At 70.5% G+C, this 54,398-nt stretch carries 63 protein-coding genes (1 of these 63 running past the window's edge); 47 read left to right on the top strand and 16 right to left on the bottom strand.

Features of this window, described 5'->3' with window-relative positions; genetic code table 11:
- Both ABT160_RS32335 and ABT160_RS32330 read right to left on the bottom strand, forming a co-directional pair.
- Positions 1-163, bottom strand: the 5' end (the start) of a protein-coding gene (locus ABT160_RS32335; protein ID WP_351651487.1) for a hypothetical protein. The gene continues 614 nt to the left of window position 1, outside the view; the window shows 163 of its 777 coding nt (coding positions 1-163); the start codon lies at positions 161-163; the stop codon falls past the left edge of the window.
- A complete protein-coding gene (locus ABT160_RS32330; RefSeq protein WP_351651486.1) occupies positions 156-431 on the bottom strand; it encodes a WhiB family transcriptional regulator in 276 nt (91 codons plus the stop codon). Before ABT160_RS32330 ends, ABT160_RS32335 begins: the two co-directional genes overlap by 8 nt.
- Before the next feature lie 264 nt (positions 432-695).
- Between ABT160_RS32330 and ABT160_RS32325 the strand changes: the two genes are divergently transcribed.
- The 5 genes from ABT160_RS32325 to tuf all read left to right on the top strand — a co-directional run bounded on the left by ABT160_RS32325 (position 696) and on the right by tuf (position 5,823).
- Positions 696-1,145: a helix-turn-helix domain-containing protein gene (locus tag ABT160_RS32325; RefSeq protein ID WP_351651485.1), complete on the top strand. Its 450-nt coding sequence runs from the start codon at positions 696-698 to the stop codon at positions 1,143-1,145.
- Between the two features lie 324 nt (positions 1,146-1,469).
- A complete protein-coding gene (gene rpsL, locus ABT160_RS32320; RefSeq protein WP_003948652.1) occupies positions 1,470-1,841 on the top strand; it encodes a 30S ribosomal protein S12 in 372 nt (123 codons plus the stop codon).
- 2 nt (positions 1,842-1,843) lie between these two features.
- Positions 1,844-2,314, top strand: a complete 471-nt coding sequence (gene rpsG, locus ABT160_RS32315; protein WP_351651484.1) for a 30S ribosomal protein S7 — start codon at positions 1,844-1,846, stop codon at positions 2,312-2,314.
- Between the two features lie 39 nt (positions 2,315-2,353).
- The gene (fusA, locus tag ABT160_RS32310) at positions 2,354-4,480 is read left to right on the top strand and encodes an elongation factor G (RefSeq protein ID WP_351651483.1); all 2,127 of its coding nucleotides are present in this window, start codon (positions 2,354-2,356) and stop codon (positions 4,478-4,480) included.
- A gap of 149 nt (positions 4,481-4,629) precedes the next feature.
- A complete protein-coding gene (gene tuf, locus ABT160_RS32305; protein ID WP_351651482.1) occupies positions 4,630-5,823 on the top strand; it encodes an elongation factor Tu in 1,194 nt (397 codons plus the stop codon).
- Positions 5,824-5,948: 125 nt separating this feature from the next.
- Here the strand turns inward: tuf and ABT160_RS32300 are convergent, their stop codons facing one another.
- The gene (locus tag ABT160_RS32300) at positions 5,949-8,021 is read right to left on the bottom strand and encodes a PIG-L family deacetylase (RefSeq protein WP_502984337.1); all 2,073 of its coding nucleotides are present in this window, start codon (positions 8,019-8,021) and stop codon (positions 5,949-5,951) included.
- 577 nt (positions 8,022-8,598) lie between these two features.
- Here ABT160_RS32300 and rpsJ point away from each other — a divergent pair.
- From rpsJ to truA, 31 genes are all read left to right on the top strand, one after another.
- The gene (gene rpsJ / locus ABT160_RS32295) at positions 8,599-8,907 is read left to right on the top strand and encodes a 30S ribosomal protein S10 (protein WP_003948644.1); all 309 of its coding nucleotides are present in this window, start codon (positions 8,599-8,601) and stop codon (positions 8,905-8,907) included.
- A gap of 13 nt (positions 8,908-8,920) precedes the next feature.
- On the top strand, positions 8,921-9,565 hold the full coding sequence (rplC, locus tag ABT160_RS32290) for a 50S ribosomal protein L3 (RefSeq protein WP_351651481.1): 645 nt from the start codon (positions 8,921-8,923) through the stop codon (positions 9,563-9,565).
- An 8-nt stretch (positions 9,566-9,573) separates the two neighbouring features.
- Positions 9,574-10,221: a 50S ribosomal protein L4 gene (gene rplD / locus ABT160_RS32285; RefSeq protein WP_351651480.1), complete on the top strand. Its 648-nt coding sequence runs from the start codon at positions 9,574-9,576 to the stop codon at positions 10,219-10,221.
- Positions 10,221-10,538, top strand: coding sequence for a 50S ribosomal protein L23 (gene rplW / locus ABT160_RS32280; protein WP_351651479.1), 318 nt, complete (start codon positions 10,221-10,223; stop codon positions 10,536-10,538). The genes rplD and rplW overlap by 1 nt, the downstream gene beginning before the upstream one ends.
- Before the next feature lie 41 nt (positions 10,539-10,579).
- The gene (gene rplB / locus ABT160_RS32275; protein ID WP_351651478.1) at positions 10,580-11,416 is read left to right on the top strand and encodes a 50S ribosomal protein L2; all 837 of its coding nucleotides are present in this window, start codon (positions 10,580-10,582) and stop codon (positions 11,414-11,416) included.
- Positions 11,417-11,428: 12 nt separating this feature from the next.
- Complete coding sequence (gene rpsS / locus ABT160_RS32270; protein ID WP_111663848.1) at positions 11,429-11,710, top strand: 30S ribosomal protein S19; 282 nt, start codon at positions 11,429-11,431, stop codon at positions 11,708-11,710.
- 42 nt (positions 11,711-11,752) lie between these two features.
- Positions 11,753-12,100 (top strand): 50S ribosomal protein L22, encoded by a 348-nt coding sequence (rplV, locus tag ABT160_RS32265; RefSeq protein WP_009327087.1) that lies wholly within the window; start codon positions 11,753-11,755, stop codon positions 12,098-12,100.
- Complete coding sequence (gene rpsC / locus ABT160_RS32260; protein ID WP_351651477.1) at positions 12,100-12,927, top strand: 30S ribosomal protein S3; 828 nt, start codon at positions 12,100-12,102, stop codon at positions 12,925-12,927. Before rplV ends, rpsC begins: the two co-directional genes overlap by 1 nt.
- Before the next feature lie 5 nt (positions 12,928-12,932).
- Positions 12,933-13,352, top strand: coding sequence for a 50S ribosomal protein L16 (rplP, locus tag ABT160_RS32255; protein ID WP_351651476.1), 420 nt, complete (start codon positions 12,933-12,935; stop codon positions 13,350-13,352).
- Positions 13,352-13,576, top strand: coding sequence for a 50S ribosomal protein L29 (gene rpmC, locus ABT160_RS32250; protein WP_017949657.1), 225 nt, complete (start codon positions 13,352-13,354; stop codon positions 13,574-13,576). The genes rplP and rpmC overlap by 1 nt, the downstream gene beginning before the upstream one ends.
- Positions 13,576-13,860 (top strand): 30S ribosomal protein S17, encoded by a 285-nt coding sequence (gene rpsQ, locus ABT160_RS32245; RefSeq protein WP_351651475.1) that lies wholly within the window; start codon positions 13,576-13,578, stop codon positions 13,858-13,860. Before rpmC ends, rpsQ begins: the two co-directional genes overlap by 1 nt.
- A 97-nt stretch (positions 13,861-13,957) precedes the next feature.
- Positions 13,958-14,326 (top strand): 50S ribosomal protein L14, encoded by a 369-nt coding sequence (rplN, locus tag ABT160_RS32240; protein WP_003956455.1) that lies wholly within the window; start codon positions 13,958-13,960, stop codon positions 14,324-14,326.
- Between the two features lie 2 nt (positions 14,327-14,328).
- Positions 14,329-14,652: a 50S ribosomal protein L24 gene (gene rplX, locus ABT160_RS32235; protein WP_351651474.1), complete on the top strand. Its 324-nt coding sequence runs from the start codon at positions 14,329-14,331 to the stop codon at positions 14,650-14,652.
- Complete coding sequence (rplE, locus tag ABT160_RS32230) at positions 14,649-15,206, top strand: 50S ribosomal protein L5 (protein WP_351651492.1); 558 nt, start codon at positions 14,649-14,651, stop codon at positions 15,204-15,206. The genes rplX and rplE overlap by 4 nt, the downstream gene beginning before the upstream one ends.
- Before the next feature lie 5 nt (positions 15,207-15,211).
- Positions 15,212-15,397 carry a type Z 30S ribosomal protein S14 gene (locus ABT160_RS32225; protein WP_003956452.1) on the top strand — a complete coding sequence of 62 codons (186 nt, stop codon included), beginning with the start codon at positions 15,212-15,214 and terminating at the stop codon, positions 15,395-15,397.
- 212 nt (positions 15,398-15,609) lie between these two features.
- A complete protein-coding gene (gene rpsH, locus ABT160_RS32220) occupies positions 15,610-16,008 on the top strand; it encodes a 30S ribosomal protein S8 (protein WP_351651473.1) in 399 nt (132 codons plus the stop codon).
- Positions 16,009-16,031: 23 nt separating this feature from the next.
- Complete coding sequence (gene rplF / locus ABT160_RS32215) at positions 16,032-16,571, top strand: 50S ribosomal protein L6 (RefSeq protein ID WP_351651472.1); 540 nt, start codon at positions 16,032-16,034, stop codon at positions 16,569-16,571.
- 3 nt (positions 16,572-16,574) lie between these two features.
- On the top strand, positions 16,575-16,958 hold the full coding sequence (rplR, locus tag ABT160_RS32210; RefSeq protein WP_351651471.1) for a 50S ribosomal protein L18: 384 nt from the start codon (positions 16,575-16,577) through the stop codon (positions 16,956-16,958).
- A 45-nt stretch (positions 16,959-17,003) separates the two neighbouring features.
- Positions 17,004-17,609: a 30S ribosomal protein S5 gene (gene rpsE / locus ABT160_RS32205; protein WP_005313527.1), complete on the top strand. Its 606-nt coding sequence runs from the start codon at positions 17,004-17,006 to the stop codon at positions 17,607-17,609.
- The gene (rpmD, locus tag ABT160_RS32200; protein ID WP_037747988.1) at positions 17,609-17,791 is read left to right on the top strand and encodes a 50S ribosomal protein L30; all 183 of its coding nucleotides are present in this window, start codon (positions 17,609-17,611) and stop codon (positions 17,789-17,791) included. The genes rpsE and rpmD overlap by 1 nt, the downstream gene beginning before the upstream one ends.
- A 2-nt stretch (positions 17,792-17,793) precedes the next feature.
- Positions 17,794-18,249 (top strand): 50S ribosomal protein L15, encoded by a 456-nt coding sequence (gene rplO / locus ABT160_RS32195; protein ID WP_351651470.1) that lies wholly within the window; start codon positions 17,794-17,796, stop codon positions 18,247-18,249.
- A gap of 220 nt (positions 18,250-18,469) precedes the next feature.
- Complete coding sequence (gene secY / locus ABT160_RS32190; protein WP_351651469.1) at positions 18,470-19,789, top strand: preprotein translocase subunit SecY; 1,320 nt, start codon at positions 18,470-18,472, stop codon at positions 19,787-19,789.
- Positions 19,789-20,451, top strand: a complete 663-nt coding sequence (locus ABT160_RS32185) for an adenylate kinase (protein ID WP_351651468.1) — start codon at positions 19,789-19,791, stop codon at positions 20,449-20,451. The genes secY and ABT160_RS32185 overlap by 1 nt, the downstream gene beginning before the upstream one ends.
- A 103-nt stretch (positions 20,452-20,554) precedes the next feature.
- Entirely contained in the window at positions 20,555-21,406 is an 852-nt protein-coding gene (gene map, locus ABT160_RS32180; RefSeq protein WP_351651467.1) for a type I methionyl aminopeptidase, read from the top strand.
- A gap of 184 nt (positions 21,407-21,590) precedes the next feature.
- Positions 21,591-21,812, top strand: a complete 222-nt coding sequence (gene infA, locus ABT160_RS32175; RefSeq protein WP_003956442.1) for a translation initiation factor IF-1 — start codon at positions 21,591-21,593, stop codon at positions 21,810-21,812.
- Between the two features lie 56 nt (positions 21,813-21,868).
- The gene (gene rpmJ / locus ABT160_RS32170) at positions 21,869-21,982 is read left to right on the top strand and encodes a 50S ribosomal protein L36 (protein ID WP_003956441.1); all 114 of its coding nucleotides are present in this window, start codon (positions 21,869-21,871) and stop codon (positions 21,980-21,982) included.
- A 177-nt stretch (positions 21,983-22,159) separates the two neighbouring features.
- Entirely contained in the window at positions 22,160-22,540 is a 381-nt protein-coding gene (gene rpsM / locus ABT160_RS32165) for a 30S ribosomal protein S13 (protein WP_266659690.1), read from the top strand.
- Positions 22,541-22,608: 68 nt separating this feature from the next.
- Positions 22,609-23,013 carry a 30S ribosomal protein S11 gene (gene rpsK / locus ABT160_RS32160; RefSeq protein WP_003948617.1) on the top strand — a complete coding sequence of 135 codons (405 nt, stop codon included), beginning with the start codon at positions 22,609-22,611 and terminating at the stop codon, positions 23,011-23,013.
- Between the two features lie 180 nt (positions 23,014-23,193).
- Positions 23,194-24,216, top strand: coding sequence for a DNA-directed RNA polymerase subunit alpha (locus tag ABT160_RS32155; RefSeq protein ID WP_003956430.1), 1,023 nt, complete (start codon positions 23,194-23,196; stop codon positions 24,214-24,216).
- Positions 24,217-24,296: 80 nt separating this feature from the next.
- Positions 24,297-24,770 (top strand): 50S ribosomal protein L17, encoded by a 474-nt coding sequence (gene rplQ / locus ABT160_RS32150; protein ID WP_351651466.1) that lies wholly within the window; start codon positions 24,297-24,299, stop codon positions 24,768-24,770.
- Between the two features lie 74 nt (positions 24,771-24,844).
- Entirely contained in the window at positions 24,845-25,717 is an 873-nt protein-coding gene (gene truA, locus ABT160_RS32145) for a tRNA pseudouridine(38-40) synthase TruA (protein ID WP_351651465.1), read from the top strand.
- Here the strand turns inward: truA and ABT160_RS32140 are convergent.
- Positions 25,688-26,578, bottom strand: coding sequence for a hypothetical protein (locus ABT160_RS32140; protein WP_351651464.1), 891 nt, complete (start codon positions 26,576-26,578; stop codon positions 25,688-25,690). The genes truA and ABT160_RS32140 overlap by 30 nt on opposite strands.
- A gap of 76 nt (positions 26,579-26,654) precedes the next feature.
- Between ABT160_RS32140 and ABT160_RS32135 the strand changes: the two genes are divergently transcribed.
- The 4 genes from ABT160_RS32135 (at position 26,655) to glmM (ending at position 31,008) form a co-directional block, all read left to right on the top strand.
- Positions 26,655-28,277 (top strand): ABC-F family ATP-binding cassette domain-containing protein, encoded by a 1,623-nt coding sequence (locus ABT160_RS32135; RefSeq protein ID WP_351651463.1) that lies wholly within the window; start codon positions 26,655-26,657, stop codon positions 28,275-28,277.
- A gap of 232 nt (positions 28,278-28,509) precedes the next feature.
- A complete protein-coding gene (rplM, locus tag ABT160_RS32130) occupies positions 28,510-28,953 on the top strand; it encodes a 50S ribosomal protein L13 (protein ID WP_351651462.1) in 444 nt (147 codons plus the stop codon).
- Between the two features lie 42 nt (positions 28,954-28,995).
- Positions 28,996-29,514, top strand: coding sequence for a 30S ribosomal protein S9 (gene rpsI / locus ABT160_RS32125; protein WP_351651461.1), 519 nt, complete (start codon positions 28,996-28,998; stop codon positions 29,512-29,514).
- Between the two features lie 135 nt (positions 29,515-29,649).
- A complete protein-coding gene (glmM, locus tag ABT160_RS32120) occupies positions 29,650-31,008 on the top strand; it encodes a phosphoglucosamine mutase (RefSeq protein WP_351651460.1) in 1,359 nt (452 codons plus the stop codon).
- Between the two features lie 69 nt (positions 31,009-31,077).
- Here glmM and coaA read toward each other — a convergent pair whose 3' ends face one another.
- Entirely contained in the window at positions 31,078-32,061 is a 984-nt protein-coding gene (coaA, locus tag ABT160_RS32115) for a type I pantothenate kinase (RefSeq protein ID WP_351651459.1), read from the bottom strand.
- Between the two features lie 133 nt (positions 32,062-32,194).
- Between coaA and glmS the strand changes: the two genes are divergently transcribed.
- The gene (gene glmS / locus ABT160_RS32110; RefSeq protein ID WP_351651458.1) at positions 32,195-34,042 is read left to right on the top strand and encodes a glutamine--fructose-6-phosphate transaminase (isomerizing); all 1,848 of its coding nucleotides are present in this window, start codon (positions 32,195-32,197) and stop codon (positions 34,040-34,042) included.
- A 16-nt stretch (positions 34,043-34,058) separates the two neighbouring features.
- Positions 34,059-34,376, top strand: a complete 318-nt coding sequence (locus tag ABT160_RS32105) for a holo-ACP synthase (RefSeq protein WP_351651457.1) — start codon at positions 34,059-34,061, stop codon at positions 34,374-34,376.
- Here the strand turns inward: ABT160_RS32105 and ABT160_RS32100 are convergent.
- Both ABT160_RS32100 and ABT160_RS32095 read right to left on the bottom strand, forming a co-directional pair.
- Complete coding sequence (locus ABT160_RS32100) at positions 34,347-36,926, bottom strand: bifunctional FO biosynthesis protein CofGH (RefSeq protein ID WP_351651456.1); 2,580 nt, start codon at positions 36,924-36,926, stop codon at positions 34,347-34,349. The genes ABT160_RS32105 and ABT160_RS32100 overlap by 30 nt on opposite strands.
- A gap of 77 nt (positions 36,927-37,003) precedes the next feature.
- Positions 37,004-37,825 (bottom strand): LLM class F420-dependent oxidoreductase, encoded by an 822-nt coding sequence (locus tag ABT160_RS32095; RefSeq protein ID WP_351651455.1) that lies wholly within the window; start codon positions 37,823-37,825, stop codon positions 37,004-37,006.
- Positions 37,826-37,931: 106 nt separating this feature from the next.
- On the opposite strand from ABT160_RS32095, the gene ABT160_RS32090 reads away from it, so the two are divergent.
- The 4 genes from ABT160_RS32090 to ABT160_RS32075 all read left to right on the top strand — a co-directional run bounded on the left by ABT160_RS32090 (position 37,932) and on the right by ABT160_RS32075 (position 42,852).
- Positions 37,932-38,303, top strand: coding sequence for a hypothetical protein (locus ABT160_RS32090; RefSeq protein ID WP_351651454.1), 372 nt, complete (start codon positions 37,932-37,934; stop codon positions 38,301-38,303).
- A gap of 52 nt (positions 38,304-38,355) precedes the next feature.
- A complete protein-coding gene (locus ABT160_RS32085; protein ID WP_351651453.1) occupies positions 38,356-39,828 on the top strand; it encodes a CehA/McbA family metallohydrolase in 1,473 nt (490 codons plus the stop codon).
- A 130-nt stretch (positions 39,829-39,958) separates the two neighbouring features.
- Entirely contained in the window at positions 39,959-42,115 is a 2,157-nt protein-coding gene (locus ABT160_RS32080; RefSeq protein ID WP_351651452.1) for an FG-GAP repeat domain-containing protein, read from the top strand.
- 143 nt (positions 42,116-42,258) lie between these two features.
- A complete protein-coding gene (locus tag ABT160_RS32075) occupies positions 42,259-42,852 on the top strand; it encodes a Uma2 family endonuclease (protein ID WP_351651451.1) in 594 nt (197 codons plus the stop codon).
- Between the two features lie 25 nt (positions 42,853-42,877).
- Here ABT160_RS32075 and ABT160_RS32070 read toward each other — a convergent pair whose 3' ends face one another.
- From ABT160_RS32070 to ABT160_RS32030, 9 genes are all read right to left on the bottom strand, one after another.
- Positions 42,878-43,207, bottom strand: a complete 330-nt coding sequence (locus ABT160_RS32070; RefSeq protein WP_351651450.1) for a putative quinol monooxygenase — start codon at positions 43,205-43,207, stop codon at positions 42,878-42,880.
- 43 nt (positions 43,208-43,250) lie between these two features.
- Positions 43,251-43,997: an IclR family transcriptional regulator gene (locus tag ABT160_RS32065; protein ID WP_351651449.1), complete on the bottom strand. Its 747-nt coding sequence runs from the start codon at positions 43,995-43,997 to the stop codon at positions 43,251-43,253.
- Positions 43,998-44,034: 37 nt separating this feature from the next.
- Positions 44,035-45,597, bottom strand: a complete 1,563-nt coding sequence (locus ABT160_RS32060) for an APC family permease (RefSeq protein WP_351651448.1) — start codon at positions 45,595-45,597, stop codon at positions 44,035-44,037.
- Between the two features lie 221 nt (positions 45,598-45,818).
- On the bottom strand, positions 45,819-47,285 hold the full coding sequence (locus tag ABT160_RS32055) for an aldehyde dehydrogenase family protein (protein WP_351651447.1): 1,467 nt from the start codon (positions 47,283-47,285) through the stop codon (positions 45,819-45,821).
- Positions 47,282-49,021 carry an N-acyl-D-amino-acid deacylase family protein gene (locus ABT160_RS32050; RefSeq protein WP_351651446.1) on the bottom strand — a complete coding sequence of 580 codons (1,740 nt, stop codon included), beginning with the start codon at positions 49,019-49,021 and terminating at the stop codon, positions 47,282-47,284. The genes ABT160_RS32055 and ABT160_RS32050 overlap by 4 nt, the downstream gene beginning before the upstream one ends.
- 147 nt (positions 49,022-49,168) lie before the next feature.
- Positions 49,169-50,287 carry an LLM class flavin-dependent oxidoreductase gene (locus ABT160_RS32045; protein WP_351651445.1) on the bottom strand — a complete coding sequence of 373 codons (1,119 nt, stop codon included), beginning with the start codon at positions 50,285-50,287 and terminating at the stop codon, positions 49,169-49,171.
- Between the two features lie 131 nt (positions 50,288-50,418).
- Positions 50,419-51,177, bottom strand: coding sequence for an SDR family NAD(P)-dependent oxidoreductase (locus ABT160_RS32040; RefSeq protein WP_351651444.1), 759 nt, complete (start codon positions 51,175-51,177; stop codon positions 50,419-50,421).
- A gap of 67 nt (positions 51,178-51,244) precedes the next feature.
- Positions 51,245-52,177: an LLM class F420-dependent oxidoreductase gene (locus ABT160_RS32035; protein ID WP_351651443.1), complete on the bottom strand. Its 933-nt coding sequence runs from the start codon at positions 52,175-52,177 to the stop codon at positions 51,245-51,247.
- A 133-nt stretch (positions 52,178-52,310) separates the two neighbouring features.
- Positions 52,311-53,528: an amidohydrolase family protein gene (locus tag ABT160_RS32030; protein WP_351651442.1), complete on the bottom strand. Its 1,218-nt coding sequence runs from the start codon at positions 53,526-53,528 to the stop codon at positions 52,311-52,313.
- Positions 53,529-53,705: 177 nt separating this feature from the next.
- On the opposite strand from ABT160_RS32030, the gene ABT160_RS32025 reads away from it, so the two are divergent.
- Positions 53,706-54,398 (top strand): AfsR/SARP family transcriptional regulator (locus ABT160_RS32025; RefSeq protein ID WP_351651441.1); only part of this gene is annotated, 693 nt, incomplete at its 3' end.

Genomic DNA, 54,398 nt, shown 5'->3' with positions numbered 1-54,398 from the left:
CCGGGTGCGGCGCGCGGTGCGCGGTGCCGGCCGGGCCCCGGCGGCCGGGCGCCAGCTCCTCGGCCAGCTCGGGGAACTGGCGCACCAGCGTGGCGGCCCAGAGCACGACGTCCCGCACCACCCGCTCGTCGGCCGGGTGCCCGCCACCCGCGTGCTCAGCCACGGTCGCCCCCCGTCGGGGCGCCGGTGCGGGAGGCGGCGCGGCGCGGGCGGACCGGGCGGCCGTTGCGCCACAGGCGGCCGGCGCAGACGCCGTCGAACCAGCTCTCGGCGGGGGCCACGGCCGCCTCGCACTCCCGGCTGACGGGGCAGCCGGCGCAGGCGCGCAGGGCGGGGGCCGCCTCCTTGCCGCGGCGGGAGAAGACGACGGTCGGGGACAGTCCGGCGCAGGCGGCGGCGGACTGCCAGGGGTCGGTGTGGGGCTGGTGCACGGTGGGTCTCCACGGTCCGTGGCCCCGTGGCTCCCGGGGCGTTCGGTGCCCAGGGGACTCAGGAGGCCGGCGAGTGCGGCGCCGAGAACAGTGACATGTTGCGTGCGGGCGCGCAACTATCAATCAGGGGCGGCCGTGGGGCTTCCATGGGCTCCTCTTCACCAATTCGACACTGTTGCGTGCACGAAAGCACGTAATTCCGCGCGCGCAAGCACGCTAAGGTGAAACCACGAAAGGTGGGGGAGCAAAGGGAGAGATACGCACATGAGCACACAAGGGCTCGACGAGTTCGCCGGATGGGTCGAGGGCCTGATGAGGGCCCGCGGCTACGACATCGACAACCCCCGTGGCGGCGGGAAGTCCCGGATCGCGGACGAGGCCGGCGTCCACCGGGCCGCCGTGACCCGGCTGCTGCAGCGCCAGAGCATGCCCGACCTGGAGACCATGCGCCGGATCGCCCCGCTCCTCGGGGTGTCCGTCCGCGACATGCTCATCAGGTCCGGCCGGGTCACCCCGGAGGAGCTTCCGCTGGCGGCGGACCTGCTGCCGCCGGGCGACTGGCAGCCGACCATGGAGGACTTCGCACACTGGCTGGGCGTCCCGGAGGAGCGGATGGGCGTCTTCGTGAAGGTCGTCACACAGTTCCTGGAGCCCGGGACGGAGGGCGGCGACGCCCGCGGCGCGGCCGAAACCCGCCGCGCGGCCCAGGACTGAACAGGGCCCCGGAGCAGGTCCGGGGCCGCACCGCCCGCCCGTGCCCCGCCGGTGCGGCGTTCTCCCACGTCGCCGGGGCCGCCCGCCGCGTGGGCATTTGTTTTGACCGGAGTCCATGCGGTAGGTACGCTCATGCCTTGTGCCTGGGGTGTGCCCGGGGCCGCGCGCGTGTCCTCAACCGCACGTGGCGTCCGAGACCGGCCACCGCAATCCGTGCCCCTATCCGCTTCCGGCGGGGGTCTGCGCGATTCGACACACCCGACCGCGTGGGTCGGAGTGGTTCCAGGTTAGTTTCACCGACGGCACACAGAAACCGGAGAAGTAGTGCCTACGATCCAGCAGCTGGTCCGGAAGGGCCGGCAGGACAAGGTCGAGAAGAACAAGACGCCCGCACTCGAGGGTTCGCCCCAGCGCCGCGGCGTCTGCACGCGTGTGTTCACGACCACCCCGAAGAAGCCGAACTCGGCCCTCCGCAAGGTCGCGCGTGTGCGTCTGACCTCGGGCATCGAGGTCACGGCGTACATCCCGGGTGAGGGCCACAACCTGCAGGAGCACTCCATCGTGCTCGTGCGCGGTGGCCGTGTGAAGGACCTGCCGGGTGTTCGTTACAAGATCATCCGCGGTTCCCTCGACACGCAGGGCGTCAAGAACCGTAAGCAGGCTCGCAGCCGCTACGGCGCCAAGAAGGAGAAGTAAGAATGCCTCGTAAGGGCCCCGCCCCGAAGCGCCCGGTCATCATCGACCCGGTCTACAGCTCTCCTCTTGTCACGTCGCTGATCAACAAGATCCTGCTGGACGGCAAGCGCTCCACCGCCGAGCGCATCGTCTACGGCGCCATGGAAGGCCTCCGCGAGAAGACCGGTGCCGACCCGGTCATCACGCTGAAGCGCGCGCTGGAGAACGTCAAGCCGTCCCTCGAGGTCAAGTCCCGCCGCGTCGGTGGTGCCACCTACCAGGTGCCGATCGAGGTCAAGCCGGGCCGCGCCTCCACCCTCGCCCTGCGCTGGCTCGTGGGCTACTCCCGCGCCCGCCGCGAGAAGACCATGACCGAGCGCCTCATGAACGAGCTCCTGGACGCCTCCAACGGCCTGGGCGCTGCGGTCAAGAAGCGCGAGGACACGCACAAGATGGCCGAGTCCAACAAGGCCTTCGCGCACTACCGCTGGTAGTCGCAACCCACATCGAGACCGAGAGAAGACTGAAGCCTTATGGCTACCACTTCGCTTGACCTGGCCAAGGTGCGCAACATCGGCATCATGGCCCACATCGACGCGGGCAAGACGACCACCACCGAGCGCATCCTGTTCTACACCGGTGTTTCGTACAAGATCGGCGAAGTCCACGACGGCGCCGCCACGATGGACTGGATGGAGCAGGAGCAGGAGCGCGGCATCACGATCACGTCCGCCGCGACGACCTGCCACTGGCCGCTCGAGAACGTCGACCACACGATCAACATCATCGACACCCCGGGTCACGTCGACTTCACCGTCGAGGTGGAGCGCTCCCTGCGCGTGCTCGACGGTGCCGTGACCGTGTTCGACGGTGTGGCCGGCGTCGAGCCCCAGTCCGAGACGGTGTGGCGTCAGGCCGACCGTTACGGCGTGCCGCGCATCTGCTTCGTGAACAAGCTCGACCGCACCGGCGCCGAGTTCCACCGCTGCGTCGACATGATCGTGGACCGCCTCGGCGCGACCCCGATCGTGATGCAGCTGCCGATCGGTGCCGAGGCCGACTTCCAGGGCGTCGTCGACCTCGTCACGATGAAGGCGTTCGTCTGGTCCGCCGAGGCGGCCAAGGGCGAGGCGTACGACATCGTCGACATCCCGGCCACGCACGCCGAGGCTGCCGAGGAGTACCGCGGCAAGCTCGTCGAGACCGTCGCCGAGAACGACGAAGAGATCATGGAGCTGTTCCTGGAGGGCCAGGAGCCCACCGAGGAGCAGCTGTACGCCGCGATCCGTCGCATCACCATCGCGTCCGGCAAGCCCGACACCGCCACCGTCACCCCGGTGTTCTGTGGCACCGCGTTCAAGAACAAGGGCGTCCAGCCCCTGCTCGACGCGGTCGTGCGCTACCTCCCCTCCCCCCTGGACATCGAGGCCATCGAGGGCCACGACGTCAAGGACCCGGAGGAGGTCGTCAAGCGCAAGCCGTCCGACTCCGAGCCGCTGGCCGCCCTCGCGTTCAAGATCGCGAGCGACCCGCACCTCGGCAAGCTCACCTTCATCCGGGTCTACTCGGGTCGCCTGGACTCCGGCACCTCGGTGCTGAACTCCGTCAAGGGCAAGAAGGAGCGCATCGGCAAGATCTACCGCATGCACGCGAACAAGCGTGAGGAGATCGACTCGGTGGGCGCCGGCGACATCGTCGCCGTCATGGGCCTGAAGCAGACCACCACCGGTGAGACGCTGTGCGACGAGAAGCAGCCGGTCATCCTGGAGTCCATGGACTTCCCGGCGCCGGTCATCCAGGTCGCGATCGAGCCCAAGTCCAAGGGTGACCAGGAGAAGCTGGGTGTCGCCATCCAGCGTCTCGCGGAGGAGGACCCCTCCTTCCAGGTGCACTCGGACGAGGAGACCGGCCAGACCATCATCGGTGGCATGGGCGAGCTCCACCTCGACGTCCTCGTCGACCGCATGCGTCGCGAGTTCAAGGTCGAGGCCAACGTCGGCAAGCCGCAGGTCGCGTACCGCGAGACGATCCGCAAGGCCGTCGAGCGCGTGGACTTCACGCACAAGAAGCAGACCGGTGGTACCGGTCAGTTCGCGAAGGTCCAGATCGCGATCGAGCCCATCGAGGGCGGCGACTCGTCGTACGAGTTCGTGAACAAGGTCACCGGTGGCCGCATCCCGAAGGAGTACATCCCTTCGGTGGACGCCGGTGCTCAGGAGGCCATGCAGTTCGGCATCCTGGCCGGGTACGAGATGACCGGCGTCCGCGTCATCCTGCTCGACGGTGCCTACCACGAGGTCGACTCCTCGGAGCTCGCCTTCAAGATCGCCGGTTCGCAGGCCTTCAAGGAGGCCGCGCGCAAGGCTTCCCCCGTCATCCTCGAACCGATGATGGCCGTCGAGGTCGTCACCCCCGAGGACTACATGGGTGAGGTCATCGGCGACATCAACTCCCGCCGTGGCCAGATCCAGGCCATGGAGGAGCGCAGCGGCGCCCGCGTCGTCAAGGGCCTCGTGCCGCTGTCGGAGATGTTCGGCTACGTCGGCGACCTCCGCAGCAAGACCTCGGGTCGCGCAAGCTACTCGATGCAGTTCGACTCCTACGCCGAGGTTCCGCGGAACGTCGCCGAGGAGATCATCGCGAAGGCCAAGGGCGAGTAACTCACCCGAGTTGACGCTTTAGGCTTGACACCATCCGCCGGGGTTCCGACCCCGACCAGGGAGAAGCACCCCGGCGGCTGGCTTCCCAGCAAAGATCACCTGGCGCCGATGAAGCAAGGCGTTCAGAACCACTCCACAGGAGGACCCCAGTGGCGAAGGCGAAGTTCGAGCGGACTAAGCCGCACGTCAACATCGGCACCATCGGTCACATCGACCACGGTAAGACGACCCTCACGGCCGCCATTACCAAGGTGCTGCACGACGCGTACCCGGACCTGAACGAGGCCTCGGCCTTCGACCAGATCGACAAGGCTCCTGAGGAGCGCCAGCGCGGTATCACCATCTCCATCGCGCACGTCGAGTACCAGACCGAGTCGCGTCACTACGCCCACGTCGACTGCCCCGGTCACGCGGACTACATCAAGAACATGATCACGGGTGCCGCGCAGATGGACGGCGCCATCCTCGTGGTCGCCGCCACCGACGGCCCGATGCCGCAGACCAAGGAGCACGTGCTCCTGGCCCGCCAGGTCGGCGTTCCGTACATCGTCGTCGCCCTGAACAAGGCCGACATGGTGGACGACGAGGAGATCCTGGAGCTCGTCGAGCTCGAGGTCCGTGAGCTGCTCTCCGAGTACGAGTTCCCGGGCGACGACCTGCCGGTCGTCAAGGTCTCCGCGCTGAAGGCGCTGGAGGGCGACAAGGAGTGGGGCCAGTCGGTCCTGAACCTGATGGCCGCCGTCGACGAGGCGATCCCGCAGCCCGAGCGCGACGTCGACAAGCCGTTCCTGATGCCGATCGAGGACGTCTTCACGATCACCGGTCGTGGCACTGTCGTCACCGGCCGCATCGAGCGTGGTGTCCTCAAGGTCAACGAGACCGTCGACATCATCGGCATCAAGACCGAGAAGACCACCACCACGGTCACCGGCATCGAGATGTTCCGCAAGCTGCTCGACGAGGGCCAGGCCGGTGAGAACGTCGGTCTGCTCCTCCGTGGCATCAAGCGCGAGGACGTCGAGCGCGGCCAGGTCATCATCAAGCCCGGTTCGGTCACGCCGCACACCGAGTTCGAGGCCCAGGCCTACATCCTGTCGAAGGACGAGGGTGGCCGTCACACCCCGTTCTTCAACAACTACCGCCCGCAGTTCTACTTCCGTACCACGGACGTGACCGGCGTCGTGACCCTCCCCGAGGGCACCGAGATGGTCATGCCGGGCGACAACACCTCCATGACCGTTTCGCTGATCCAGCCGGTCGCCATGGAGGAGGGCCTGAAGTTCGCCATCCGTGAGGGTGGCCGGACCGTGGGCGCCGGCCAGGTCGTCAAGATCACGAAGTAAGTACTTCGTGGTTGACCTGGTAGCTCGCTGAGCTCCACGAAGGGCCCCGCACCGTTCTCGGTGCGGGGCCCTTCGCCATGCCCGGGGGCGGTACGGGGACGGGGGTACGGGGACGCGGCCCCGGGTCAGCCCCGCGCGCCCGCCCCGGGCGCCCACAGCCACGGCCGCGCGTCCGCCCCGATCCCCACCGCCACGGTCCGGCGCCGCCCCACGTGCAGCGCGGCCGGCTCCAGCGCCGGGGTGCCGCGCTCGCGCACCGCCACCCGGGCCCCCTCGCGCAGCGCGAGCCGCCCCCGCAGGTCCCGTCCCAGCAGCGCGGTCCCGGTCGGCCCGCGCCCCGCGCGCACCGGCCCGTACCCGTCCAGCGGCGCCCGCGGCGGCACCCCGCCCGCGGTGCGCAGCGCGTTCAGCGCCGCCCCGGCCGGACGCCGGAAGTACAGCTCCACCCCGCCGTCGGCCAGCGCCACCGGCGCCACCGGATCGCCCGCGAGCGGCAGCCGCCCCGGGCTGTACTCCACCGGCCGCCCCGGGGCCTCCTGGGTCCAGTGGTGCACCGTCTCGCGCCCCGCCGCGTACACGTGGACCCGCCCGGCCGCGTCCACCACCGCGGAGAGGCCGTCCTGCACGGGCGAGCCGCCCAGGCTCCGCCACCCCGACCAGGCCCCGCGCGGGTCGCGCACCCGGGTGCTCAGGCCCTGCCCGGCGTCGCGCACGAAGAGGTGGACCGTGCCGTCGGGCGAGGCCACGGCGACGGGCACGCCCAGCCGGCGGCCCCGGTCGTCGCCGCGCTCGGGGTTGCCCAGGCCCCGCCAGGCGCGGAACGGGCCGCCGGGGAAGGACTGCTCCAGGAGCACCACCTCGCGCCGGTTGGCCCCGCCGTGCCCGGCCAGCGCCGCGAAGCGCAGCCCGAACAGCAGCACCCGCCCGTCCGGCGTGACGGCCCCGCCGAGTGCCGGGGCCAGCGGTCCGCCGCCCAGGTCGTCGGGCGGCCCCCAGCGGCCGCTGCCCGGCGTGCTCTCGCGCCAGCGCACGGCCCGCAGCCCGAGCACCCCGTGCGCGGCGAGCCGCCCGTCGGGCTCCTCGGTGACCACCGGGCCGGTGCCCGGGTAGCGGTAGTGGGTGGAGCGCACCCAGCCCTTGCGGTTGGTCAGCGGGCGCTTGCCGCCCACGTTGTAGTCGCCGCAGCCCCCCGGGTTGCCGCACTGCCAGGCCGGGTCGCCGCCGTAGGGGACCAGGCGGGCGGCCTTGCGGGCGAGCACGGCGGGCGGCAGGTTCTTGGGCCAGTGCCGGTTGTAGTAGCCGCGGAAGGCGGTGGCGGCGAAGGCGGGCACCCCGTCGCCGGCCCGGGTGCGCTCGGCGACCCAGCGCACCAGCGCCGCCCAGCTGAAGGAGGCCACCGCGGTGTGGTCGGCGTGGTCGGAGTAGCCGGGCTGCTCGCTGTCCGCGCGCCGGGTGGCGTCGTCGCTGTGCTGGATGTCGGGGTCCGGGTCGAGGGTGTGCACCACGGTGGGCCGGTACCGCTCGAACAGCCCGACGAGCACGTCGATCAGCTGGTCGTGGCCGTAGGCCGAGGACCGGGTGAGCGGGGACCCTTCGGAGACCACGGTGCGCAGGGTGCCCGCGCGGTCCTTCCACAGGCTGGGGAGGGCCATCGGGCGGCGCGGCGCGTGCATGGGCAGGTTGAGGAAGACCAGCTCCACCCGGCGGCCCCGGTGGACCAGGGTGTCGACCTCGGCGCGGTGCCCCCCGCGCAGCGTGGCGACGCCCTTCTTCCAGGGCGCGAAGGCGTCCAGGCCGAGCATGCGCGCGTACGCCTGGCGCAGCCCCTGGTGGCGTGCGGAGGCGTACGCGGCCTTGTCCACCCGCACGTCCTTGCGCCCGGGCACCTTGTTGCGGCCGTCGTGCTCGCCCGCCGTCACGTAGACGCAGACCAGCGGCACGCCCGCGGCCACCAGGAGCTCCGCGTCGGGGTTCATGAAGTACAGGTCGTCGTCCGGGTGGGCCAGGAGCTGCATCAGCCGGGCGTGCCCGGAGCTGGTGATCGGCACGCCGGGGGCGGGGTCGGCGGTGGGGCCGGTGCGGCGCGGGGCGGGCACCGAGCAGCCGGCGACCGCGGCCAGCGCGACGGCGGCGGCGGAGCCCAGGAACGCGCGGCGGCGCGGGGAAGCGGGGGAGGAGGGTCTGGCCGACTCGTTCACCGGGCGTGCTCCGTCCGCTACCCCCGCAGCGGGCCGTCTCCCGTGCGCGCCTTGCAAGACGGGGGATGGCTACCCGGGGTTGCCCGGGTGTCCGTACGGCGGGAGCCCTCAACCGCCCGTATGGAGGGCCCCGAACGGCCGAAGTGAGCGGGATCACGTGCCCTGCGCGCACCGGGGTGAGCGGCGGTTTGACAGGTCAGGGGCTGGGGGTACGCTCTTCGGCTCGATTGGCCAGGCGATGCCCCCGTATGGCAGACTATCGGGGTTGCTCGGTTGAGTGCCGATGCTGCGCGCCTCCCGCCGGGAGGACTGGAAGCGAGTCCCACAGTACTCGTCGGCCCCACGCGGGTCGGACGTACGGGAATCTTCCGGGAAGTGTCAGCGGGGCTCCGGCCAGGCGCCCGGTGGGTGTTCTGCCCCCGGCTCGCGGTCTCAGGGCCCGCACCCCCTTGGTTGGGAAATCCTTCGGGACTTCTTCGTAGAGGGAATGCGACACGCCCGACCGCGTGGGTCGGAGGCAGAACGCGAACGCACCGAGCTCCAGAGCGTTAACGAGAGACAGGACTACGAAGTAGCCATGGCGGGACAGAAGATCCGCATCCGGCTCAAGGCCTACGACCACGAGGTCATCGACTCCTCGGCGAAGAAGATCGTCGAGACGGTGACGCGCACTGGTGCGTCGGTCGCGGGCCCGGTGCCGCTGCCCACTGAGAAGAACGTGTACTGCGTCATCAAGTCGCCGCACAAGTACAAGGACTCGCGCGAGCACTTCGAGATGCGCACGCACAAGCGCCTCATCGACATCCTCGACCCCACGCCGAAGACGGTTGACTCGCTCATGCGCCTCGACCTGCCGGCGGGCGTCGACATCGAGATCAAGCTCTGAGGTGACGCGCGAGATGGCTAAGAACATCAAGGGCATCCTGGGCGAGAAGCTCGGCATGACGCAGGTCTGGGACGAGAACAACCGGGTCGTCCCGGTGACCGTCGTCAAGGCCGGCCCGAACGTCGTGACCCAGGTGCGTACGAACGACATCGACGGCTACGAGTCGGTCCAGATCGCCTTCGGCGAGATCGACCCGCGCAAGGTGAACAAGCCCCTCAAGGGCCACTTCGCCAAGGCCGACGTCACCCCGCGCCGTCACCTCGTCGAGATCCGTACCGCTGACGCCAGCGAGTACGCCCTCGGCCAGGAGATCACCGCCGAGGTCTTCGAGGCGGGCATCAAGGTCGACGTCACCGGCAAGAGCAAGGGCAAGGGCTTCGCCGGTGTCATGAAGCGCCACAACTTCCGTGGCCTGGGCGCCGGACACGGCACCCAGCGCAAGCACCGCTCGCCCGGCTCCATCGGTGGCTGCGCCACCCCGGGTCGTGTGTTCAAGGGCCTCCGCATGGCGGGCCGCATGGGCAACGAGCGGGTCACCACCCAGAACCTGACCGTCCACGCCGTTGACGCGGAGAAGGGTCTGCTGCTCATCAAGGGCGCGGTTCCCGGTCCGAACGGCGGCCTCGTCCTGGTCCGTACCGCGGCCAAGGGGGCCTGAGGTAACCGATGAGCACCATTGACATCCTTTCGCCCGCTGGCGACAAGGCCGGTAGCGTCGAGCTCCCCGCGGAGATCTTCGACGCCAAGGTCAGCGTTCCGCTGATCCACCAGGTCGTCGTCGCGCAGCTGGCCGCTGCCCGCCAGGGCACGCACAAGACCAAGACCCGCGGCGAGGTCCGTGGCGGTGGCAAGAAGCCTTACCGCCAGAAGGGCACCGGCCGCGCCCGCCAGGGTTCGACCCGCGCTCCGCAGTTCGCCGGCGGTGGCGTCGTCCACGGCCCCGTGCCGCGTGACTACTCGCAGCGGACCCCGAAGAAGATGAAGGCCGCCGCCCTGCGCGGTGCCCTCAGCGACCGGGCCCGTCACTCCCGCATCCACGTCGTCTCCGGCGTGATCGAGGGCGAGGTCTCCACGAAGGCCGCGAAGACGCTGTTCGGCAAGATCTCGGAGCGCAAGAACCTGCTCCTGGTCGTCGAGCGCTCCGACGAGGCCGCGTGGCTGTCCGCCCGCAACCTGCCCCAGGTGCACATCCTGGAGCCGGGCCAGCTGAACACGTACGACGTGCTCGTTTCGGACGACGTGGTCTTCACCAAGGCCGCTTTCGAGTCCTTCGTCTCTGGCCCCAAGGCCGACAACGAAGGGAACGAGGGCTGATGTCCGAGATCACCAGCAAGACCTTCACGGACCCGCGCGACGTCCTCGTCAAGCCGGTTGTCTCCGAGAAGAGCTACGCGCTGCTCGACGAGAACAAGTACACGTTCATCGTCGCGCCCGGCTCCAACAAGACCCAGATCAAGCAGGCCGTCGAGGCGGTCTTCTCGGTCAAGGTCACCGGGGTCAACACGATCAACCGTCAGGGCAAGCGCAAGCGCACCCGCACCGGTTTCGGCAAGCGCGCCAACACCAAGCGCGCCATCGTGACCCTTGCTGAGGGCGACCGTATCGACATCTTCGGCGGTCCGACCGCCTAAGGGCGGTCTGGATCGTCCGAATATCGGACGAGGACTGAGAAATGGGTATCCGCAAGTACAAGCCGACGACTCCGGGCCGTCGTGGCTCCAGCGTCGCCGACTTCGTCGAGATCACGCGGTCCACGCCGGAGAAGTCGCTGGTCCGTCCCCTGCACAGCAAGGGCGGCCGTAACAACACCGGTCGTGTGACCGTCCGTCACCAGGGCGGTGGCCACAAGCGCGCCTACCGCGTGATCGACTTCCGTCGTCACGACAAGGACGGCGTGCCGGCCAAGGTCGCTCACATCGAGTACGACCCGAACCGCACCGCGCGCATCGCTCTCCTGCACTACGCGGACGGCGAGAAGCGCTACATCATCGCGCCGCGTGGCCTGAGCCAGGGCGACCGCATCGAGAACGGCCCCGGGGCCGACATCAAGCCGGGCAACAACCTGGCGCTGCGCAACATCCCGGTCGGTACGACCATCCACGCCATCGAGCTGCGTCCCGGCGGCGGTGCGAAGTTCGCCCGCTCCGCGGGTGCCTCCGTGCAGCTGCTGGCGAAGGAGGGCACCATGGCCCACCTTCGTATGCCGTCGGGCGAGATCCGTCTGGTCGACGCCCGCTGCCGCGCCACCATCGGCGAGGTCGGCAACGCCGAGCAGTCGAACATCAACTGGGGCAAGGCCGGCCGCATGCGCTGGAAGGGCGTCCGCCCGACCGTCCGCGGTGTCGCCATGAACCCGGTCGACCACCCGCACGGTGGTGGTGAAGGCAAGACTTCCGGTGGTCGCCACCCGGTCTCGCCGTGGGGTCAGAAGGAGGGTCGTACTCGTTCTCCCAAGAAGGCGAGCAACAAGTACATCGTCCGCCGCCGCAAGACGAACAAGAAGCGCTAGGAGCGGGTTTAGATGCCGCGCAGTCTCAAGAAGGGACCCTTCGTCGACGGCCACCTCGTGAAGAAGGTGGACGTACAGAACGAAGCCGGTACCAAGAACGTCATCAAGACCTGGTCCCGCCGCTCGATGATCATCCCCAGCATGCTGGGCCACACCATCGCGGTGCACAACGGCAAGACCCACATCCCGGTGTTCGTCACCGAGTCGATGGTCGGCCACAAGCTCGGCGAGTTCTCGCCGACGCGCACCTTCCGGGGTCACGTCAAGGACGACCGGAAGTCGAAGCGCCGCTAACGCGGGGTGGAATCGACTATGACTAACACCGAAGGGACAACCATGGAAGCCAGGGCCCAGGCGCGGTACATCCGCGTCACGCCCATGAAGGCCCGCCGCGTGGTGGACCTCATCCGTGGCATGGATGCCACGGAGGCTCAGGCGGTCCTGCGTTTCGCCCCGCAGGCCGCGTCTGTGCCGGTCGGCAAGGTGCTCGACAGCGCCATTGCCAATGCCGCGCACAACTACGACCACACGGACGCCTCCTCGCTGTTCATCAGCGAGGCGTACGTCGACGAGGGCCCGACCCTGAAGCGGTTCCGTCCGCGCGCCCAGGGCCGTGCCTACCGGATCCGCAAGCGGACCAGCCACATCACCGTGGTCGTCAGCAGCAAGGAAGGAACCCGGTAATGGGCCAGAAGGTAAACCCGCACGGGTTCCGGCTCGGCATCACCACCGACTTCAAGTCGCGCTGGTACGCCGACAAGCTGTACAAGGACTACGTCAAGGAAGACGTCGCCATCCGTCGGATGATGACGTCCGGCATGGAGCGCGCCGGCATCTCGAAGGTTGAGATCGAGCGCACCCGTGACCGCGTGCGGGTGGACATCCACACCGCGCGTCCCGGCATCGTCATCGGCCGCCGTGGCGCCGAGGCCGACCGCATCCGCGGCGACCTCGAGAAGCTCACGGGCAAGCAGGTCCAGCTGAACATCCTCGAGGTCAAGAACCCCGAGGTCGACGCTCAGCTCGTGGCCCAGGCCGTTGCCGAGCAGCTGTCCTCCCGCGTCTCCTTCCGTCGGGCCATGCGCAAGAGCATGCAGTCCGCCATGAAGGCCGGCGCCAAGGGCATCAAGATCCAGTGTGGCGGCCGCCTCGGCGGTGCCGAGATGTCGCGCTCGGAGTTCTACCGCGAGGGTCGTGTGCCGCTGCACACGCTGCGCGCGAACGTCGAGTACGGCTTCTTCGAGGCCAAGACGACCTTCGGCCGCATCGGCGTGAAGGTCTGGATCTACAAGGGCGACGTCAAGAACATCGCCGAGGTCCGCGCCGAGAACGCCGCTGCCCGCGCCGGCAACCGTCCGGCCCGTGGCGGCAACGACCGCCCGGCCCGCGGTGGCCGTGGTGGCGAGCGTGGCGGTCGCGGTCGCAAGCCGCAGCAGGCTCCCGCTGCCGAGGCCCCCAAGGCCGAGGCCGCCGCCGCTCCGGCTGCTGAGAGCACCGGAACGGAGGCCTGACCGAAATGCTGATCCCCCGTAGGGTCAAGCACCGCAAGCAGCACCACCCCAAGCGCCGCGGCATGGCCAAGGGTGGTACGCAGGTCGCGTTCGGTGAGTACGGCATCCAGGCCGTCACGCCGGCGTACGTGACCAACCGCCAGATCGAGGCGGCGCGTATCGCGATGACCCGCCACATCAAGCGTGGCGGCAAGGTCTGGATCAACATCTACCCGGACCGTCCTCTGACGAAGAAGCCCGCCGAGACCCGCATGGGTTCCGGTAAGGGTTCCCCCGAGTGGTGGGTCGCGAACGTGCACCCGGGCCGGGTCATGTTCGAGCTGTCCTACCCGAACGAGAAGATTGCGCGTGAAGCTCTGACTCGTGCGGCCCACAAGCTGCCGATGAAGTGCCGGATCGTCAAGCGCGAGGCAGGTGAAGCGTGATGTCGGCCGGTACCAAGGCGTCCGAGCTGCGCGAGCTGGGCAACGAGGAGCTTGTCGCCAAGCTCCGCGAGGCCAAGGAAGAGCTGTTCAACCTCCGCTTCCAGGCGGCGACCGGTCAGCTCGAGAACCACGGTCGGCTCAAGGCCGTCCGCAAGGACATCGCGCGGATCTACACCCTGATGCGTGAGCGCGAGCTGGGCATCGAGACGGTGGAGAGCGCCTGATGAGCGAGAGCAACGTGACTGAGAACACCGAGGCGCGCGGTTTCCGCAAGACCCGCGAGGGTCTCGTCGTCAGCGACAAGATGGACAAGACCGTCGTCGTCGCCGTCGAGGACCGCGTGAAGCACGCGCTGTACGGCAAGGTCATCCGCCGTACGAACAAGCTCAAGGCGCACGACGAGCAGAACGCTGCCGGCGTCGGCGACCGCGTCCTCATCATGGAGACGCGTCCGCTGTCGGCGAGCAAGCGCTGGCGCATCGTCGAGATCCTCGAGAAGGCCAAGTAATCACCTGAAGGGTTTCCTTCAGGTTCGTTCCGCCAGGCTCGGCAGGGGCTGAGAAACCGGCCCCTGCCGGGAACCGGCAGACAAACAGGAGATAGACGTGATCCAGCAGGAGTCGCGACTTCGCGTCGCCGACAACACTGGTGCCAAGGAGATCCTTTGCATCCGTGTTCTCGGTGGCTCGGGTCGCCGCTACGCGGGCATCGGTGACGTCATCGTCGCCACCGTCAAGGACGCGATCCCCGGTGGCAACGTGAAGAAGGGTGACGTCGTCAAGGCGGTCATCGTTCGCACCGTCAAGGAGCGCCGCCGCCAGGACGGCTCGTACATCCGCTTCGACGAGAACGCCGCCGTCATTCTGAAGAACGACGGCGACCCTCGCGGCACCCGTATCTTCGGCCCGGTCGGCCGTGAGCTGCGCGAGAAGAAGTTCATGAAGATCATCTCGCTCGCGCCGGAGGTGCTGTAAGCATGAAGATCAAGAAGGGCGACCTGGTACAGGTCATCACCGGCAAGGACAAGGGCAAGCAGGGCAAGGTCATCGCGGCCTTCCCCCGCGAGGACCGCGTCCTGGTCGAGGGTGTCAACCGGGTCAAGAAGCACACCAAGGCCGGCCAGACCGCCCGTGGTTCGCAGACCGGTGGCATCGTCACGACCGAGGCCCCCATCCACATCTCCAACGTCCAGCTGGTCGTTGAGAAGGATGGCAACAAGGTCGTCACGCGCGTCGGTTACCGCTTCGACGACGAGGGCAACAAGATCCGCGTTGCCAAGCGGACGGGTGAGGACATCTGATGGCTACCACCAATCCGCGTCTGAAGCTGAAGTACCGCGAGGAGATCGCGGGCAAGCTGCGTGAGGAGTTCTCGTACGAGAACGTCATGCAGGTTCCCGGCCTCGTGAAGATCGTGGTCAACATGGGTGTCGGCGACGCCGCCCGTGACTCGAAGCTGATCGAGGGCGCGATCCGCGACCTGACCACGATCACCGGCCAGAAGCCTGCCGTCACCAAGGCCCGCAAGTCCATCGCGCAGTTCAAGCTGCGCGAGGGCCAGCCGATCGGTGCCCACGTCACCCTCCGCGGTGACCGCATGTGGGAGTTCCTGGACCGTACGCTGTCGCTCGCGCTGCCGCGCATCCGCGACTTCCGCGGCCTGTCGCCGAAGCAGTTCGACGGCCGTGGCAACTACACCTTCGGTCTCACGGAGCAGGTCATGTTCCACGAGATCGACCAGGACAAGATCGACCGTACCCGGGGTATGGACATCACCGTGGTCACCACGGCGACCAACGACGCTGAGGGCCGCGCGCTCCTTCGTCACCTCGGCTTCCCGTTCAAGGAGGCGTAAGCGAGATGGCGAAGAAGGCTCTCATCGCGAAGGCTGCCCGCAAGCCCAAGTTCGGTGTGCGTGCGTACACCCGCTGCCAGCGCTGCGGTCGCCCCCACTCCGTGTACCGCAAGTTCGGCCTCTGCCGCGTGTGCCTTCGTGAGATGGCTCACCGTGGCGAGCTGCCGGGCGTGACCAAGAGCTCCTGGTAATCCCCGGTTTTCCGGGTTTTATCGGAGACTCTCGGTAAGACACGGGACGGCGGGGCCCACCTCCGCATGCCTTAGGCTTGTGGGGTTGGGCGCCCGCCGCCCTGATCGACTTACTACGCCGTAGGTCCCCGCACCGCACCCGTCCCGCCCATGAGTGGGGAGAGGGATGGCGCATACAGGAAACCCCGGCGAGAGAGGCCGAAGGCCAATTCATGACCATGACTGATCCGATCGCGGACATGCTGACGCGTCTGCGTAACGCGAACTCGGCGTACCACGACTCCGTGACGATGCCGCACAGCAAGATCAAGTCCCACATCGCGGAGATCCTCCAGCAGGAGGGCTTCATCACGGGCTGGAAGGTCGAGGACGCCGAGGTCGGCAAGAGCCTCGTCCTGGAGCTGAAGTTCGGCCCCAACCGTGAGCGCTCGATCGCTGGTATCAAGCGCATCTCCAAGCCCGGTCTCCGGGTCTACGCGAAGTCCACCAACCTGCCCAAGGTTCTGGGCGGCCTCGGCGTGGCGATCATCTCCACGTCGCACGGTCTGCTGACCGACAAGCAGGCGCAGAAGAAGGGCGTGGGTGGGGAAGTCCTCGCCTACGTCTGGTAGTCCGGGAACGGAGGAGAAGAACCATGTCGCGTATCGGCAAGCTCCCCATCTCGGTTCCCGCCGGCGTGGATGTCACCATCGATGGCCGTACGGTCCAGGTCAAGGGTCCCAAGGGCGCCCTGACCCACACCGTTGCCGCGCCGATCGAGATCGCCAAGGGTGAGGACGGCGTCCTGAACGTCACCCGCCCGAACGACGAGCGTCAGAACAAGGCCCTTCACGGCCTGTCCCGCACGCTGGTGGCCAACATGATCACCGGTGTGACCCAGGGGTACGTCAAGGCGCTCGAGATCAGCGGTGTCGGTTACCGCGTGGCCGCGAAGGGCTCCAACCTGGAGTTCCAGCTCGGCTACAGCCACCCGATCCTGGTGGAGGCCCCCGAGGGGATCTCCTTCAAGGTCGAGTCGCCGACCAAGTTCTCGGTCGAGGGCATCGACAAGCAGAAGGTCGGCGAGGTTGCGGCCAACATCCGCAAGCTGCGCAAGCCCGACCCGTACAAGGCCAAGGGCGTCAAGTACGCGGGCGAGGTCATCCGCCGCAAGGTCGGAAAGGCTGGTAAGTAAGCCATGGCATACGGTGTGAAGATCGCCAAGGGCGACGCTTACAAGCGCGCCGCGAAGGCGCGTCGCCACATGCGGATCCGCAAGAGCGTGTCGGGTACGGCGGAGCGTCCGCGCCTCGTCGTGACGCGTTCGAACCGCGGTATCACCGCTCAGGTCATCGACGACCTCAAGGGCCACACGCTGGCGTCGGCCTCCCACCTGGACTCTTCGGTCCGCGGTGGCGAGGGTGACAAGTCCGCGCAGGCCAAGCAGGTCGGCGCCCTGGTCGCCGAGCGCGCCAAGGCCGCCGGTGTCGAGGCCGTCGTGTTCGACCGTGGTGGCAACAGGTACGCCGGGCGCATTGCCGCTCTGGCTGACGCCGCCCGCGAAGCCGGGCTGAAGTTCTAAGCCCCGGTTCCGGGACTAACGGACGTAACAGAGAGAGGTAATCCAATGGCTGGACCCCAGCGCCGCGGAAGCGGTGCCGGTGGCGGCGAGCGGCGGGACCGGAAGGGCCGTGACGGCGGCGCAGCTGCCGCCGAGAAGACCGCTTACGTTGAGCGCGTTGTCGCGATCAACCGTGTCGCCAAGGTTGTCAAGGGTGGTCGTCGCTTCAGCTTCACCGCGCTGGTCGTGGTGGGCGACGGTGACGGCACCGTGGGTGTCGGTTACGGCAAGGCCAAGGAGGTGCCGGCCGCCATCGCCAAGGGTGTTGAGGAGGCCAAGAAGCACTTCTTCAAGGTCCCCCGCATCCAGGGCACCATCCCGCACCCCATCCAGGGTGAGAAGGCTGCCGGCGTCGTGCTGCTCAAGCCCGCGTCCCCGGGTACCGGCGTCATCGCCGGTGGTCCGGTGCGCGCCGTGCTCGAGTGCGCCGGCGTCCACGACATCCTGTCGAAGTCCCTGGGCTCCGACAACGCGATCAACATCGTGCACGCCACCGTGGCGGCCCTGAAGGGTCTGCAGCGTCCCGAGGAGATCGCGGCCCGCCGCGGTCTGCCGCTCGAGGACGTCGCCCCCGCGGCCCTGCTGCGTGCGCGTGCCGGGGCTGGTGCGTAATGGCGCAGCTCAAGATCACGCAGGTGAAGTCGTACATCGGCAGCAAGCAGAACCACCGCGACACGCTGCGTTCGCTCGGGCTCAAGCGCCTGAACGACGTGGTCGTCAAGGAGGACCGCCCCGAGTTCCGCGGAATGGTGCACACCGTCCGCCACCTCGTGACGGTTGAGGAGGTCGACTGATCATGGCGGAGAACAACCCGCTCAAGATCCACAACCTCCGTCCCGCCCCGGGCGCCAAGACCGCCAAGACCCGTGTGGGTCGTGGTGAGGCGTCGAAGGGTAAGACGGCCGGTCGTGGTACCAAGGGCACGAAGGCCCGTTACCAGGTTCCGGAGCGCTTCGAGGGTGGCCAGATGCCCCTCCACATGCGCCTCCCGAAGCTGAAGGGCTTCAAGAACCCGTTCCGCACCGAGTTCCAGGTCGTGAACCTGGACAAGCTCGCGACCCTGTACCCGCAGGGTGGCGAGGTCACCGTGGCCGACCTGGTCGCCAAGGGTGCCGTGCGCAAGAACCAGCTCGTCAAGGTCCTGGGCCAGGGCGAGGTCTCCGTGGCGCTGCAGGTGACGGTCGACGCCGTCTCCGGCTCCGCCAAGGAGAAGATCACCGCTGCCGGCGGCAGCGTCACCGAGCTCGTCTGAGACGACTCGATGGCATGAACATCCAACCGGGGGTGCCTCCCAAAAGGGGCATCCCCGGTTGGTCGTTCCTAGGGGGGCACGGTCGCCGGTAAGGTGGCGTGCACGTCTAACTTCCGTGCGGTGTGCCCGTACGGTTTTTTGACCCGTTACCGATCCCGTATTCGTCGAACCTCAAGACCGTCACCTCTGACGCAGTAGCGCGGGGGTCGCAGGAGGCACCGTGCTCACCGCGTTCGCCCGGGCGTTCAAGACGCCCGACCTGCGCAAGAAGCTGCTCTTCACGCTGGGCATCATCGTGCTCTACCGCCTCGGGGCGCACATCCCCGTGCCCGGCGTCAGCTATCAGGCCGTGCAGCAGTGCGTGGACCAGGCGAGCAGGGGCAACAACAGCCTCTTCGGCCTGGTCAACATGTTCAGCGGCGGCGCGCTGCTGCAGATCACGATCTTCGCCCTCGGCATCATGCCGTACATCACGGCGAGCATCATCCTGCAGCTCCTGACCGTGGTCATCCCCCGCCTCGAAGCCCTCAAGAAGGAGGGCCAGGCCGGCACGACCAAGATCACGCAGTACACCCGCTACCTCACGGTCGCGCTGGCCATCCTCCAGGGCACCGGTCTGGTCGCCACCGCCAAGAGCGGTGCGCTCTTCAGCGGCTGCACGGTCGCCGACCAGGTCGTGCCGAACCAGTCCATCTTCACCATCATCACGATGGTGATCACGATGACCGCCGGCACGGCCGTCGTCATGTGGCTGGGCGAGCTCATCACCGACCGCGGCATCGGCAACGGCATGTCGATCCTGATGTTCATCTCGATCGCCGCCGGCTTCCCGGGCGCCCTGTGGGCCATCAAGGAGAGCGGCAAGCTCGCCAAGGGCTGGATCGAGTTCAGCACGGTCATCCTGATCGGCTTCGTGATGGTGGCCCTGGTCGTCTTCGTCGAGCAGGCCCAGCGCCGCATCCCCGTGCAGTACGCGAAGCGCATGATCGGCCGCCGTTCCTACGGCGGTACGTCGACGTACATCCCGCTCAAGGTGAACCAGGCGGGTGTGATTCCCGTCATCTTCGCCTCGTCGCTGCTCTACATCCCGGCGCTGGTCGCGCAGTTCTCCAACTCCACCGCGGGCTGGAAGACCTGGATCGAAGCGCACTTCGTCAAGGGTGACCACCCCTACTACATCGCCGCCTACTTCCTCCTGATCGTGTTCTTCGCCTTCTTCTACGTGGCGATCTCGTTCAACCCCGAGGAAGTCGCCGACAACATGAAGAAGTATGGTGGCTTCATCCCGGGCATCCGGGCTGGCCGACCGACCGCTGAGTACCTCAGCTACGTGCTCAACCGGATCACCTGGCCGGGCTCGCTGTACCTGGGCCTGATCGCTCTTGTGCCGACGATGGCGTTGGCGGGCTTCGGCGGCGCGAACCAGAACTTCCCCTTCGGCGGGACGAGCATCCTGATCATCGTGGGTGTGGGTCTGGAGACCGTGAAGCAGATCGAGAGCCAGCTCCAGCAGCGCAATTACGAAGGGTTCCTCCGCTGATGCGAATCGTCCTCGTCGGACCGCCCGGTGCCGGCAAGGGAACGCAGGCCGCGTTCCTTGCCAAGAACCTGTCGATCCCGCACATCTCCACGGGCGACCTCTTCCGTGCCAACATCAGCCAGGGCACGGAGCTGGGCATGCGGGCCAAGTCCTACATGGACGCGGGCCAGCTGGTCCCGGACGAGGTCACCATCGGGATGGCCAAGGACCGCATGGCGCAGCCCGACGCGGTGAACGGCTTCCTCCTCGACGGCTTCCCGCGCAACGTCTCGCAGGCCGAGGCGCTCGACGTGGCCCTGAAGGCCGACGACGTGAAGCTGGACGCCGTGCTGGACCTGGAGGTCCCCGAGGACGAGGTCGTGAAGCGGATCGCGGGCCGCCGCATCTGCCGGAACGACTCCGCGCACGTCTTCCACGCCACGTACAACGCGCCGAAGGCCGAGGGCGTCTGCGACGCCTGCGGCGGCGAGCTGTACCAGCGGGACGACGACAAGGAGGAGACCGTCCGCAAGCGCCTGGAGGTCTACCACACCCAGACCGAGCCGATCATCGACTACTACCGGGCCCAGGGCCTGGTCGTGACGATCTCCGCGCTCGGCAAGGTGGACGAGGTCACGGCGCGCGCGATGGACGCGCTCCGCCCCGGCGACCAGGCCGCCTAGGTCCTGGTCCCACGTTCGTAGCCACGGCCGCGGTGCCCCGAGGGGCGCCGCGGCCGTAGTGTTGATGTCCCGTACTCGTACGTTCAGAGAGGCCCCGGCCGCCATGGTGCAGATCAAGACCCCCGAGCAGATCGCGAAGATGCGCGAGGCGGGACTGGTCGTCGCCGCCATCCACGCGGCGACCCGCGAGGCCGCCGTGCCCGGTTCGACCACCCGGGACCTGGACGAGGTCGCCCGCAAGGTGATCGCCGAGCACGGCGCGAAGTCGAACTTCCTGGGGTACGGGGGCTTCCCCGCGACCATCTGCACCTCGAAGAACGAGGTCGTGGTCCACGGCATCCCCAGCGACGAGGTCGTCCTGGCGGACGGCGACATCATCTCCATCGACGCGGGCGCCATCGTGGACGGCTGGCACGGCGACGCCGCGTACACCGCCTTCGTCGGCTCGGGGCACGCCCCCGAGCTGGTCGAGCTGTCCCGGGTGACCGAGGAGTCCATGTGGGCCGGCGTCGCCGCGATGAAGACCGGCAACCGCCTGGTGGACGTCTCCAAGGCCATCGAGTCCTACATCCGGCGCCAGCCGCGCCCGTCGACCGGTGAGCACAGCCTGGGCAAGTTCGGGATCATCGAGGACTACGGCGGCCACGGCATCGGCACCGAGATGCACATGGACCCGCACCTGCTGAACTACGTCTCCCGCAAGCGCGGCAAGGGCCCCAAGCTGGTCCCCGGCCTCTGCCTGGCCATCGAGCCGATGGTGTCGCTGGGCACCCCGCGCACCGAGGTGCTCGCCGACGACTGGACGGTGGTGACCACGGACGGCACCTGGTCCTCGCACTGGGAGCACTCGGTGGCCGTGACGGAGGAGGGCCCGCTGGTCCTCACCGCCCCGGACTGCGGGCGGGCGAAGCTGGCGGAGCTCGGCGTGGTGGCCGCTCCGGACCCGCTGGGCTGAAGACTTCCCCGGCCCCGCCGGGAAGACGCCGGGCACCTGAGTAAGGATCTTCGCCAGTGGGCAAAATCCTTGGATTCGTCTTTTCGGGTGCACTGACGTAGACTGATGCGTCGGCTCTCGTGTACCCGTATGTCCGTATGCGAAGGCGAGAGTCGATCAAGGTAGCCGATTCGAAGGGCGAAGCGTGGCCAAGAAGCAAGGTGCCATCGAAATCGAGGGCACCGTGATCGAGTCCCTGCCGAACGCCATGTTCAAGGTAGAGCTCCAGAACGGTCACAAGGTCCTCGCGCACATCTCCGGCAAGATGCGGATGCACTACATCCGAATCCTTCCGGACGACCGGGTCGTCGTGGAGCTGTCTCCGTACGACCTGACGCGTGGGCGGATCGTCTACCGATACAAGTAGATCTTGCCGTCACCCCCTGCGGGGTGCTGGCACTGACCCGGAGAACCTCACATCCCATGAAGGTCAAGCCGAGCGTCAAGAAGATCTGCGACAAGTGCAAGGTGATCCGCCGTCACGGTCGGGTCATGGTCATCTGCGACAACCTGCGCCACAAGCAGCGCCAGGGCTGACGCACGACCCCCTTCTGCATTTCGCAGACTTCGCGCGACGCGAGCAAATTCGTACATACGCAGAGTCCAACGCTTCGGCGTTGACACCTCCGGCGGGGGCCGGGGACCCGGTTCGTACCTCGTACGGCGGCCTGGAGCGGCTCTGTGGAAGACCCCCGAACACACAGGAGCCATTCAATGGCACGCGTTTCCGGTGTCGACATCCCGCGCGAAAAGCGTGTGGAGATCGCACTCACCTACGTCTTCGGTATCGGGCGCACCCGGTCCAAGGAGATCCTCGCCTCCACCGGCGTGAACCCGAACACCCGCGTTCGTGACCTGGCCGAAGAGGACCTGGTCAAGATCCGCGAGTACGTGGACGCCAACCTCCGCACCGAGGGTGACCTCCGCCGCGAGGTCCAGGCCGACATCCGCCGCAAGGTCGAGATCGGCTGCTACCAGGGCCTGCGTCACCGTCGCGGTCTGCCGGTCCACGGCCAGCGCACCAGCACGAACGCCCGTACCCGCAAGGGCCCGCGTCGCGCCATCGCCGGCAAGAAGAAGCCGGGCAAGAAGTAGTCCTCAGCGGACTCGCTTTCCAGCGGTCTTGCGCTGTAGGACCGACCACCTCCCCGTAGGAGTAAGAGATGCCCCCCAAGGGTCGTCAGGGCGCTGCCAAGAAGGTGCGCCGCAAGGAAAAGAAGAACGTCGCTCACGGCCACGCGCACATCAAGAGCACGTTCAACAACACGATCGTGTCCATCACGGACCCGACCGGCAACGTGATCTCGTGGGCCTCCGCCGGCCACGTCGGCTTCAAGGGCTCCCGCAAGTCCACGCCGTTCGCCGCGCAGATGGCCGCCGAGTCGGCTGCCCGCCGCGCCCAGGAGCACGGCATGCGCAAGGTCGACGTCTTCGTCAAGGGCCCGGGTTCCGGTCGTGAGACCGCCATCCGCTCCCTGCAGGCGACCGGCCTCGAGGTCGGCTCGATCCAGGACGTCACGCCGACCCCGCACAACGGCTGCCGCCCCCCGAAGCGCCGCCGCGTCTGATCCAGGTGTGACGGCGCCCGCTCCGCGTCAGCGGAGGTGACCCGCGCCGCCGCGTCTGACGCTGCGTTGCTTCATCTGAGGTTTCCGGGCGGTGCGGTCCCTTGTGGCCGCGCCGCCCGTACCCTTGCAGTACCTGTCGGGCATCAAATAGTGGGTGCCCATGACTGAAGGATTCACCACATGCTGATCGCTCAGCGTCCCTCGCTGACCGAAGAGGTCGTCGACGAGTACCGCTCGCGGTTCGTCATCGAGCCCCTGGAGCCGGGCTTCGGCTACACGCTCGGCAACTCCCTCCGCCGCACCCTCCTGTCCTCGATCCCCGGCGCCGCTGTCACCAGCATCCGGATCGACGGCGTCCTGCACGAGTTCACCACCGTGCCGGGCGTCAAGGAGGACGTCACCGACCTCATCCTGAACATCAAGCAGCTGGTCGTCTCCTCGGAGCACGACGAGCCGGTCGTGATGTACCTGCGCAAGCAGGGCCCGGGTCTGGTCACCGCCGCCGACATCGCCCCGCCGGCCGGTGTCGAGGTGCACAACCCCGACCTGGTCCTCGCCACGCTCAACGGCAAGGGCAAGCTGGAGATGGAGCTGACCGTCGAGCGCGGTCGCGGCTACGTCTCCGCCGTGCAGAACAAGCAGGTCGGCCAGGAGATCGGCCGCATCCCGGTCGACTCCATCTACTCGCCGGTCCTCAAGGTCACCTACAAGGTCGAGGCGACCCGAGTCGAGCAGCGCACCGACTTCGACAAGCTCATCGTCGACGTCGAGACCAAGCAGGCCATGCGCCCGCGCGACGCCATGGCGTCCGCCGGCAAGACCCTGGTCGAGCTGTTCGGCCTGGCCCGCGAGCTGAACATCGACGCCGAGGGCATCGACATGGGCCCGTCCCCCACGGACGCCGCCCTGGCCGCCGACCTGGCGCTGCCGATCGAGGAGCTGGAGCTCACCGTCCGCTCCTACAACTGCCTCAAGCGCGAGGGCATCCACTCCGTGGGTGAGCTCGTGGCCCGTTCCGAGGCGGACCTGCTCGACATCCGCAACTTCGGTGCGAAGTCGATCGACGAGGTCAAGGCGAAGCTCGCCGGCATGGGCCTGGCCCTGAAGGACTCGCCCCCCGGGTTCGACCCGACCGCCGCCGCCGACGCGTTCGGCGCGGACGACGACGCCGACGCCGGCTTCGTCGAGACCGAGCAGTACTGATAGCTGCCCGCGGGCGTCCGCCCGCGGGGCCCTGACCCCGGTACCTGATACGGCCGGGGCAGACATCAAGGAGAAACACCATGCCGCGTCCCACCAAGGGTGCCCGCCTGGGCGGCAGCGCCGCGCACGAGAAGCTGCTCCTCGCGAACCTCGCGAAGTCGCTCTTCGAGCACGGTCGCATCACGACGACCGAGGCCAAGGCCCGCCGCCTGCGTCCGGTCGCCGAGCGCCTGATCACCAAGGCGAAGAAGGGCGACATCCACAACCGTCGCCTGGTGCTGCAGACGATCACCGACAAGGGCATCGTCCACACCCTCTTCACCGAGATCGCGCCGCGGTACGAGCAGCGTCCGGGTGGCTACACCCGCATCACCAAGATCGGCAACCGTCGTGGCGACAACGCCCCGATGGCCGTGATCGAGCTGGTCGAGGGCGAGATCGCCAAGAAGGCGACCGTCGCCGAGGCCGAGGCCGCCACCAAGCGCGCCGTCAAGGAGGCCGACGAGGCCGCCAAGGGCGCCGAGGCGACCGAGGACGAGGCCAAGGACGCCTGAGCGTTCTGACAGGCTGGTGGACGGGTCCGTTCCCTTCGGGGAGCGGGCCCGTTCCGCGTGGAGAGGATGATCGCGTGAGCGATGACGTGGAGCCCGGCTTCGTACGGGTGCGGCTGGACCTTTCGTACGACGGGAAGGACTTCTCCGGCTGGGCCAGGCAGCCCGGCGGGCGGCGGACCGTCCAGGGCGAGATCGAGGACGCGATCCGGACGGTGACGCGGTCCCCGCGGACGTACGAGCTCACCGTCGCGGGCCGCACCGACGCCGGGGTGCACGCTCGCGGCCAGGTCGCCCACGTGGACCTGCCCGCCGGGGTGTGGGCCGAGCACCAGGACAAGCTGCTGCGGCGGCTGGCCGGGCGGCTCTCCCACGACGTGCGGGTGTGGCGGGCGGCCGAGGCGCCGGCCGGCTTCAACGCCCGCTTCTCCGCGATCTGGCGCCGCTACGCCTACCGGGTCACCGACGACCCCGGCGGCGTCGACCCGCTGCTGCGCGGGCACGTCCTGTGGCACGACTGGCCGCTGGACCTGGACGCCATGAACGAGGCGGCCGAGAGGCTGCTCGGCGAGCACGACTTCGCCGCCTACTGCAAGCGCCGCGAGGGCGCCACCACCATCCGTACGCTCCAGGAGCTGCGCTGGGAGCGGCGGCCCGACGGCGTCCTGGAGGCGACCGTGCGCGCGGACGCCTTCTGCCACAACATGGTCCGCTCGCTGGTCGGCGCGATGCTCTTCGTCGGCGACGGGCACCGGCCCGCGGACTGGCCCGGCAAGGTCCTCGCCGCCGGGGTGCGCGACTCCGCCGTGCACGTGGTGCGCCCGCACGGGCTCACCCTGGAGGAGGTCGGCTACCCGGCCGACGAGCTGTTGGCCGCCCGGAACCTGGAGGCCCGCAACCGGCGCACCCTGCCCGGCGGCTCAGCCGGCGGGGGCGGTGGCTGCTGCTGAGGCCTGGAGCCTGCCGCGGCCGTAGATCTGGTTGAAGGCGAAGGTGCCGAGGTCGTCGCTGGCCCGGAACACGGCGGCGTCGGCCTTGGTCACCTTCTTGCCGCTCGTGAAGCCCGCCTGCGTGAAGTACGCGTACCGGCCCAGCGAGTTCGCCCGGCGCAGGCAGACCGTGGCGCGGCAGAACGCGTCCACGCCGTCGCCCGCCAGCGGGGCGATGCCGCCGGCGGCCTGGGCCTTGGCCTTGAGCGCCTCGGCCTCGGTGCCGAAGACCGCGACGCCCACGGTGATCGCGACGCCGTCCTTGAGGTAGGTGGCGCGCAGCACCCGGTCGCAGCCGTTGCGCTCCAGGACCGCGCCGAGCCCGGCGGTGGTGGCGGAGGCGCAGTCGGTGGTGGCGGCGGTGGCGCCCTTGGCGTACGCCCGGTCGCCCATGGTGAGCTTCTTGCCGGGGAAGAGGCCCTCGGCGCTCAGCGGCGCCCGGTCCTTCTTCTCGTCGACGATGAAGTCCTTGGGGTCCGGCGGGGGAGCGGGGGCCACGGAGGAGAACGAGGGCTGCGGCCGTGCGCTGTCGCTGGGCAGCGCGGGGGCGCTGGGCAGCGACTCGTTCTTGCCGTCGGAGCCGCTCTTGTTCGAGGTGACGACCGCGGTGGCGACGATCGCGGCGACCGCGGCGGTGGCGAGCACGCCGCCGCCGATCACCAGCCAGCGCTTGCGCCGGGTGCGGGCGGCCGAGGCGTCGGCCATCGCGGCCCAGTCGGGAGTGCCCCCGGAGGGTGCCCCGAAGGGATCGTTTCCGTACGGCTGCTGCTGTGGCTGCCGGCTCTGCGGCTCCTGCGGCCACTGGGGTCCCCCGAAACTCATGCCGCGCAGTGTACGGCGTGGCGCCCGTGGAGAAATCGGTTGGGAGCAGTGCGCGGGGGGCCTCACAATCGTCTGCATGGGACACGTCGAGGCCGCGCATCTTGAGTACTACCTTCCGGACGGGAGGGTGCTCCTCGGGGACGTCTCGTTCCGGGTCGGCGAGGGCGCCGTCGTCGCCCTGGTCGGGGCGAACGGGGCGGGCAAGACCACCCTGCTCCGGCTGGTCTCCGGCGAGCTCCAGCCGCACGGCGGCACGGTCACCGTCAGCGGCGGGCTCGGCGTGATGCCGCAGTTCGTGGGCGCGGTGCGGGACGAGTCGACGGTCCGCGACCTGCTGGTCTCGGTGGCCCCGGCCCGGATCCGTACGGCCGCGAAGGCGGTCGACGAGGCCGAGCACCGGATCATGACGGTCGACGACGAGGCCGCGCAGATGGCGTACGCGCAGGCGCTCAGCGACTGGGCGGAGGTGCAGGGGTACGAGTTCGAGACCCTCTGGGACATCTGCACCACGGCCGCGATGGGCGTGCCCTACGACAAGGCGCAGTTCCGCCAGGTGCGCACGCTCAGCGGCGGCGAGCAGAAGCGGCTGGTCCTGGAGTACCTGCTGCGCGGCTCCGACGAGGTGCTGCTGCTGGACGAGCCGGACAACTACCTGGACGTGCCCGGCAAGCGCTGGCTGGAGGAGCGGCTGCGGGAGACCCGCAAGACCGTGCTGTTCATCTCCCACGACCGGGAGCTGCTGGCCCGCGCCGCGCAGAAGATCGTCGCGGTGGAGCCGGGTCCCGCCGGGTCGGACGTGTGGGTGCACGGCGGCGGCTTCGACACCTTCCACGAGGCGCGCCGGGAGCGGTTCGCCCGCTTCGAGGAGCTGAAGCGCCGCTGGGAGGAGAAGCACGCGCAGCTTAAGAAGCTGGTCGTCAACCTGCGCCAGGCGGCCTCGGTCAGCCATGAGATGGCCTCGCGGTACGCGGCGGCGCAGACCCGGCTGCGCAAGTTCGAGGAGGCCGGGCCGCCGCCGGAGCCGCCGCGCGAGCAGGACATCCGGATGCGGCTGCGCGGCGGGCGCACCGGGGTGCGGGCGGTGACCGCGCAGGACCTGGAGCTGACCGGCCTGATGAAGCCGTTCTCGCTGGAGGTCTTCTACGGGGAGCGGGTCGCGGTGCTGGGCTCCAACGGCTCGGGCAAGTCGCACTTCCTGCGGCTGCTGGCCGGGGACGGGTCGGTGGCGCACACCGGCCAGTGGAAGCTGGGCGCCCGCGTGGTGCCCGGCCACTTCGCGCAGACGCACGCGCACCCCGAGCTGCTGGGGCGCACCCTGGTGGACATCCTGTGGACGGAGCACGCCAAGGACCGCGGGGGCGCGATGTCGGTGCTGCGGCGTTACGAGCTGGAGAAGCAGGGCGACCAGGCCTTCGAGCGGCTCTCGGGCGGCCAGCAGGCCCGCTTCCAGATCCTGCTCCTGGAGCTCGCGGGGACCACGGCGCTGCTCCTGGACGAGCCGACGGACAACCTGGACCTGGAGTCGGCGGAGGCGCTGCAGCAGGGCCTTGAGGCGTACGAGGGCACGGTCCTGGCGGTCACGCACGACCGCTGGTTCGCCCGCTCCTTCGACCGCTACCTGGTCTTCGGCAGCGACGGGAAGGTCCGCGAGACGGCGGAGCCGGTGTGGGACGAGCGCCGGGTGGAGCGGACCCGCTGACCGGCCCGGGCGTCCCCCGGCGTTTTGACCCGCCGGGGGTGGCCCGGGTAGCCTTGGCGTTTGTTGTGCGTATTGGCTTCGTCGTTCTCACGAGGAAGGCCGTTGCGCAAGTTCCCTGGAGCAGTTACCAGTGGCTCGCATACGGGCGTTGATCCCGGCAGTGCAGGCCCCAGCTGCATGATCGCTTCAGGTGTGTCTGGACTCCATCCACTGAAGAAGCGAAGGCTACGAAGTGCGTACGTTTAGCCCCAAGCCCGGCGATGTCACTCGCCAGTGGCACATCATCGACGCGCAGGACATCGTCCTGGGCCGTCTGGCGACCACGGCTGCGAACCTCCTGCGAGGCAAGCACAAGCCGGTCTACGCCCCCCACATGGACATGGGCGACTTCGTCATCATCATCAACGCTGACAAGGTCCACCTGTCCGGCAACAAGAAGACCCAGAAGATGGCGTACCGCCACTCCGGCTACCCGGGTGGTCTGCGCTCCGTCCGTTACGACGAGCTGCTGGCCAAGAACCCCGAGAAGGCCGTCGAGAAGGCCATCAAGGGCATGATCCCCAAGAACACCCTGGGCCGTCAGATGCTCTCGAAGCTGAAGGTCTACGCGGGCGAGAACCACCCGCACGCTGCCCAGCAGCCGGTCCCGTTCGAGATCACCCAGGTCGCGCAGTAGTTCCGGCCACCCCCTAAGACGAAAAAGAATCTGAGGAGCATCGTGGCCGAGACCACTGTTGAGAACCCCATCGAGGGCGAGGAGACCTACGCCGAGGTCACCACCTTCGAGTCCGAGGTCCCCGTCGAGGGCGAGTACACCTCGGAGTCCATGGCGTCGCGCTTCGGCGACCCGCAGCCGGCCGCCGGCCTGGGCCGCCGCAAGAACGCCATCGCCCGCGTCCGGATCGTCCCGGGCACCGGCAAGTGGAAGATCAACGGGCGCACGCTCGAGGACTACTTCCCGAACAAGGTCCACCAGCAGGAAGTCAACGAGCCCTTCAAGGTGCTCGAGCTCGACGACCGCTACGACGTCATCGCCCGCATCGCGGGTGGCGGCGTGTCCGGCCAGGCCGGCGCCCTGCGCCTCGGCGTGGCCCGCGCCCTGAACGAGGCGGACGTGGACAACAACCGCGGCCCGCTGAAGAAGGCCGGCTTCCTGAGCCGCGACGACCGCGCGGTCGAGCGCAAGAAGGCCGGTCTCAAGAAGGCCCGCAAGGCCCCGCAGTACAGCAAGCGCTAAATCGCCTGCTCGGCCTGCTTTACACGTACGCCCCGGCGGCACCTCTCCGTGCTGCCGGGGCGTACGTCTTTCCACGACCTCGGGGCACACGATGCCCGGGGGCCTGCATTTTCGGAGCATTTTCGGAGGACAGCTGTGGGACGACTCTTCGGCACGGACGGCGTGCGCGGTGTCGCCAACGCGGATCTGACGGCGGAGCTGGCGCTCGGTCTGTCGGTCGCGGCGGCGCACGTGCTCGCCGAGGCGGGCACCTTCGAGGGGCACCGGCCGACCGCGGTGGTCGGTCGCGACCCGCGCGCGTCGGGAGAGTTCCTGGAGGCCGCCGTCGTGGCGGGCCTGGCGAGCGCGGGCGTGGACGTGCTGCGCGTCGGCGTGCTGCCGACCCCGGCCGTCGCGTACCTGACCGGCTCCCTCGGGGCCGACCTGGGCGTGATGCTGTCCGCGTCGCACAACGCCATGCCCGACAACGGCATCAAGTTCTTCGCGCGCGGCGGCCACAAGCTCGCCGACGAGCTGGAGGACCGCATCGAGTCCGTGTACGCCGAGCACCGCACCGGCGCGCCCTGGGACCGGCCGACCGGCGCGGGCGTGGGCCGGGTGCGCGACTACGACGAGGGCTTCGACAAGTACGTCGCCCACCTCATCGGGGTGCTGCCCAACCGCCTCGACGGCCTGAAGGTCGTCCTGGACGAGGCGCACGGCGCGGCCGCCCGGGTCTCCCCGGAGGCGTTCGCGCGCGCCGGGGCCGAGGTCGTCACCATCGGCGCCGAGCCCGACGGCCTCAACATCAACGAGGACTGCGGCTCGACCCACCTGGACCTGCTGAAGGCCGCGGTCGTGGAGCACGGCGCGGACTTCGGCATCGCGCACGACGGCGACGCCGACCGCTGCCTGGCGGTGGACGGCGCGGGCAACGAGGTCGACGGCGACCAGATCCTCGCGGTGCTGGCGCTCGCCATGCGCGAGGCGGGCACGCTGCGCGGGAACACCGTGGTCGCGACGGTCATGTCGAACCTCGGGTTCAAGCTGGCCATGGAGCGCGAGGGCCTCGAGCTGGTCCAGACGGCGGTCGGCGACCGCTACGTCCTGGAGTCGATGAAGCAGCACGGCTACGCGCTGGGCGGCGAGCAGTCCGGGCACGTGATCGTCCTGGACCACGCCACCACCGGCGACGGCACCCTCACCGGCCTGATGCTGGCCGCCCGCGTCGTGGCGACCGGCCGGTCCCTGGCCGACCTCGCGGGCGTGATGGAGCGGCTGCCGCAGGTCCTGGTCAACGTGCCGGACGTGGACAAGTCCCGGGTGAAGACCTCCCCCGAGCTGGGCGCCGCGGTCGCCGAGGCCGAGCGCGAGCTGGGCGCCACCGGGCGGGTGCTGCTGCGCCCCTCGGGCACCGAGCCGCTGGTGCGCGTGATGGTGGAGGCCGCGGACATCGACCAGGCCCGCTCGATCGCCGCGCGGCTCGCCGACGTGGTCAAGTCGGCGCTGGGCTAGGGCAATCGAAGGGGCGTCACCTCGCGACCGCGAGGTGACGCCCCTTCGGCGTGCCCGGGGGCCGGCCCCTCAGAGCTTGCGCAGCGACAGCCGCTGGACCTTGTGGTCCGGGCCCTTGCGGACGACCAGGTTGGCGCGGCCCCGGGTGGGCGCCACGTTCTCCAGGAGGTTCACCTTGTTGATCGTGCGCCACATCGTGCGGGCGTAGTCCAGGGCCTCCTCCTCGGAGACCTGGGTGTACCGGCGGAAGTAGGAGAAGGGGTTCTGGAAGGCGGTCTCGCGCAGCTTGCGGAACCGGTTGAGGTACCAGCGCTCGATGTCCTCCTCGCGCGCGTCCACGTACACCGAGAAGTCGAAGTAGTCCGCCAGGCCCACCCGGGTGCGGCCGTCCTTGCCGGGCAGCGCCGGCTGGAGCACGTTCAGGCCCTCCACGATCAGGATGTCCGGGCGGCGCACGGTGAGCCGCTCGCCGGGCACGATGTCGTAGATCAGGTGCGAGTAGACCGGGGCGGTCACCTCGTCCTTGCCGGCCTTGATGTCGGCGACGAACCGGGTCAGCGCCCTGCGGTCGTACGACTCCGGGAAGCCCTTGCGGGCCATCAGGCCGCGCGCCTGGAGCTCCTTCATCGGGTACAGGAAGCCGTCCGTGGTCACCAGCTCCACCCGGGGGTGCTCCGGCCAGCGGGCCAGCAGCGCCTGGAGCAGGCGGGCGACGGTGGACTTGCCGACGGCGACCGAGCCGGCGACCCCTATGACGAAGGGCGTGCCGGTCTGGGTGCCGTGGCCCTGGGTGGCGTCGCCCAGGAAGGTGTTCAGCGCCCCCCGCAGGCCCGCGGTGGCCTGTACGTACAGGTTGAGCAGGCGGGACAGCGGGAGGTAGATGTCGCGTACCTCGTCCAGGTCGATGACGTCACCGAGGCCCCGCAGCCGCTCGACCTCGTCCGCGGTCAGGGGGAGCGGCGTCTTGTCGCGCAGCGCGCTCCACTCCTCGCGGGTGAGGTCGACGTACGGCGACGTCTCCGTTCGGCGGCTTCGTGGCGGCGAAGTGATCACCGGTCCATTGTCGTGGCTGTCGGTCGAGTTTGGGTGGTGGGGTGGGTCACGCGACGTAACGGGCCGTGTCCCCCTTTGGCGTGGTTCCGCCGGGCTACGGGCCACCGGCGGGGTCAGGCCCTACCCTGCCGACATGTGCGGAATCGTGGGGTACGTCGGCGGGCAGTCGGCGCTTGATGTCGTGATCGCGGGTCTGAAGCGCCTGGAGTACCGGGGCTACGACTCGGCGGGCGTGGCGGTCCTCGCCGACGGCGGCCTGGCCGCCGCGCGGAAGGCGGGCAAGCTCGTCAACCTGGAGAAGGAGCTGGTGGACCGGCCGCTGCCGAGCGGTTCCACCGGCATCGGGCACACGCGCTGGGCGACCCACGGCGGGCCGACCGACGCCAACGCGCACCCGCACCTGGACAACGCGGGCCGGGTCGCGGTCGTCCACAACGGGATCATCGAGAACTTCGCCGCGCTCCGGGCCGAGCTGGCCGGTCGCGGCCACGAGCTCACCTCGGAGACCGACACCGAGGTGGTGGCCCACCTGCTGGCCGAGGCGTTCTCCGCCAGCGGCGACCTGGCCGAGTCGATGCGGCAGGTGTGCCGCCGTCTGGAGGGCGCGTTCACGCTGGTCGCGGTGCACGCGGACGAGCCGGACGTGGTGGTCGGGGCGCGCCGCAACTCGCCGCTGGTGGTCGGGGTCGGCGAGGGCGAGGCGTTCCTGGCCTCCGACGTGGCCGCGTTCATCGCGCACACCCGCTCGGCGGTGGAGCTGGGCCAGGACCAGGTGGTGGAGCTGCGCAGGGACGGGGTGGAGGTCACCGACTTCCACGGGGCGCCCGCCGAGGTGCGCGCCTACCACGTGGACTGGGACGCGTCGGCCGCCGAGAAGGGCGGCTACGACTACTTCATGCTGAAGGAGATCGCCGAGCAGCCCAAGGCGGTCGCCGACACCCTGCTGGGCCGGATCGACGGGGCCGGTTCGCTGACCCTGGACGAGCTGCGCATCGACCGGGCGGTGCTGCGGGAGGCCGACAAGGTCGTCATCGTGGCGTGCGGCACGGCCTTCCACGCGGGCCTGATCGCCAAGTACGCCATCGAGCACTGGACCCGGATCCCCTGCGAGGTGGAGCTGGCCAGCGAGTTCCGCTACCGGGACCCGATCCTGGACCAGCGCACGCTGGTGATCGCGATCTCCCAGTCCGGGGAGACCATGGACACCCTGATGGCGCTGCGGCACGCCCGGGAGCAGGGCGCCAAGGTGATCGCGATCTGCAACACCAACGGCTCGACCATCCCGCGCGAGTCCGACGCGGTGCTGTACACGCACGCGGGCCCGGAGGTCGCGGTCGCCTCGACCAAGGCGTTCCTGACCCAGCTGGTGGCCTGCTACCTGGTGGCGCTCTACCTGGGCCAGGTGCGGGGCACCAAGTGGGGCGACGAGGTGCGGGCCGTGGTGCGCGACCTCGCCGACATCGCCCAGGAGGTGGAGCGGGTCCTGGAGACGATGGAGCCGGTGCGGGAGCTGGCGCGCTCCCTGGCGGGCAAGGACACGGTCCTCTTCCTGGGCCGCCACGTGGGCTACCCGGTGGCCCTGGAGGGCGCCCTGAAGCTCAAGGAGCTGGCCTACATGCACGCCGAGGGCTTCGCGGCGGGCGAGCTGAAGCACGGGCCGATCGCGCTGATCGAGGAGGACCTGCCGGTCGTGGTGGTCGTGCCCTCGCCCAAGGGCCGCTCGGTGCTCCACGACAAGATCGTCTCCAACATCCAGGAGATCAGGGCCCGGGGCGCGCGCACCATCGTGATCGCCGAGGAGGGCGACGAGAGCGTGGCCCCGTACGCCGACCACCTGATCCGGGTCCCGGCCACCCCGGTGCTGCTCCAGCCGCTGGTGGCCACCGTGCCGCTGCAGGTCTTCGCGTGCGAGCTGGCGACCGCGCGGGGGAACGAGGTGGACCAGCCGCGTAACCTCGCCAAGTCGGTGACGGTGGAGTGAGCGAAGGTGTGGGCACGTGATCATCGGGGTGGGTATCGACGTCGCGGAGATCGAGCGCTTCGGGGAGTCCCTCAGGCGCACTCCGGCGCTGGCCGCCCGGCTGTTCCTGGAGCGGGAGCTGCTGCTGCCCGGCGGGGAGCGGCGGGGCGTGGCGTCGCTGGCGGCCAGGTTCGCGGCGAAGGAGGCCGTGGCGAAGGCGCTGGGCGCGCCCGGGGGCCTGCACTGGACGGACGCGGAGGTGTACGTCGAGGAGAGCGGGCAGCCCCGGCTCAGGGTGCGCGGCACGGTGGCGGCCCGGGCAGCGCTACTCCACCACCGGGAGCAGGTCCGGTAGGTGGCCGTCTGAGTGGAGGGCGGATTGCACCCTCTCCTGCGGGACCTCGCCGTACAGCGTCGTCCTCGGGCGGGACGGGCGGTCCGCGGCCTCCGCGATGGCCTCCAGGTCCTTCACCGAGCGGTACGAGCCGTAGCCGGAGCCCGCCATGCGAGAGATGGTCTCCTCCATCAGCGTGCCGCCCAGGTCGTTCGCGCCCGAGCGCAGCATCTCCGCCGCGCCCTCCGCGCCCAGCTTCACCCAGCTGGTCTGGATGTTGGGGATGTGCGGGTGCAGCAGGAGGCGGGCCATCGCGGTGACCGCGCGGTTGTCGCGGTCCGTGGGGCCCGGGCGGGCGATGCCCGCCAGGTAGACCGGCGCGTTGGTGTGGATGAACGGCAGGGTCACGAACTCCGTGAAACCGCCCGTCTCCTGCTGGATCCCCGCCAGCGTGCGCAGGTGGCCCAGCCAGTGGCGGGGCTGGTCGACGTGGCCGTACATCATCGTGGAGGAGGAGCGGATGCCCAGCGAGTGGGCGGTCTTGACGACCTCGATCCAGGTGGAGGCCGGGAGCTTGCCCTTGGTCAGGATCCAGCGCACCTCGTCGTCGAGGATCTCCGCCGCCGTCCCCGGGATCGAGTCCAGGCCGGCCTCCTTCGCCGCCGTCAGCCACTCCCCGATGGACAGGCCGGTGCGGCTGGCGCCGTTGACGACCTCCATCGGGGAGAAGGCGTGGACGTGCATGCCGGGGACGCGTTCCTTGACCGCCCGGGCGATGTCGAAGTACGCCGTGCCCGGCAGGTCCGGGTGGATGCCGCCCTGCATGCAGACCTCCACCGCGCCCACCTCCCAGGCCTGTTCGGCGCGGTCGGCGACCTGGGAGAGGGAGAGGGTGTAGGCGTCGGCGTCGGTGCGGCGCTGGGCGAAGGCGCAGAAGCGGCAGCCGGTGTAGCAGACGTTGGTGAAGTTGATGTTGCGCGTGACGATGTACGTCACGTCGTCGCCGACCACCGACTTGCGCAGGTCGTCCGCGATCCGGGTCAGCGCGTCCAGCGCCGGTCCGTCCGCGTGCAGCAGGGCCAGCGCCTCGTCGTCGGTGAGGCGGGTGGGGTCGTCGGCCGCCGTGGCGAGGGCGGAGCGGACGTCGGTGTCGATGCGCTGCGGGACCATGCCCGGCGCCGCCTGCTCGCGCAGCGCCTCCCAGTCCCCGTACACCTCGTCGAAGTCGGTGCGGCGGTCGCCGGTGCGGCCCGTGGTGTCGATGGTGGTGTGCAGGTCGACGCGGCCGGAGGAGGAGAAGCCCTCGTCGGGCTCCTGCCAGGGGCGGCCGACCACGGGCGCGCCGGGGACGGCGAGGCCGGTGGCGGGGTCGGCGAGGGCGCGCACGTGCGGCAGCAGGCGGGGGTCGAGCCAGGGCTCGCCCCGGGTGACGAACTCCGGGTAGACGCAGAGGCGTTCGGCGAGGCGGAAGCCCGCTTCGGCGGAGCGCTCGGCGAGCTGCTCGATGGCCGGCCAGGGCTTCTCCGGGTTGACGTGGTCGATGGTGACCGGGGAGACGCCGCCCCAGTCGTCGACGCCCGCCGCGATCAGGCGCGCGTACTCGCCGTCCACCAGGTTGGGCGGGGCCTGGAGGTTGCCGGAGGGGCCCATGATGTGGCGGGCCACGGCGACGGTGGCGACCAGGTCGTCCAGTTCGGCGTCGGGCATGCCGCGCATCGCCGTGTCCGGCTTGGCGCGGAAGTTCTGGATGATCAGTTCCTGGATGCCGTGGTGGGAGCGGGCGATCCGGCGCAGCGCGAACAGCGACTCGGCGCGCTCCTCGTGGGTCTCGCCGATCCCGATGAGCAGGCCGCTGGTGAAGGGGACGGAGGAGCGTCCGGCGTCCTCCAGGACCCGCAGGCGCACGGCCGGTTCCTTGTCCGGGGAGCCGTGGTGGGGGCCGCCGGGCTCGGACCACAGGCGGGTGGCGGTGGTCTCCAGCATCATGCCCATGCTGGGCGCGACGGGCTTGAGGCGCTGGAAGTCGGTCCAGGACATGACGCCGGGGTTGAGGTGCGGGAGCAGGCCCGTCTCCTCCAGGATCCGGATCGACATGGCCCGTACGTACGCGATGGTGTCGTCGTAGCCGTGGGCGTCCAGCCACTCGCGGGCCTCGGGCCAGCGGTCCTCGGGCTTGTCGCCGAGCGTGATCAGTGCTTCCTTGCAGCCCAGTTCGGCGCCCTTGCGGGCGATGTCGAGGACCTCGTCGGGGGACATGAACATGCCGTGGCCGGCGCGGCGGAGCTTGCCGGGCACGGTGGCGAAGGTGCAGTAGTGGCACTTGTCGCGGCAGAGCCTGGTGAGGGGGATGAAGACGCTCTTGGAGTACGTGATGACGCCCGGCCGGCCCGCCGCCTCCAGGCCCGCGTCGCGGACGCGGGAGGCGGAGGCGGTCAGGTCGTCGAGGTCGGTGCCGCGCGCCTGGAGGAGGACGGCCGCTTCGCTCACGTCCAGCGCGACGCCGTCGCGCGCCCGCTTGAGGGCGCGGCGCATCGAGTTGGCGGTGGGTCCGGTCTGCGCACTCGTCGTCATCCCACGAGCATACGATCGGTGGTCGAACGCCCTCACCTGCGCCGCCGCCCCTCCCCCGCTCCCCGGCCCGCGGGAGGTCAGAGGTAGCGGGCGTACCCGTCGAGCACCCCCAGCACCTCCTTCTCCCCCGCCGAGGGGAGTTGCAGGACGACCTCCTCGATGCCCAGGGCCTCGTAGTGCTCCAGCTTCCCCGGGGTGGGCTGGACCGCGTACGGGACGATCTCCAGGTCCTCCGGGGCGCGGCCCGCGGAGCGCCAGGCCTCGGTGAGCCTCGGGACGGACTCGGTGAGCCCGCCGCCCCCGATGGGCATCCAGCCGTCCGCGTACGCCGCGATGTGCGCGAAGAGCTTCGGGCCCGCCGCGCCGCCCACCATGACCCGGGGGCCGACCGGCTTGGGGAAGGCCAGGGAGGCCCGCACCGAGGCCAACTCCCCCTTGTACGCGGCTGGTTCGGGGCTCCAGAGGGCCTTCATCAGCCCCATCCGGTCCAGCACCAGGTCCCTCCGCCGCGACCACTCCACGCCGTGGTCGGCGGCCTCCTCGCGGTTCCAGCCGAAGCCGACGCCCAGGGTGACCCGGCCGCCGCTGAGGTGGTCCAGGGTGGCGACCTGCTTGGCCAGGGCGATCGGGTCGTGCTGGGCGACCAGGGTCACGCCGGTGCCCAGGCCGAGGCGCTCGGTGACGGCGGCGGCCTGGCCGAGGGCGACGAACTGGTCCAGGGTGCGGCTGTACTCGCGCGGCAGCTCGCCGCCCATCGGGTACGGGGTGGTCCGCTCGACCGGGATGTGGGTGTGTTCGGGCAGGTAGAGGCCGGCGAAGCCGCGCTCCTCCAGTTCCCGGGCCACGCGTACGGGCGTGATCGTCTCGTCGGTGAGGAAGATCGTGGTGGCGATGCGCATCCGGAGCCCCTCCGTCATCGGTCTGGTCGGGGGCCAAGGTATGCCGTACGGTGCGGATTTCCGAGAGCCATGGGGGCTCCACACGACGTGGGGGAAGTCGGGAACCGTGCGGATCACCACCACCTTGCTGCTGGCCTGCGCGCTGGCCCTGGGCGGGGCGCACGCCTCGTCCGCGGCGCAGCCGCCGGCCACCGTCACCACCGCTGTCACCACCACCGCCGCCGGTGCCGCCGCCGAGGCCCGGGCGGGCCTCGGGGACCTGGCGCTGCGGCCGAAGCCGGTCTCCAAGTCCGACTCGGCCTCCAAGGCGAAGTCGAAGTCCGACTCCGTGTCCAAGTCCAAGCCGAAGAAGAAGAAAAAGAAGAAGGGCCTCTCCGGCGGGACCGTCGCGGCCGTGGTGATCGGCGTGCTGCTGGTGCTCATCGCGCTGGTGGTCGTCGTGGTGGTGCTGCGCCGTCGCAACCGGCACGACGACTGACAACCACCCCTTCTTGTACGGGAGTTCACCCCCCGGGAGGAGAGTGTCGGGCATGAGCATCGGCAGGCGTGGACTCATCGTGACGGGCGCCGCGGGCGCCCTGACGCTGAAGGGCGTGGGCTTCGCCGAGGCCGCCCCCGGGAGCGAGCGGAGCCAGGTGGTCCGGGGCACGCTCGCCCCGGGCGCCCCGGACTACGTGTACCTGCCCGTGGAGGTGCCGCGCGGGGTGCGCGAGCTGCACGTGGCGTACACCTACGACCGGCCCGCGGTCCCGGCGGGCAGCGTCGGCAACGCGCTGGACATCGGCCTCTTCGACGAGCGCGGCACCGCACTGGGCGGCGAGGGGTTCCGGGGGTGGTCGGGGGGCGCGCGCACCGAGTTCTTCGTACGGGCCGACGACGCGACGCCCGGCTACCTGCCGGGGCCGGTGCGCGCCGGGACCTGGCACGTCGCGCTCGGCCCCTACACGGTGGCGCCGCAGGGGCTCGCGTACGAGGTGACCGTGACGCTGCGGTCGGGCGAGCCGGGCCGCACCCCGCGCCCGGTGTACCCGCCGGAGCGGGCGCGCGGGCGCGGGCGGGCCTGGTACCGGGGCGACTGCCACCTGCACACCGTGTACTCGGACGGGCGGCGCACCCCCGCCGAGGTCGCCGCGCTGGCCCGGGCGGCGGGGCTGGACTTCGTCAACTCCTCGGAGCACAACACCCATTCCGCGCACCGCGCGTGGGCCGGGCACGCGGGCGAGGACCTGCTGGTGCTGCTGGGCGAGGAGCTGACCACGCGCAACGGGCACGTGCTGGCGCTGGGCACCGACGCGGGGACCTTCGTGGACTGGCGCTACCGGGCGCACGAGAACCGCTTCGGGCGCTTCGCCCGGGAGGTCCGGCGCGCGGGCGGCCTGGTCGTGCCGGCGCACCCGCACGCCACCTGCGTCGGCTGCGCCTGGAAGTTCGGCTTCGGCGAGGCGGACGCGGTGGAGGTGTGGAACGGGCCGTGGACGGCGGACGACGAGGTGTCCCTGCAGAACTGGGACGCGGCCCTCGCCCGGGGGCGCTGGGTCCCGGCGATGGGCAACAGCGACGCGCACCGCGACCCGGACCGGGTGGGCCTGCCCCAGACGGTGGTGCTCGCCGACGACCTGACGCGCGAGGCGGTCCTGGAGGGGCTGCGGGCGGGCCGGTCGTACGTGGCGGAGTCGGCGGCCGTGACGCTCGCGCTGACCGCCGCCGACGGGCGCGGCGGGCGGGCCGGGATCGGTGAACGCCTGGGCGCGCGGGAGGGGGACCCGGTGACGGTGGCCCTCGAGGTGTCGGGGGCGCCCGGCTGCACCGCGCACCTGGTCACCGACCAGGGCACCCTGCACTCCGAGCCGCTGCCGGCCTCGGGCGCGGGGACGGTGAGCTGGCGGACGACGCCGCGCAACGCGACGTACGTACGGGCGGAGGTGCGCCACCCGGCGGTGGCGCCGCCGCTGCCGGGGGCGATGGCGGGGTTCACGAATCCGGTGTTCCTGGGGCGGGGGTAGGGCCCGCGCGGAACCGAGGCCCGGGGTGCGGGCTTTGGAGTCCACTCCCCGCAACTGAAGTGTTTGACGGGACAGTTGGTACCCCTGTTACCTTCGTGGCGTTTGCTCACGCTTGACCTGGGGGGTCCACATGCGCGTACGCGATTTCATCGGCCTGGCACTCGTGCCCACGCTGGCGCTGGGGGGCGTCGGCATCGGCCTCACCACGGCGGCGCAGGCGGCCCAGACGTCTCCCGCTCCGCAAGCCGCCCCGCGCGCCTGGGGGGCGCCCGAGGCGCTCACCTCCGACGAGCGGAACAGCAGCATCCGCGGCCGGCTGACCACCAAGGACGGCACCTCCGTCCTCGTGTGGAGCACCGACGAGGCCGGCGAGCAGCAGACGCTGTGGGCCGCCACCCGTGCCGTGGACGCCACCGCCTGGAGCTCCCCGGTCGCCGTCCACCGGGCCCTGTCGAAGATCGAGGACGTCGACCTGGTGGCGGGCGGTGACGGGTCCGTCTCCGTCGCCTTCAAGCACATCGCCCCCTTCAACCCGGGCATCCTCTACAGCGTCTCCACGCTCCCGGCGGGCGGCACCGCCTGGTCGGCGGCGACCAGGATCTCGAAGATCGCCAGTCCCGACGCGCTGGCCCTGGCCAGTGGCAGCGGGGGGCGGCTGTTCGCCGTGTGGTCGTCGCAGGGCGGCTCCTCGACGACCGTCCAGAAGGGGCTGTACGTCGCGGAGTTCGCGCCCGGGTACCCGTGGACCGACCCGGTGCGGATCTCGGACGTGGCCCCGAAGACGCTGATCGCGGACGTCGCGTCCGAGGGGACCTCCGTCATCTGGCAGGAGGACACCCCCACCGGCGGCGGCAAGCTCCAGATGCTGCACCGGGTGCTCGGGGAGACCCGCTGGGAGGAGCCGGTGACGCTGGCCACCAGCACCTACCCGGTCCACGACCTGGCCCTCCAGCGCTCCGGCGCCGCCCTGCTGACCTGGTCGGAGGGGTCTTCCGGCTACTACCAGCGGCGCTACGCCGTACGCCCGGGGTCGAACCCGCGCTTCGACGCGGCCGCGACGTTCCCCGGGGCGAGCGGGCCGGGCGTGGCGTACGCGGAGGCGGTGCTGAGCCCGGACGGCACGGTCACCTCGCTGTGGGGCGCGCCCGGCGGCGGGGTGCAGAGCGCGACCCGGTCCGCCGCGGGCACCTGGTCGGCGACGACCACCCTGCCGGGCGGAGGGATCGACGGGCCGCTGTGGAAGCCGGGGGTGGCGCCGGACGGCTCGCTGAACGTGCTGTACGTGGACGCCACCAACTGGCTCAGGTCCGCCACCCGCAAGAACGGGGCCTGGGAGGACTCGGTCACCGTCGGGCAGGTGCCCGCCGACGTGCGCGCGCGCGGCGGGTACACGCTGCCCGGGGCCGACGGCCGCGCGGTGGCCGTGTGGGAGCAGGGCGTCACGCTGCAGTGGCCCCAGGGGCTCGCCGGCCTCCAGATCTGGACGGCCGCCACGGGCGCGCCGAAGCCGCCCTCGGTCCCGTCCAAGCGCCGGGACTACGTGGGTGACGACGGCTACCCGGACCTGTATGCCCGTACCGCCGCCGGGGCGCTGACCGTCTACCAGGGCACCGCCGCGGGGACGGTGTCGGCGAAGGCCGAGGGCGGGGACTGGTCGCTGTACGCGGCGGTGGTCCCGTTCGGCGACCTGGCGGGCGACGGGGCCAACGACACGCTGGCCGTGACGTACGGCGGCGACCTGTACCGCGTCACGCCGGAGCGCGGCAAGGTGGCGACGCCGACGTCCGCCAAGGCGAAGATCGGCACGGGCTGGGGGACCTTCGACGGGCTGACGTACTCGGGCGACTTCACGAACGACGGCGTCCCGGACCTGGTGGCGCGCCAGTCGCTGACGGGCGACCTGTACCTGTGGCCCGGCACCAGGGCGGGCGCCTTCGGCAAGGGCGCGAGGATCGGCACCAGCTGGAAGGGCCTGACGATCGTCGGCGCGGGCGACCTCAACGGGGACAAGCACGCCGACCTGGTGGCCCGCACCGCCAACGGCGACCTGTACCGCTACTACGGCACGGGCAAGGGCACGGTCTCCTCGGGCGTGAAGATCGGCTCGGGCTGGAACGGCATGGCGGACTTCGTCGGCATCGGCGACCTGACGGGCGACGGCAGGGACGACGTCCTGGGCCGCACCAAGACGGGCGACCTCTACCGCTACGCGGGCAACGGCACGGGCGGCATCGGCTCGGGCGTCAAGATCGGCTCGGGCTGGTCGGGGTTCAGCTCGGTGAGCTGAGGCCCGTCGACGGGACGTACGGATACGGGCACACCGCACGGCGTGCCCGTACCCCTCGACCCCCGTGCGTGCCCTCGTCGCCGTTCGTATCGTTGTACCGCGCGGCTGCGTGCGATCGGGCGGCAGCGGGGAGGAGCGGCGCGGTGACTGTTCTCGACGAAGACAGGAACGACATGGCCGACGCGAACGAGACCGGGCGCACCCTGGACGAGATGTTCGAGGGCCTCGAAGGCGGCGCGGTCCCCCCTGGGTACAAGGTCGAGATCGTCGAGGGGGCCATCTACATGTCGCCGCAGCGGGACACGCACTGGGAGATCACCGCCCACCTCTACGAGCAGCTGCGCACCCGGTACCCCCTCAAGCGGCTCAAGTCCGACGTGCGCATCGACTACCCCGGTGGGCTCAACGGCTTCGCGACCGACCTGACGCTGCTCGCGGAGGACGCCGCGAAGGACGCCCGGGGGCGGTGGCGGGCCGAGGACGTGCTGCTGGCGGCGGAGGTCGTCTCGCGCAGCACCGCCGCCAACGACTACGGACCCAAGCTGCGGGCCTACGCGGCCGCCGAGGTGCCGGTGTACCTGGTCGTGGACCCGTACCAGGGCCGGTGCCACGTCCACACCCAGCCCAAGGACGGCGAGTACCTCAGCGAGCTGACCGTGGCGTTCGGCGCCGACGTCGACCTGACCGGGACGCCGGTCGGCCTCACCCTGGCCACGGGCGAGTTCCCCCGCGACTGACGCCCGCCGTCCGCCCCCCGCGGGCTCAGGCCTTCCGCGGTGACAGTTCCGCCATCGTGTTCCAGCCCTCGTGCGGGACCTCGACGTTGATGATCTCGGGGACCTCGGCGATGGCCGTCGCCATGGCCTCCATGCCCGCCGCGAAGTGGGCGGAGGCGACGTGCGCCGCGCCCGCATCGGCGTCGCGGAAGCCCTCGACCAGCGTGTAGCGGGTGGGGTCGTCCACGCTGCGGGACCAGTCGTAGAAGAGGTTGCCCTCCTCGGCGCGGGTGGCGCGGGTGAAGTCGTCGACCACGGTGAGCCACTGGTCGGCGTACTCGGGGCGGACGGTGAAGCGTACGGCGATGAAGATCATGGGGTGATGGTGCCGCGTCCGCGGGCGGCGCCCGTGATCCGGGTCAGCCCGATTCCGGCAGGGTCGGAAAGATCCGTGCCGCCCCGGCGAGCGCGGCCCTGAGCGTCCCGTGGCGGCGCCGGAAGTCGGCCGTCGGCACCGATACCGACAGGGCGTGCACGGGGCCGTCGCAGGGGGCAGTGAGGGCCACCGCGAGGCAGGTGTGGCCGGGGTCAGCCTCGCCCACCGACACCGCGTAGCCGCGGGCCCGCACCCGCTGCACCTCCGCCTCGAAGCGGTCGGACGCGGTGATCGTGCGCTCGGTGAAGCGGGCCATCCCGTGGGCGTCCAGGTAGCGCCGCCGCTCGGCCCGGCCGACCCGGGCGAGCAGCGCCTTGCCGTGCGCGGTGGCGTGCGCGCGCAGCTCGGGGCCGGGGGCGAAGGGCTGGGCGCCGTCGTCGGGGGCGGTGCTGTCCAGGACGGTGATCAGGCCGTCGCGGTAGGCGGTGAAGTACGCCTCGGCCCCCGCGTGCTCGCTCAGCCGCGCCAGTACGGCCCCGGTGCCGCCGGCCACCCCGAGGTGGCGCCGGTGGGCGCGGTGCAGGGCGACGGCCCGGGCCCCGGTGACGTACCCCTGCCCGGTGCGCACCAGGTGGCCGCGCGCCACGAGGGGGGCCAGCAGGTGGTAGACGGTGGACAGGGAGCAGTCCAGGTGCCGGGCGAGCGCCTTGGCCCCGACGGGTCCTGCGGAGTCCGCGACGACGTCGAGGATCTCCAGGGCGCGGTCGACGGAGTGGGGGCCTGCGGACATGCGTTCCAGGGTACGGGGGCCCGGAGCGGGCCCCCGTCTAGTCCTCGACCACCAGGGACGGGGTCTCCTTCGTCAGGACCTCGCCGCGGAAGAACGCCGGGCTCCTGCGGCGCATGAGCTCCATCAGGACCGCGCCGAGCAGCAGCAGGCCCACGCCGATGACGAAGACCGAGCCGACGCCGAGCACCGACGAGCCCGAGCCGTACTCCGGGTTCCACATGTCGTACAGCGTCTTGGCGAAGACCGCCGACAGGAGCAGTCCGCCCAGTACCGGGAAGACGCCCTTGAAGACCAGGTCGCGGGCGCTGCGGGTGAGCTCGCGGCGGAAGTACCAGGCGCAGGCGAACGCGGTCAGCGCGTAGTAGAAGCAGATCATGAGGCCGAGCGCGTAGATCGTGTCGACCAGGACGTGCTCGCTGACCAGCGTCATCACCGTGTAGAAGACGCCGGTGGCGACCCCGGCGACGACCGTGGCGCGGCCCGGGGTCTTGAAGCGCGGGTGGACGCGGGCGTAGGAGGCGGGCAGCGCCTCGTAGGTGGACATCGCCAGGACCGTGCGGGCGACCGGGATGAACGTGGTCTGCAGGCTGGCCGCCGCCGAGGCGAGGACCGCGACGAAGAGCAGGATGCCGAGCACCGGGCCCATCACCGGGCCGGCCAGCGCGGCGAAGACGTTGTCCGAGGTGGCGGGGTTGGCCAGGCCGAGGCCCTGGCCGCCGGAGCCGACGGCCATCTGCGCGGCGACGCCGGTGGCCAGGTAGGAGCCGACCAGCACGACCATCGCGATCAGGGCCGCGCGCCCGGGGGTCTTGTCGCTGCCGACGGTCTCCTCGTTGGCGGTCAGGCAGGTGTCCCAGCCCCAGTACATGAAGATCGAGAGCGAGAGTCCGGCCGTGAAGGCGGCGAAGGACTGCACGGCGAAGGGGTTGAGCCAGGACCAGGAGAAGTCCAGCGAGGTGGCGAAGGAGCCCGCCTTGTCCAGGGCGAGGCCGACGAAGAGCGCGAGGACGACCAGCTGGAGGGCGACGAGCGTGTACTGGACGCCCTTGGTGGCGGTCATGCCCCGGTAGCTGATCGCGGTGGCGGCGGCGATCAGGACGAGGCAGGTGACGATGTGCACGGCCTTGTCGTCGTCGAGCGCGGCGACCGAGGCGTTGTTGCTGATCTCGCCGGCGAGGAGCCAGAAGTAGGAGGTGGCGACGCCCGCGAGGTTGGAGAGCACGATGATCGTGGCGATCACCAGGCCCCAGCCGCACATCCAGCCGACGCGCGGCCCGAAGGCCTTCACGGTCCAGGTGAAGGAGGTGCCGCAGTCCGGCATCGCCTTGTTGAGCTCCCGGTAGGCGAAGGCGACCAGCAGCATCGGCAGGAACCCGGCCAGGAAGACGGCGGGCATCTGCACGCCGACCTCCCCGGCGGTGGAGCCGAGGGTGGAGGTCAGGCAGTAGACGGGGGCCACGGTCGAGATGCCGATGACCGCGCTGCCGGTCAGGCCGACCGAGTTGCCGCCGAGCCCCTTGGTCCGCACGCCGCGCGCGTCGCCGTCGGGACGTCCCGTTACCGTGCCCCCGGTCCGGGGCCGCGCATCCAGCTGAGTCATGAACAGGACGTTAAGTGCTGCGGTTTCCACATCCGGAGGACTTAAGTCCAGATCCAATGCCTTTGCTTTGAAGGTCGTTTACCGCTGGTAGCAGGTAAATCCAATGGAGTACGCGGACGAGGGTGCGCGAACGGTGGGTTCTAGACCCACCGTCCGCTATGCGGGAACCGCAGCACCGCCCGTTTTGACCCGTTTCAAAATTTTCCCGTACGTCCCCGGAATCACCCCGGCCAGACCACCGCCTGCAACTCTCCGTAGGCGTGCAGGGCGTACGACCCGACGTCCCGGCCCACCCCGCTCTTCTTGAACCCGCCGAACGGCGCCTCCATGTTCCGGCCGATCGTGTTGATCCCGACCCCGCCCGCCCGCAGCCGGGCCGCGACCCGGAACGCCCGCGCCACGTCGCCCGAGAACACGTAGTCCAGGAGGCCGTAGTCGCTGTCGTTCGCCAGCGCGACCCCCTCCTCCTCGTCGTCGAAGGGCACCACGACCACCACCGGGCCGAAGATCTCCTCGCGGGCCACCCGCATGTCGTTGGTGCAGTCCGCGAGCAGCGTCGGCGCCACGTAGAAGCCCCGGTCGAAGTCCGGCCGCTCGCCGCCCGCGACCACCCGGGCGCCCTCCTTGCGGCCCAGCTCCACGTACGACTCCACCCGGTCGCGGTGCGCCGCCGAGATCACCGGGCCGACCACCGTGCCCTTCTGCCTCGGGTCCCCCACCTTCATGAAGGCCAGGTAGCCGGTCAGCTTCTCCACCAGCCGCTCGTAGATCCCGCGCTGGGCGAGCACCCGGGTCGGGGCGGTGCAGATCTGCCCGCTGTAGAAGGCGAACGTGGTGCCGATCCCGGCCACCGCCCCGTCCAGGTCGGCGTCGTCGAAGACCAGCGCCGCGCCCTTGCCGCCCAGCTCCATCAGCTGCCGCTTCAGGTCCCGCCCGCACACCTCGCCGATGCGCTGCCCGACCGCCGTGGAGCCGGTGAAGGAGACCATGTCCACGTCCGGGGAGGCCACCGCCGCCTCGCCGACCGCCGGGGCGGAGCCGGTGACCACGTTCACCACGCCGGGCGGGGCGCCCGCCTCCTGAAGGGCCCGGGCCATCGCGAAGACCGACAGCGGGTCCTGCGGCGCGGGCTTGACCACGACCGTGTTGCCCATGGCGAGCGCCGGGGCGACCTTGCCCGCCGGGTTGGCCCAGGGGTTGTTGTACGAGGTGATGCAGGTGACCACCCCGACCGGGCGGCGCACCGCGACCGCCCCGAACACTCCCGCCTTCCCCATCGGGCCCGCCTCGTTGATCTGCGGCGGCAGCGCCTGCTCGACCGGCTCAAGGGCGCCCCGGGCGTAGCGCCGGAAGCGGGAGATCCCGACGGCGACCTGCATGCCGCGGGCGGTGCCGGGGGTGGCGCCGGTCTCGGCCTGCGCGATCACCGCGTTCGCCTCGAAGTCCCGGGCCATCAGGTCCGCCGCCCGGTCCAGGACCGCGGCGCGCTCCTCGGGCGTGGTGCGCGACCACGTGGCGAAGGCCTCCTTCGCGGCGGCCGCCGCCTGGAGCACCTGGGCGCCGCTGGCCTCCGGGGCCAGGCCCACGACCTCCTCGCTCGCCGGGTCGACCACCTCGTAGTGGCCGCCGTCGGGCTCCGTCCAGGCGCCGCCGATCAGCAGCTTCTCGCTCCTCGGTCCGCCGCTCATCGCGTCGCCACCGTCCTGGTGTCGCGGCCCGAGCGCAGCACCTTCCCGGGCACCGCCCCGGTCAGCTCGTCGTCCCGTACCGTCTCCACGCCGTTGACCCGGACCGAGACCACGCCCACCGCGCGCGAGTCCAGGCGCGGGCTGTCGCCGGGCAGGTCGTGGACCAGGACGGCCGGGCCCGCGTCGATCCGCCCGGGGTCGAAGAGGACCAGGTCCGCGTGGTAGCCCTCGGCGATCCGGCCCCGGTCGACCAGGCCGAACAGCCGCGCCGGGTCGTCGCTCAGCATCTTCACCGCGTCCTCCAGCGTCGCCAGCTTCCGCCCGCGCAGGCAGTCGCCCAGGAAGCGGGTGGTGTAGGGCGCCCCGCACATCCGGTCCAGGTGGGCGCCCGCGTCGGAGCCGCCGAGCAGGACGTCCTCGTGCCGCCAGGCCTCGGCGCGCATCGCCCAGGAGTCCGGGTCGTTGTCGGTGGGCATCGGCCACAGGACCGTGCGCAGCTCGTCGTTGGCGCAGATCTCCACCAGGCAGTGGAAGGGGTCCTGGCCGCGCTCGGCGGCGACGTCCTTGACCACCCGGCCGGTCAGGCCCTCGTTCGCGGCCGAGTAGGTGTCGCCGATGACGTACCGGGCGAAGTCCGCCAGGCGGCGGAAGACGCCCGCCTCCTTGGAGGTGGCCCGCTCCAGCAGCACGGCCCGCACCGCCGGGTCGCGCAGCTTCGCGATCCGCTCCGGGACGGGCAGCCCGAGGACCTCGCCCCAGCCGGGGATGAGGTTGAGGGCGCAGAAGGTGCCCAGCGACATGTTCATGGGCGTGAGGATCGGCATGGTCAGGGCGACGACCCGGCCGCCGGCCTTGCGGGCGCGCTCGCTGGGCACCAGCTGGCGCGGTACGCGTTCGGGCACGGCGGAGTCGATGGTGAGCACGTTCCAGTTCAGCGGCCGTCCGGCGGCGGCGCTCATCTCGACGAACAGGTCGATCTCGTCGTCGCCGAACTGGTCCAGGCAGCCCGCGACGATGGCCTCAAGCTGGGTGCCCTCGTGCTCGCCGACCGCCCGGGACAGCGCGAGCAGCTCCTCTGGGCCGGCGTGCCGGGAGGCGACCGGCTGTCCGTCGCCGTCGGAGTGGGTGGCGGACTGGGTGGTGGACAGGCCCCAGGCGCCCGCCTCCATCGCCTCGTGCAGCAGGGCGAGCATGGCGTCCAGCTGCTCGGGGGTGGGCTGCCCGCCGACCGCGTCGGGGCCCATCACGTACCGGCGCAGGGCGCAGTGGCCCACCATGAAGCCCGCGTTGACGGCGGTCCGGCCGTCCAGGGCGTCCAGGTACTCGCCGAAGGAGCTCCAGTTCCACGGCGCGCCCTCCTCCAGGGCGACCAGCGACATGCCCTCGACCTTGGACATCATGCGGCGGGTGTAGTCGGCGTCCTCGGGGCGCTCCGGGTTGAGCGGGGCGAGGGTGAAGCCGCAGTTGCCGCCCGCGACGGTGGTGACGCCGTGCTGCATGGACGGGGTGGCGTACGGGTCCCAGAAGAGCTGGGCGTCGTAGTGGGTGTGCGGGTCGACGAAGCCCGGGGTCAGGACGAGCCCGGTGGCGTCCTCGGCGGTGCGGGCCTGTTCGGTGACGGTGCCCGGCTCGGCGACGACGGCGATCCGCCCGTCGCGCAGCCCGACGTCGGCGGTGCGGGCGGGCGCGCCCGTGCCGTCGACGAGGGTGGCGTTGCGGATGAGGTGGTCGAGCATGTGGCGTCCCTTTCGCTGCGCGTGGACGTGAACGCGCCCCGGCCGGGTGCCGCCGCGGCTGGCCGCAGCCGCGTCGGCCCCCGGCCGGGGCATGGGTGGGACGGCGGTCCGGGAAGACGCCGCCCACGTCCTCGGTCGTGAGGAGGGTCAGGCCGCTTCGCGGAAGCGGGTGGTGCGGTGCACCGGGTCGGTGTCGATCTGCGGGATCACGTGCTCGCCGATCAGCTTGATCGTGTTCATCGTGTCCTCGTAGGAGATCCCGATCGGCAGGCCGAAGGAGAGCTGGTCGGCGCCGGCCTGCTCCCAGCGCTTGCACTGCTGGAGCACCTCGGTGGGGTCGCCGCAGATCATCAGCTCCTCGGCGATGAGGAGTTCGATGATCTCGGCGGAGTACTCGGGCAGCAGCTCGGGCCACTCCGGGATGCCCTCGGGGCGCGGGAAGGTGTCGTGGTAGCGGAAGAGCAGCGACTGCAGGTAGTTGAGCCCGCCGCCGACCGCGATCTCGACGGCCTTCTCGTGGGTCTCGGCGCAGATGGCGGTCGAGGTGACCATCACGTTGTCGTTGACGAAGTCGCCGACCGGCCGGGCTTCCTTGATCGCGTTCTTGTAGGACTCCAGGACCCACTCCATGTCGGAGACCTTCTGCACGCTGAAGCCGAGCACGCCCAGGCCCTTCTGGCCCGCCATGGCGTACGAGGACGGCGACCCGGCCGCGTACCACATGGCCGGGTGGCTCTTGCCGTACGGCTTGGGCAGGATCTTGCGCGGCGGCAGCGACCAGTGCTTGCCCTGGAACCCCTGGTACTCCTCCTGGAGCCACATCCTGGGGAACTCGGCGATGGTCTCTTCCCAGATCTCCTTGGTGTGGTTCATGTCGGTGATGCCCGGGAAGAAGCCGAGGATCTCGTGCGAGCCCGCGCCGCGCCCGGAGCCGAACTCGAAGCGCCCCTCGGAGAGGTGGTCGAGCATGGCGACCTTCTCGGCCACCTTGACCGGGTGGTTGACCTGGGCGAGCGGGTTGAAGATGCCGGAACCCAGGTGGATCCGGTCCGTGGCGTGGGCCAGGTAGCCCAGGTACACGTCGTTGGCCGACAGGTGCGAGTACTCCTCCAGGAAGTGGTGCTCGGAGGCCCAGGCGTACTTGAAGTTGGACCGGTCGGCCTGGATGACGTACTCGGTCTCCTCGATCAGCGCCTTGTGCTCTGCCTCGGGGTCGGTCTCGGCTCGCTTGCCGACGTAACCCTGTACAAAGAGCCCGAATTCCAAGGGGGTTCACCGTCCCTGTGCCGTGACGGTTTCTGACGAACCGTCAGATCTGGATGGGGTCGACTGTCGCACCGCCCGCGTGGGGCGTCAATACCTGACGAGCCGTCAGAACAAGGGGAGTGCGCGGACCCTCAGAAGAGGGCCACGCCCGCCAGCCAGCCGCCGTCGATCACGAACGGCTGCCCGGTGACGTACGAGGAGTCGTCCGAGGTCAGGAACAGCGCCAGCGCCGCCACCTCCTCGGGCCTGCCGACCCGCCCCAGCGGCACCACCTTGCGGTACAGGCCCGCCACCGCCTCCGGGTCCACCCCGTCCGGGTTGCTCATCGGGGTGTCGATCGCCCCCGGGCACAGCGCGTTCACCCGGATCCCCCGCGCCGCCAGCTCCACGGCCGCCACCCGGGTCAGGCCCAGCACCGCGTGCTTGGTCGCCGCGTAGGCGCCGACCCCCGCCATGCCGGTGAGCGCCGTGTAGGAGGCGGTGTTGACGATGGTGCCGCCGCCCGCCGCCGCGATCTCCGGGGCCACCGTGCGGATGCCCAGGAAGCAGCCCGTCTGGTTGACGTCCACGATCCGGCGGAACTCCTCCAGCGACGTGGACACCAGCTCGTTGAAGCGCAGGATGCCCGCGTTGTTGACCAGGCCGTCGATCCGCCCGAAGGCCTCCTGGGCCGCGGCCACCGCCGCCGTCCAGTCCTCCTCGCGGGTCACGTCCAGGCGCACGTAGCGCGCGTTCTCCCCCAGCTCCTTGGCCAGGGCCTCGCCCTGGTCGTCCAGCACGTCGCCGAGCAGCACCCGGGCGCCCTCGGCCACGAACAGCCGCGCCTCCTGCTCGCCCTGCCCGCGCGCCGCGCCCGTGATCACGACGACGCGCCCGTCCAGCTTGCCCATGGCCGTACCCCTTCTCCGTCACGTCCTGGCGCCAGGAGGGCGCCCCTTCGCCGCGCCGGTGCCGCGGTCAGCCCAGGTGCGGGGCCACCTCGGCGCCGAACGCCCGCATCTGGTCGGTCAGTTCGTCCACGCCCCGGGAGCGGAAGCGCACCTGGATCTGGTCCACGCCCATCTCCCGGTACGCCCGCAGCGACTCCGCGAGCGCGTCCGGCTTGCCGCTCAGGGTGCGCCGGCCCACCTCCCAGGCGGCCTCGCCCACGTACAGCGGCTCGACGATGGCGCCGACCGTGATCGGTTCGGTGACCCCGGCCTCCTCGCGCAGCCGCTTCAAGGTGGCGATCTTCGCCGGGAGTTCGGTGCGCGGGTCGCCCTGGGGCAGCCAGCCGTCGCCGCGCACGGCGGCGCGGCGCACCGCGGCGGGCGAGGAGCCGCCCACCCAGACGGGCACCCGCTCCTGGGCGGGCCGCGGCCGCTGGCCCAGGCCGCCGAAGGAGAACCGCTCGCCCGTGAAGTCGGGGAACTCCTCGGGGCCCAGCAGGGCCCGCAGTGCGTCGATGGTCTCGTCCAGGAGCGGGCCGCGCCCGTCGAAGTCGGCGCCGACCGCCTCGAACTCCTCCCGCACGTGCCCGGCCCCCACCCCGAGGACCAGCCGGCCGCCGGAGAGGTGGTCCAGGGTCGCGTACCCCTTGGCGGTGACCAGTGGGTGGCGCAGGCCGACCACGGCGACGTGGCTGAGCAGGCGGACCCGCTCGGTGGCGGCGGCCAGGAAGGAGAGGGTGGCCACCGGGTCGTACCAGATGGTGCTCATCGGCCCGGCGAGCCGCCGCGGGATGGCGACGTGGTCGCAGCAGGCCACGTAGTCGAAGCCGGCCCGGTCGGCGGTGCGGGCGACGTCCAGGAGCTCGGCGGCGCCCGCGCCCGCCTCCCACGGCTCGGCGTACATGGTGCTCTGGGACTGCACGGGCAACTGGATGCCGTACGTGAGCGTGCGCGTGACCACAGGGCCACCCCCTAACCTGACGACCCGTCAATTACGGACGGCCCCATCGTGGTATCTGACGGAGCGTCAGGCAAGGGGTGCGGCGCCGGTCGCCCTCACGGGAGGGGGCGTACGGGGCGCGGGGCGGGCGGCCCTACGGCACCCAGAGCCCCTCCGGGCTCAGGCCGAGCAGGTCGATCGCGTTGCCCCGCACGAGCCGCTCCACCACGTCCGGCTCCAGGTGCCCCATCTGCGCCTCGCCGACCTCCTTGGACCTGGGCCAGGTGGAGTCGGAGTGCGGGTAGTCCGTCTCGTACAGGACGTTGGCCGCGCCGATCGCGTCGAGGTTGCGCAGTCCGAAGGCGTCGTCGAAGAAGCAGCCGTAGACGTGCTCGGCGAACAGCTCCGACGGCGGGCGGGTGACCTTGTCGGCGACCCCGCCCCAGGCCCGGTTCTCCTCCCACACCACGTCGGCGCGTTCGAGGATGTACGGGATCCAGCCGATCTGGCCCTCCGCGTACATGATCCGCAGCCCGGGGAAGCGCTCGAACTTCCCGCTCATCAACCAGTCCACCATCGAGAAGCAGCAGTTCGCGAACGTGATGGTGGAGCCGACCGCGGGCGGCGCGTCCGCCGAGGTGGACGGCATCTTGCTGGAGGAGCCGATGTGCATGGCGATCACCGTGCCGGTCTCCGCGCACGCCTCGAGGAACGGGTCCCAGGCGTCGGTGTGGATCGACGGCAGCCCCAGGTGCGGCGGGATCTCGGAGAACGCCACCGCGCGCACCCCGCGCGCGGCGTTGCGGCGCACCTCGGCGGCGGCCAGCTCCGGGTCCCACAGCGGGATCAGGGTGAGCGGGATCAGCCGCCCGTGCGCCTCGGGCCCGCACCACTCCTCGACCATCCAGTCGTTGTACGCCCGCACCGAGAGCAGGCCGAGCTCGCGGTCCTTCGCCTCCGTGAAGGTCTGCCCGCAGAAGCGCGGGAAGGTCGGGAAGCACAGCGCCGACTGGACGTGGTTGACGTCCATGTCGGCGAGCCGCTCGGGCACCGAGAAGGAGCCGGGGCGCATCTGCTCGTAGGTGATGACCTCCAGGCGTATCTCGTCGCGGTCGTAGCCGACGGCGGTGTCGAGCCGGGTGAGCGGGCGGTGCAGGTCCTCGTAGACCCACCAGTCGCCGATCGGCCCGTCGGTGCCCGGATCGCCCATGACCGGCGCGAACTTGCCGCCCAGGAAGGTCATTTCCTTCAGGGGGGCGCGCACGATCCGCGGTCCGGTGTCGCGGTACCTGGACGGGAGCCGGTCCCGCCAGACGTTCGGGGGCTCCACCGTGTGGTCGTCCACGGAGATGATCTTCGGGAAAGTCTCCATGGCACTTCACGGTAGCGCTGATCTGACGGTCCGTCAGCTCCCCGGCGGCCGGTTCCGGTCCGGATCCCGTGAACCAGGTGTCCAGACCTTGTGCAGTGCGGCACCCACTGCTGACGCACACGGCATGAACAAGGCAGACTGTGCGAGGCGACACCAGCGGTACGGGCAGGGGGAGCTATGGACCGTGGGAACGGCCCGCGCGTTCCGGAGCAGCGGGTTCCGCAACAGAGCGAGCACGGCACGAGCGCCGCGCTCGCCTTCGGCGTGCTCGGGCCCGTGCGCGCCTGGCGTGGCGACGAGGCGCTGCCCTCCGGTTCACCGCAGCAGCGCGCCCTGATGGCCGCCCTGCTGCTGCGCGAAGGACGCACCGCCACCGCCTCCGAACTCATCGACGCCCTGTGGGGCGAGGAGTCGCCCTCCCAGGCGCTCGCCGCCGTACGCACCTACGCCTCCCGGCTGCGCAAGGTCCTCGACCCCGGCGTCCTGGTCAGCGAGTCCGGCGGCTACGCGCTGCGCATCGACCCCGACAGCCTCGACCTGCACCGCGCCCAGGAACTGGCCGCCGCCGCCGAGAAGGCCCGCGCCTCCGGCGACCGCCCCCAGGCCCGCGACCTGCTCAACCGGTCCCTGGCCCTGTGGGACGGCGAACCGCTCGCCTCCGTGCCCGGCCCGTACGCCGAGAACCAGCGCGCCCGCCTGGAGGAGTGGCGCCTGCAGCTCACTGAGGCGCGCCTGGACCTCGACCTGGAGCTGGGCGCGCACGCCGAGGCCGTCTCCGAGCTGACCGCGCTCACCGCCGCCCACCCGCTGCGCGAGCGGCTGCGCGAACTGCTGATGCTCGCCCTGTACCGCTCGGGACGCCAGGCCGAG

This window comes from Streptomyces sp. NPDC001941, from assembly GCF_040296945.1.
Taxonomy (GTDB): Bacteria; Actinomycetota; Actinomycetes; order Streptomycetales; family Streptomycetaceae; genus Streptomyces.
This window is presented reverse-complemented; position numbering and strand designations above follow the sequence as displayed.

Bases quoted from the DNA above. Each gene is read 5' to 3' on its own strand.
- ABT160_RS32325 (WP_351651485.1), top strand. From the start codon at position 696: ATGAGCACACAAGGGCTCGACGAGTTCGCCGGATGGGTCGAGGGCCTG.
- rpsG (WP_351651484.1), top strand. From the start codon at position 1,844: ATGCCTCGTAAGGGCCCCGCCCCGAAGCGCCCGGTCATCATCGACCCG.
- fusA (WP_351651483.1), top strand. From the start codon at position 2,354: ATGGCTACCACTTCGCTTGACCTGGCCAAGGTGCGCAACATCGGCATC.
- rpsJ (WP_003948644.1), top strand. From the start codon at position 8,599: ATGGCGGGACAGAAGATCCGCATCCGGCTCAAGGCCTACGACCACGAG.
- rplC (WP_351651481.1), top strand. From the start codon at position 8,921: ATGGCTAAGAACATCAAGGGCATCCTGGGCGAGAAGCTCGGCATGACG.
- rplD (WP_351651480.1), top strand. From the start codon at position 9,574: ATGAGCACCATTGACATCCTTTCGCCCGCTGGCGACAAGGCCGGTAGC.
- rplW (WP_351651479.1), top strand. From the start codon at position 10,221: ATGTCCGAGATCACCAGCAAGACCTTCACGGACCCGCGCGACGTCCTC.
- rplB (WP_351651478.1), top strand. From the start codon at position 10,580: ATGGGTATCCGCAAGTACAAGCCGACGACTCCGGGCCGTCGTGGCTCC.
- rpsS (WP_111663848.1), top strand. From the start codon at position 11,429: ATGCCGCGCAGTCTCAAGAAGGGACCCTTCGTCGACGGCCACCTCGTG.
- rplV (WP_009327087.1), top strand. From the start codon at position 11,753: ATGGAAGCCAGGGCCCAGGCGCGGTACATCCGCGTCACGCCCATGAAG.
- rpsC (WP_351651477.1), top strand. From the start codon at position 12,100: ATGGGCCAGAAGGTAAACCCGCACGGGTTCCGGCTCGGCATCACCACC.
- rplP (WP_351651476.1), top strand. From the start codon at position 12,933: ATGCTGATCCCCCGTAGGGTCAAGCACCGCAAGCAGCACCACCCCAAG.
- rpmC (WP_017949657.1), top strand. From the start codon at position 13,352: ATGTCGGCCGGTACCAAGGCGTCCGAGCTGCGCGAGCTGGGCAACGAG.
- rpsQ (WP_351651475.1), top strand. From the start codon at position 13,576: ATGAGCGAGAGCAACGTGACTGAGAACACCGAGGCGCGCGGTTTCCGC.
- rplX (WP_351651474.1), top strand. From the start codon at position 14,329: ATGAAGATCAAGAAGGGCGACCTGGTACAGGTCATCACCGGCAAGGAC.
- ABT160_RS32225 (WP_003956452.1), top strand. From the start codon at position 15,212: ATGGCGAAGAAGGCTCTCATCGCGAAGGCTGCCCGCAAGCCCAAGTTC.
- rpsH (WP_351651473.1), top strand. From the start codon at position 15,610: ATGACCATGACTGATCCGATCGCGGACATGCTGACGCGTCTGCGTAAC.
- rplF (WP_351651472.1), top strand. From the start codon at position 16,032: ATGTCGCGTATCGGCAAGCTCCCCATCTCGGTTCCCGCCGGCGTGGAT.
- rplR (WP_351651471.1), top strand. From the start codon at position 16,575: ATGGCATACGGTGTGAAGATCGCCAAGGGCGACGCTTACAAGCGCGCC.
- rpsE (WP_005313527.1), top strand. From the start codon at position 17,004: ATGGCTGGACCCCAGCGCCGCGGAAGCGGTGCCGGTGGCGGCGAGCGG.
- rpmD (WP_037747988.1), top strand. From the start codon at position 17,609: ATGGCGCAGCTCAAGATCACGCAGGTGAAGTCGTACATCGGCAGCAAG.
- rplO (WP_351651470.1), top strand. From the start codon at position 17,794: ATGGCGGAGAACAACCCGCTCAAGATCCACAACCTCCGTCCCGCCCCG.
- ABT160_RS32185 (WP_351651468.1), top strand. From the start codon at position 19,789: ATGCGAATCGTCCTCGTCGGACCGCCCGGTGCCGGCAAGGGAACGCAG.
- map (WP_351651467.1), top strand. From the start codon at position 20,555: ATGGTGCAGATCAAGACCCCCGAGCAGATCGCGAAGATGCGCGAGGCG.
- rpmJ (WP_003956441.1), top strand. From the start codon at position 21,869: ATGAAGGTCAAGCCGAGCGTCAAGAAGATCTGCGACAAGTGCAAGGTG.
- rpsM (WP_266659690.1), top strand. From the start codon at position 22,160: ATGGCACGCGTTTCCGGTGTCGACATCCCGCGCGAAAAGCGTGTGGAG.
- rpsK (WP_003948617.1), top strand. From the start codon at position 22,609: ATGCCCCCCAAGGGTCGTCAGGGCGCTGCCAAGAAGGTGCGCCGCAAG.
- ABT160_RS32155 (WP_003956430.1), top strand. From the start codon at position 23,194: ATGCTGATCGCTCAGCGTCCCTCGCTGACCGAAGAGGTCGTCGACGAG.
- rplQ (WP_351651466.1), top strand. From the start codon at position 24,297: ATGCCGCGTCCCACCAAGGGTGCCCGCCTGGGCGGCAGCGCCGCGCAC.
- ABT160_RS32140 (WP_351651464.1), bottom strand. From the start codon at position 26,578: ATGAGTTTCGGGGGACCCCAGTGGCCGCAGGAGCCGCAGAGCCGGCAG.
- ABT160_RS32135 (WP_351651463.1), top strand. From the start codon at position 26,655: ATGGGACACGTCGAGGCCGCGCATCTTGAGTACTACCTTCCGGACGGG.
- glmS (WP_351651458.1), top strand. From the start codon at position 32,195: ATGTGCGGAATCGTGGGGTACGTCGGCGGGCAGTCGGCGCTTGATGTC.
- ABT160_RS32100 (WP_351651456.1), bottom strand. From the start codon at position 36,926: ATGACGACGAGTGCGCAGACCGGACCCACCGCCAACTCGATGCGCCGC.
- ABT160_RS32095 (WP_351651455.1), bottom strand. From the start codon at position 37,825: ATGCGCATCGCCACCACGATCTTCCTCACCGACGAGACGATCACGCCC.
- ABT160_RS32085 (WP_351651453.1), top strand. From the start codon at position 38,356: ATGAGCATCGGCAGGCGTGGACTCATCGTGACGGGCGCCGCGGGCGCC.
- ABT160_RS32080 (WP_351651452.1), top strand. From the start codon at position 39,959: ATGCGCGTACGCGATTTCATCGGCCTGGCACTCGTGCCCACGCTGGCG.
- ABT160_RS32070 (WP_351651450.1), bottom strand. From the start codon at position 43,207: ATGATCTTCATCGCCGTACGCTTCACCGTCCGCCCCGAGTACGCCGAC.
- ABT160_RS32065 (WP_351651449.1), bottom strand. From the start codon at position 43,997: ATGTCCGCAGGCCCCCACTCCGTCGACCGCGCCCTGGAGATCCTCGAC.
- ABT160_RS32060 (WP_351651448.1), bottom strand. From the start codon at position 45,597: ATGACTCAGCTGGATGCGCGGCCCCGGACCGGGGGCACGGTAACGGGA.
- ABT160_RS32055 (WP_351651447.1), bottom strand. From the start codon at position 47,285: ATGAGCGGCGGACCGAGGAGCGAGAAGCTGCTGATCGGCGGCGCCTGG.
- ABT160_RS32050 (WP_351651446.1), bottom strand. From the start codon at position 49,021: ATGCTCGACCACCTCATCCGCAACGCCACCCTCGTCGACGGCACGGGC.
- ABT160_RS32040 (WP_351651444.1), bottom strand. From the start codon at position 51,177: ATGGGCAAGCTGGACGGGCGCGTCGTCGTGATCACGGGCGCGGCGCGC.
- ABT160_RS32030 (WP_351651442.1), bottom strand. From the start codon at position 53,528: ATGGAGACTTTCCCGAAGATCATCTCCGTGGACGACCACACGGTGGAG.